The sequence below is a fragment of the Arthrobacter sp. 10N43 genome, assembly GCF_056394525.1.
Window position 1 is genome coordinate 1 of record NZ_JBFTIA010000001.1, and the last position, 56383, is coordinate 56383.

56 protein-coding genes (1 of these 56 cut by a window edge) are annotated in these 56383 nt (G+C 67.6%); 24 read left to right on the top strand and 32 right to left on the bottom strand.

Annotated elements, in window-relative coordinates; translation table 11 throughout:
- Nucleotides 1–197 precede the first annotated feature (197 nt).
- Genes AC1DDO_RS00005 through AC1DDO_RS00015 form a run of 3 tightly spaced genes read right to left on the bottom strand, consistent with a single transcriptional unit; the run spans nt 198 to nt 3560 of the window.
- Nucleotides 198–1049: a transglutaminase family protein gene (locus AC1DDO_RS00005; protein ID WP_441408626.1), complete on the bottom strand. Its 852-nt coding sequence runs from the start codon at nt 1047–1049 to the stop codon at nt 198–200.
- Entirely contained in the window at nt 1046–1972 is a 927-nt protein-coding gene (locus AC1DDO_RS00010) for an alpha-E domain-containing protein (RefSeq protein ID WP_390202421.1), read from the bottom strand. The genes AC1DDO_RS00005 and AC1DDO_RS00010 overlap by 4 nt, the downstream gene beginning before the upstream one ends.
- On the bottom strand, nt 1965–3560 hold the full coding sequence (locus tag AC1DDO_RS00015; RefSeq protein ID WP_441408625.1) for a circularly permuted type 2 ATP-grasp protein: 1596 nt from the start codon (nt 3558–3560) through the stop codon (nt 1965–1967). Before AC1DDO_RS00015 ends, AC1DDO_RS00010 begins: the two co-directional genes overlap by 8 nt.
- A 170-nt stretch (nt 3561–3730) precedes the next feature.
- Between AC1DDO_RS00015 and AC1DDO_RS00020 the strand changes: the two genes are divergently transcribed.
- Both AC1DDO_RS00020 and pepN read left to right on the top strand, forming a co-directional pair.
- Nucleotides 3731–4741, top strand: coding sequence for a YeiH family protein (locus AC1DDO_RS00020; RefSeq protein ID WP_476868122.1), 1011 nt, complete (start codon nt 3731–3733; stop codon nt 4739–4741).
- Nucleotides 4742–4775: 34 nt separating this feature from the next.
- A complete protein-coding gene (gene pepN / locus AC1DDO_RS00025; RefSeq protein WP_476868123.1) occupies nt 4776–7418 on the top strand; it encodes an aminopeptidase N in 2643 nt (880 codons plus the stop codon).
- Nucleotides 7419–7521: 103 nt separating this feature from the next.
- On the opposite strand, the gene AC1DDO_RS00030 is transcribed toward pepN, so the two are convergent.
- Nucleotides 7522–8625, bottom strand: coding sequence for a lipoate--protein ligase family protein (locus AC1DDO_RS00030; RefSeq protein WP_476868124.1), 1104 nt, complete (start codon nt 8623–8625; stop codon nt 7522–7524).
- A 184-nt stretch (nt 8626–8809) separates the two neighbouring features.
- Nucleotides 8810–9067: a type B 50S ribosomal protein L31 gene (locus AC1DDO_RS00035; RefSeq protein ID WP_028267311.1), complete on the bottom strand. Its 258-nt coding sequence runs from the start codon at nt 9065–9067 to the stop codon at nt 8810–8812.
- 299 nt (nt 9068–9366) lie between these two features.
- On the opposite strand from AC1DDO_RS00035, the gene AC1DDO_RS00040 reads away from it, so the two are divergent.
- Nucleotides 9367–9825: a DUF6325 family protein gene (locus AC1DDO_RS00040; RefSeq protein WP_476971136.1), complete on the top strand. Its 459-nt coding sequence runs from the start codon at nt 9367–9369 to the stop codon at nt 9823–9825.
- Between the two features lies 1 nt (nt 9826).
- A complete protein-coding gene (locus AC1DDO_RS00045) occupies nt 9827–9973 on the top strand; it encodes a hypothetical protein (RefSeq protein WP_155855732.1) in 147 nt (48 codons plus the stop codon).
- A gap of 50 nt (nt 9974–10023) precedes the next feature.
- Here AC1DDO_RS00045 and AC1DDO_RS00050 read toward each other — a convergent pair whose 3' ends face one another.
- The 3 genes from AC1DDO_RS00050 to AC1DDO_RS00060 are packed head-to-tail and all read right to left on the bottom strand — an operon-like array spanning nt 10024 to nt 12461.
- Complete coding sequence (locus tag AC1DDO_RS00050) at nt 10024–10821, bottom strand: TrmH family RNA methyltransferase (RefSeq protein ID WP_476971137.1); 798 nt, start codon at nt 10819–10821, stop codon at nt 10024–10026.
- Nucleotides 10822–10870: 49 nt separating this feature from the next.
- Entirely contained in the window at nt 10871–11656 is a 786-nt protein-coding gene (locus tag AC1DDO_RS00055; protein ID WP_476866206.1) for a sulfite exporter TauE/SafE family protein, read from the bottom strand.
- A 19-nt stretch (nt 11657–11675) separates the two neighbouring features.
- Nucleotides 11676–12461 (bottom strand): ABC transporter ATP-binding protein, encoded by a 786-nt coding sequence (locus tag AC1DDO_RS00060; protein ID WP_441408618.1) that lies wholly within the window; start codon nt 12459–12461, stop codon nt 11676–11678.
- Between the two features lie 132 nt (nt 12462–12593).
- Between AC1DDO_RS00060 and serB the strand changes: the two genes are divergently transcribed.
- On the top strand, nt 12594–13523 hold the full coding sequence (serB, locus tag AC1DDO_RS00065) for a phosphoserine phosphatase SerB (protein WP_476866207.1): 930 nt from the start codon (nt 12594–12596) through the stop codon (nt 13521–13523).
- 90 nt (nt 13524–13613) lie between these two features.
- On the opposite strand, the gene AC1DDO_RS00070 is transcribed toward serB, so the two are convergent.
- The 3 genes from AC1DDO_RS00070 to AC1DDO_RS00080 form a co-directional block, all read right to left on the bottom strand.
- Entirely contained in the window at nt 13614–14390 is a 777-nt protein-coding gene (locus AC1DDO_RS00070) for an SDR family oxidoreductase (RefSeq protein ID WP_476866208.1), read from the bottom strand.
- Between the two features lie 146 nt (nt 14391–14536).
- Nucleotides 14537–14956 (bottom strand): Hsp20/alpha crystallin family protein, encoded by a 420-nt coding sequence (locus tag AC1DDO_RS00075; RefSeq protein ID WP_441408615.1) that lies wholly within the window; start codon nt 14954–14956, stop codon nt 14537–14539.
- 165 nt (nt 14957–15121) lie between these two features.
- Entirely contained in the window at nt 15122–15847 is a 726-nt protein-coding gene (locus AC1DDO_RS00080; protein WP_441408614.1) for a beta-ketoacyl-ACP reductase, read from the bottom strand.
- Nucleotides 15848–15996: 149 nt separating this feature from the next.
- On the opposite strand from AC1DDO_RS00080, the gene AC1DDO_RS00085 reads away from it, so the two are divergent.
- The 4 genes from AC1DDO_RS00085 to AC1DDO_RS00100 are packed head-to-tail and all read left to right on the top strand — an operon-like array spanning nt 15997 to nt 18095.
- On the top strand, nt 15997–16443 hold the full coding sequence (locus AC1DDO_RS00085; protein WP_441408613.1) for a DUF3099 domain-containing protein: 447 nt from the start codon (nt 15997–15999) through the stop codon (nt 16441–16443).
- Entirely contained in the window at nt 16440–16733 is a 294-nt protein-coding gene (locus tag AC1DDO_RS00090) for a hypothetical protein (RefSeq protein ID WP_476866209.1), read from the top strand. The genes AC1DDO_RS00085 and AC1DDO_RS00090 overlap by 4 nt, the downstream gene beginning before the upstream one ends.
- Entirely contained in the window at nt 16734–17612 is an 879-nt protein-coding gene (locus AC1DDO_RS00095; RefSeq protein ID WP_476866210.1) for an SURF1 family cytochrome oxidase biogenesis protein, read from the top strand.
- 3 nt (nt 17613–17615) lie between these two features.
- Entirely contained in the window at nt 17616–18095 is a 480-nt protein-coding gene (locus AC1DDO_RS00100; RefSeq protein ID WP_476866211.1) for a YbaK/EbsC family protein, read from the top strand.
- A 70-nt stretch (nt 18096–18165) separates the two neighbouring features.
- Here AC1DDO_RS00100 and AC1DDO_RS00105 read toward each other — a convergent pair whose 3' ends face one another.
- Nucleotides 18166–19764, bottom strand: coding sequence for an ABC-F family ATP-binding cassette domain-containing protein (locus AC1DDO_RS00105; RefSeq protein ID WP_441408609.1), 1599 nt, complete (start codon nt 19762–19764; stop codon nt 18166–18168).
- Between the two features lie 303 nt (nt 19765–20067).
- Here AC1DDO_RS00105 and AC1DDO_RS00110 point away from each other — a divergent pair, with 303 nt between their 5' ends.
- Genes AC1DDO_RS00110 through AC1DDO_RS00120 form a run of 3 tightly spaced genes read left to right on the top strand, consistent with a single transcriptional unit; the run spans nt 20068 to nt 22177 of the window.
- A complete protein-coding gene (locus AC1DDO_RS00110; protein ID WP_441408608.1) occupies nt 20068–20715 on the top strand; it encodes a biotin transporter BioY in 648 nt (215 codons plus the stop codon).
- Entirely contained in the window at nt 20712–21548 is an 837-nt protein-coding gene (locus tag AC1DDO_RS00115; RefSeq protein ID WP_476971138.1) for an energy-coupling factor ABC transporter ATP-binding protein, read from the top strand. The genes AC1DDO_RS00110 and AC1DDO_RS00115 overlap by 4 nt, the downstream gene beginning before the upstream one ends.
- Nucleotides 21545–22177, top strand: a complete 633-nt coding sequence (locus tag AC1DDO_RS00120; RefSeq protein ID WP_476971139.1) for an energy-coupling factor transporter transmembrane component T family protein — start codon at nt 21545–21547, stop codon at nt 22175–22177. The genes AC1DDO_RS00115 and AC1DDO_RS00120 overlap by 4 nt, the downstream gene beginning before the upstream one ends.
- A 53-nt stretch (nt 22178–22230) precedes the next feature.
- Here the strand turns inward: AC1DDO_RS00120 and AC1DDO_RS00125 are convergent, their stop codons facing one another.
- From AC1DDO_RS00125 to AC1DDO_RS00135, 3 genes are all read right to left on the bottom strand, one after another.
- Nucleotides 22231–23304: a DNA polymerase IV gene (locus tag AC1DDO_RS00125; protein ID WP_476971140.1), complete on the bottom strand. Its 1074-nt coding sequence runs from the start codon at nt 23302–23304 to the stop codon at nt 22231–22233.
- Between the two features lie 227 nt (nt 23305–23531).
- Entirely contained in the window at nt 23532–24740 is a 1209-nt protein-coding gene (locus AC1DDO_RS00130) for a thiolase family protein (protein ID WP_476971365.1), read from the bottom strand.
- A gap of 52 nt (nt 24741–24792) precedes the next feature.
- Nucleotides 24793–26229, bottom strand: a complete 1437-nt coding sequence (locus AC1DDO_RS00135; protein ID WP_476866216.1) for an AMP-binding protein — start codon at nt 26227–26229, stop codon at nt 24793–24795.
- Between the two features lie 58 nt (nt 26230–26287).
- Between AC1DDO_RS00135 and ypfJ the strand changes: the two genes are divergently transcribed.
- Complete coding sequence (gene ypfJ / locus AC1DDO_RS00140; protein ID WP_476971141.1) at nt 26288–27175, top strand: KPN_02809 family neutral zinc metallopeptidase; 888 nt, start codon at nt 26288–26290, stop codon at nt 27173–27175.
- 46 nt (nt 27176–27221) lie between these two features.
- On the opposite strand, the gene AC1DDO_RS00145 is transcribed toward ypfJ, so the two are convergent.
- The 7 genes from AC1DDO_RS00145 to AC1DDO_RS00175 all read right to left on the bottom strand — a co-directional run bounded on the left by AC1DDO_RS00145 (nt 27222) and on the right by AC1DDO_RS00175 (nt 33255).
- Complete coding sequence (locus AC1DDO_RS00145) at nt 27222–27821, bottom strand: hypothetical protein (protein WP_476971142.1); 600 nt, start codon at nt 27819–27821, stop codon at nt 27222–27224.
- Between the two features lie 193 nt (nt 27822–28014).
- Entirely contained in the window at nt 28015–28347 is a 333-nt protein-coding gene (locus tag AC1DDO_RS00150) for a metal-sulfur cluster assembly factor (RefSeq protein WP_056434018.1), read from the bottom strand.
- A 13-nt stretch (nt 28348–28360) separates the two neighbouring features.
- Nucleotides 28361–29158 carry a Fe-S cluster assembly ATPase SufC gene (sufC, locus tag AC1DDO_RS00155; RefSeq protein ID WP_476971143.1) on the bottom strand — a complete coding sequence of 266 codons (798 nt, stop codon included), beginning with the start codon at nt 29156–29158 and terminating at the stop codon, nt 28361–28363.
- Nucleotides 29159–29246: 88 nt separating this feature from the next.
- The gene (locus tag AC1DDO_RS00160; RefSeq protein ID WP_476866220.1) at nt 29247–29606 is read right to left on the bottom strand and encodes a non-heme iron oxygenase ferredoxin subunit; all 360 of its coding nucleotides are present in this window, start codon (nt 29604–29606) and stop codon (nt 29247–29249) included.
- Between the two features lie 39 nt (nt 29607–29645).
- Entirely contained in the window at nt 29646–30932 is a 1287-nt protein-coding gene (gene sufD, locus AC1DDO_RS00165) for a Fe-S cluster assembly protein SufD (protein WP_476971144.1), read from the bottom strand.
- The gene (gene sufB / locus AC1DDO_RS00170) at nt 30932–32395 is read right to left on the bottom strand and encodes a Fe-S cluster assembly protein SufB (RefSeq protein WP_441408597.1); all 1464 of its coding nucleotides are present in this window, start codon (nt 32393–32395) and stop codon (nt 30932–30934) included. The genes sufD and sufB overlap by 1 nt, the downstream gene beginning before the upstream one ends.
- On the bottom strand, nt 32395–33255 hold the full coding sequence (locus AC1DDO_RS00175) for a helix-turn-helix transcriptional regulator (protein ID WP_476971145.1): 861 nt from the start codon (nt 33253–33255) through the stop codon (nt 32395–32397). The genes sufB and AC1DDO_RS00175 overlap by 1 nt, the downstream gene beginning before the upstream one ends.
- 117 nt (nt 33256–33372) lie before the next feature.
- Between AC1DDO_RS00175 and AC1DDO_RS00180 the strand changes: the two genes are divergently transcribed.
- The 4 genes from AC1DDO_RS00180 (at nt 33373) to AC1DDO_RS00195 (ending at nt 36787) form a co-directional block, all read left to right on the top strand.
- Nucleotides 33373–34341, top strand: coding sequence for an ABC transporter ATP-binding protein (locus AC1DDO_RS00180; RefSeq protein WP_441408595.1), 969 nt, complete (start codon nt 33373–33375; stop codon nt 34339–34341).
- Nucleotides 34338–35150: an ABC transporter permease gene (locus tag AC1DDO_RS00185; protein ID WP_476866223.1), complete on the top strand. Its 813-nt coding sequence runs from the start codon at nt 34338–34340 to the stop codon at nt 35148–35150. Before AC1DDO_RS00180 ends, AC1DDO_RS00185 begins: the two co-directional genes overlap by 4 nt.
- 7 nt (nt 35151–35157) lie before the next feature.
- Nucleotides 35158–36102, top strand: coding sequence for a COX15/CtaA family protein (locus AC1DDO_RS00190; protein ID WP_476971146.1), 945 nt, complete (start codon nt 35158–35160; stop codon nt 36100–36102).
- 160 nt (nt 36103–36262) lie between these two features.
- Nucleotides 36263–36787 (top strand): hypothetical protein, encoded by a 525-nt coding sequence (locus AC1DDO_RS00195; RefSeq protein ID WP_441408592.1) that lies wholly within the window; start codon nt 36263–36265, stop codon nt 36785–36787.
- Nucleotides 36788–36799: 12 nt separating this feature from the next.
- On the opposite strand, the gene AC1DDO_RS00200 is transcribed toward AC1DDO_RS00195, so the two are convergent.
- The gene (locus tag AC1DDO_RS00200) at nt 36800–38119 is read right to left on the bottom strand and encodes an MFS transporter (RefSeq protein WP_476971147.1); all 1320 of its coding nucleotides are present in this window, start codon (nt 38117–38119) and stop codon (nt 36800–36802) included.
- A 570-nt stretch (nt 38120–38689) separates the two neighbouring features.
- On the opposite strand from AC1DDO_RS00200, the gene AC1DDO_RS00205 reads away from it, so the two are divergent.
- On the top strand, nt 38690–39913 hold the full coding sequence (locus tag AC1DDO_RS00205; protein ID WP_476971148.1) for an acyltransferase family protein: 1224 nt from the start codon (nt 38690–38692) through the stop codon (nt 39911–39913).
- On the opposite strand, the gene AC1DDO_RS00210 is transcribed toward AC1DDO_RS00205, so the two are convergent.
- Both AC1DDO_RS00210 and AC1DDO_RS00215 read right to left on the bottom strand, forming a co-directional pair.
- The gene (locus AC1DDO_RS00210) at nt 39910–40875 is read right to left on the bottom strand and encodes a threonine/serine dehydratase (protein WP_476971149.1); all 966 of its coding nucleotides are present in this window, start codon (nt 40873–40875) and stop codon (nt 39910–39912) included. The genes AC1DDO_RS00205 and AC1DDO_RS00210 overlap by 4 nt on opposite strands.
- 158 nt (nt 40876–41033) lie before the next feature.
- Complete coding sequence (locus tag AC1DDO_RS00215) at nt 41034–41996, bottom strand: heme o synthase (protein ID WP_441408588.1); 963 nt, start codon at nt 41994–41996, stop codon at nt 41034–41036.
- Nucleotides 41997–42510: 514 nt separating this feature from the next.
- Between AC1DDO_RS00215 and tkt the strand changes: the two genes are divergently transcribed.
- The 6 genes from tkt to pgl all read left to right on the top strand — a co-directional run bounded on the left by tkt (nt 42511) and on the right by pgl (nt 50783).
- On the top strand, nt 42511–44628 hold the full coding sequence (gene tkt / locus AC1DDO_RS00220; protein ID WP_476971366.1) for a transketolase: 2118 nt from the start codon (nt 42511–42513) through the stop codon (nt 44626–44628).
- A gap of 62 nt (nt 44629–44690) precedes the next feature.
- Nucleotides 44691–45818, top strand: coding sequence for a transaldolase (gene tal / locus AC1DDO_RS00225; protein ID WP_476971150.1), 1128 nt, complete (start codon nt 44691–44693; stop codon nt 45816–45818).
- A gap of 6 nt (nt 45819–45824) precedes the next feature.
- Nucleotides 45825–47459, top strand: coding sequence for a glucose-6-phosphate isomerase (locus tag AC1DDO_RS00230; protein ID WP_476971151.1), 1635 nt, complete (start codon nt 45825–45827; stop codon nt 47457–47459).
- Between the two features lie 15 nt (nt 47460–47474).
- Nucleotides 47475–49037, top strand: coding sequence for a glucose-6-phosphate dehydrogenase (gene zwf, locus AC1DDO_RS00235; RefSeq protein ID WP_476866229.1), 1563 nt, complete (start codon nt 47475–47477; stop codon nt 49035–49037).
- Nucleotides 49034–49975 carry a glucose-6-phosphate dehydrogenase assembly protein OpcA gene (locus tag AC1DDO_RS00240; protein WP_018772991.1) on the top strand — a complete coding sequence of 314 codons (942 nt, stop codon included), beginning with the start codon at nt 49034–49036 and terminating at the stop codon, nt 49973–49975. The genes zwf and AC1DDO_RS00240 overlap by 4 nt, the downstream gene beginning before the upstream one ends.
- Nucleotides 49965–50783, top strand: a complete 819-nt coding sequence (gene pgl, locus AC1DDO_RS00245; RefSeq protein ID WP_476866230.1) for a 6-phosphogluconolactonase — start codon at nt 49965–49967, stop codon at nt 50781–50783. The genes AC1DDO_RS00240 and pgl overlap by 11 nt, the downstream gene beginning before the upstream one ends.
- Here the strand turns inward: pgl and AC1DDO_RS00250 are convergent.
- From AC1DDO_RS00250 to whiA, 7 genes are all read right to left on the bottom strand, one after another.
- Complete coding sequence (locus AC1DDO_RS00250) at nt 50736–51131, bottom strand: RNA polymerase-binding protein RbpA (RefSeq protein ID WP_476866231.1); 396 nt, start codon at nt 51129–51131, stop codon at nt 50736–50738. The two genes, pgl and AC1DDO_RS00250, sit on opposite strands and share 48 nt — an antisense overlap.
- Nucleotides 51132–51246: 115 nt before the next feature.
- A complete protein-coding gene (gene secG / locus AC1DDO_RS00255) occupies nt 51247–51504 on the bottom strand; it encodes a preprotein translocase subunit SecG (RefSeq protein ID WP_441408582.1) in 258 nt (85 codons plus the stop codon).
- 48 nt (nt 51505–51552) lie between these two features.
- Nucleotides 51553–52368, bottom strand: coding sequence for a triose-phosphate isomerase (gene tpiA / locus AC1DDO_RS00260; RefSeq protein ID WP_441408581.1), 816 nt, complete (start codon nt 52366–52368; stop codon nt 51553–51555).
- Nucleotides 52369–52447: 79 nt separating this feature from the next.
- Nucleotides 52448–53674 carry a phosphoglycerate kinase gene (locus AC1DDO_RS00265; RefSeq protein ID WP_476866232.1) on the bottom strand — a complete coding sequence of 409 codons (1227 nt, stop codon included), beginning with the start codon at nt 53672–53674 and terminating at the stop codon, nt 52448–52450.
- Nucleotides 53675–53684: 10 nt separating this feature from the next.
- Nucleotides 53685–54695: a type I glyceraldehyde-3-phosphate dehydrogenase gene (gene gap, locus AC1DDO_RS00270; protein WP_079549564.1), complete on the bottom strand. Its 1011-nt coding sequence runs from the start codon at nt 54693–54695 to the stop codon at nt 53685–53687.
- A gap of 271 nt (nt 54696–54966) precedes the next feature.
- Nucleotides 54967–55590: a superoxide dismutase gene (locus AC1DDO_RS00275; protein WP_476866234.1), complete on the bottom strand. Its 624-nt coding sequence runs from the start codon at nt 55588–55590 to the stop codon at nt 54967–54969.
- A 127-nt stretch (nt 55591–55717) separates the two neighbouring features.
- Nucleotides 55718–56383, bottom strand: the 3' portion of a protein-coding gene (gene whiA / locus AC1DDO_RS00280) for a DNA-binding protein WhiA (protein WP_476971152.1). It continues 315 nt past the right edge of the window; only the last 666 of its 981 coding nucleotides appear in the window; its start codon lies beyond the right edge, outside the window — the gene reads right to left on this strand; the stop codon is at nt 55718–55720.

Consider the following 56383-nt stretch of genomic DNA (forward strand, 5'->3'; position numbering starts at 1 on the left):
CCACACCCCCGAGGACCTCCGGCTGGTCGCCGCGAAACTCAACCGCCGGCCCCGGCCCACCCTCAACCTCGAAACCCCAGCCAGCCGGCTGAACCAGCTGCTGCACGCAGCCTAAACCCCGGCGTTGCTCCCACCAGTTGACTTTGCCGGCCTCATGGCAGCTCTAACTGACAGCGCAACGTGGGGGTGCCGGCAGGTCAGGCGACGCGGGTGATCTCCACGCTGACGGTCAGGGCCGACCCCCCGCCGCCGGACAGGATGCCCTTGAGCGGCGGAACGTCGCGGTAGTCGCGGCCCCGGGCCACGGTGACGTGGAAGTCCCCCGCCGGCTTGTGGTTGGTCGGATCCCAGCTGCGCCATTCGCCGTCCCACCACTCCAGCCACGCATGGGACTGGCCGGCCACGGTCTCGCCGAGCTCCGCCGTCGAGCGCGGGTGCAGGTAGCCGGACACGTAGCGGGCCGGGATCCCGCAGCTGCGCAGGGAGCCGATGGCGAGGTGCGCCAGGTCCTGGCAGACGCCCTGCCGCTGGGTCCAGGCCTGCTCGGCGTTGGTGGTGACGCCGGTGGAGCCCTTCATGTACGTCATCTCACCGCGCATCCACTCAAAGACCGCCATGGCGGCCTCGTGCGGGGACTTTCCCTCGACCACGCCGGGAATGATGCCGAGCACTTCGGAGCCGGGCCCCGTGAGCTGGGACTGGGGAATCCAGTCGCTGAACTGGTTGAGCGTCTCCGGGGCGGCCAGGACGTCCCATCCGACGATGTCGGCCTCGGCGGCGATCTTCTCGACCCGGTGCACCTCAACGGTGGTGGTGGACAGGACTTCGAGGTGCTCGTGCGGCATCTGCATGTCGAAGGCCGTCACGCGGGTGCCCCAGTAGTCGCGGTAGCTGCTCAGGGCCGCCTGCGAGGGCGAGACCTTCATGGAGGATTCCAGGACCACCTGCTGCGGGTCCGTGAGCGGGGTCATCCGGGCCTCGTTGTAGGACAGGGTGACGCGTTTGTTGTACTTGTACGCCGTCTTGTGGACGATGTTCAGCCGGGTCATGAAACTTCTCCCACCCAGGCCAGTTCGTCTGCCTGATTGAAGTACTTACGGGAAATGGCGTCCGAGGCCTGCGAGACCGCCTTTTGCACGCGCTCCATGTGCTCGGGCAGCTCTGCCATGAGGTCATCGGTGCGGTGGAACTCCAGGAACGTGCGGGCCTGGCCGACAATCCGGCGTGCGTCATTGATGAACCCGACGCGCTGGGCCGAGGGGTCCAGCTTCGCCAGGCACTCGTCGGCGTCGCGCAGGGCGTAGACGATGGAGCGCGGGAACAACCGGTCCAGGAGCAGGAATTCGGCGGCGTGCTGGTCGCCGAAGGCCGCCCGGCGGGTCCGCAGGAAGGACTCGTACGCGCCGGCGCAGCGGAGCATGTTCACCCAGGACATGCCGGCCGAGAGGACATCGCGGGTGGAGAGCATGCGGGCGGTCATGTCGGCCCGCTCCAGGGACCGGCCCAGGACCAGGAACTGCCAGCTCTCGTCATGGCTGACGGTAGTGTCGGCCAGGCCGCTGACCATCGCCGTGCGTTCAAGGACCCAGTTGCAGAAGCGGTAGGTGCCCACCACGTCCTTGCGGTGCTGGTTCAGCCCGTAATAGGTCGTGTTGAGGCTTTCCCACAGCCCGGAGGAGACGGTCTCGCGGGCGCGGCGGGCGTTTTCCCGGGCCGCGCCGAGCGAACCGGCAATGGACGTGGCGCTCTGCTTGTCGTAGGCGAGGGCGTTGAGCAGCTCGGGGAGGCCGAACTCCTCATTCTGCGCACGGGCGCCCATGACGGCGAGGAGTTCCTGCGCAACGCTGCGCTGTTCCTCCATGGGCAGATGGTTGAGGCGCTCGAGGTGGACGTCGAGGATCCGGGCGGTGCCGTCTGCCCGTTCCACGTAGCGGCCGATCCAAAACAGTGACTCGGCTATACGGCTAAGCATTGGCGGTTACCTCCTGAGCCTGGGAAATCTGCTGCTGTTGCTGCTCTTTCTGGCTGTCACGCCAGTTGCTCTCCACGGGCCAGACGGAGACCCGCTCACGGACCGCGATGGCGGGCCGCGGGATGACTTCGACCGGGACCTGCGGGGAATCGGCCAGGACCCACGTGTCCTTGGAACCGCCGCCCTGGCTCGAGTTGACGATCAGCGAGCCCTCCTTGAGGGCCACCCGGGTCAGGCCGCCGGGGAGAACCCAGACGTCCTCGCCGTCGTTGACGGCGAACGGGCGAAGGTCCACGTGCCGGGGCCCGAACTTGTCGCCGCTGAGCGTGGGCACGGTGGAAAGCTGCAGGACCGGCTGGGCGATCCAGCCGCGGGGATCGGCGACGACGCGCTTGCGGAGCGCGTCGAGTTCATCCTTGGACGCGTCCGGACCGATTACCAGGCCCTTGCCGCCAGAACCGTCGACGGGCTTGACCACGAGCTCGTCCAGGTTGTCCAGGACGTACTCCCGGGCTTCCTTTTCTTCGAGCCGGAACGTGTCCACGTTGGCGATCACGGGCTCTTCGCTTAGGTAGTAGCGGATGAGGTCGGGCACGTAGCTGTAGACCAGCTTGTCGTCGGCGACGCCGTTGCCCACGGCGTTGGCGATTGTGACGCCGCCGGCGCGGGCAGCGTTGACCAGGCCGGGGCAGCCGAGCATGGAGTCGGCGCGGAACTGCAGCGGGTCCAGGAACTCGTCGTCGATCCGTTTGTAGATGACGTCCACGCGCTGCTCACCGGCCGTGGTGCGCATGTAGACCCGGTTGCCGCGGCAGATGAGGTCGCGGCCCTCGACGAGTTCGACACCCATCAGGCCGGCCAGCAGGGTGTGCTCGAAGTAGGCGCTGTTGAACACGCCGGGGGTCAGGACCACCACGGTGGGATCATCGACGCCGGAGGGGGCCGTCTTCCGCAGGGCCGACAGCAGCCGGCGGGGGTACTCCTCGACCGGGCGGATGAGCTGCTGGCCGAAGGCTTCAGGCAGGCCCTTGGCCATGGCCCGGCGGTTCTCGAGGACGTAGCTGACGCCCGAGGGAACGCGCACGTTGTCCTCCAGGACGCGGAAGGTGCCCGCGGCATCGCGGACCACATCGATGCCGGAAATGTGGACGCGGACGCCGCCGGCCGGCTCGAAGCCGTGCACCTGGCGGTGGAAGTGCGCGCTGGTGGTCACGAGCTGGCGCGGGATGACGCCGTCGGAGACCACGGCCATCTTGTCGTAGACGTCATTGAGGAATGCCTCGAGGGCACGGACCCGCTGGGCCACACCGCGTTCCAGGACGCTCCACTCGTCGGCGGGGATCACCCGGGGGACGATGTCCAGGGGGAAGGGCCGCTCTTCGCCTGCGAAGTCGAAAGTCACGCCGCGGTCCAGGAAGGTGCGGGCCATGGAGTCGGCGCGGGCGCTGACATCGGCCAGCGACAGCTCGCGCAGGGCCAGGGCCACCTGCCCGTAGGACTTCCGGGCCTGCTGGCCGGGGGCAAACATCTCGTCGTAGGCGCCGGAGCGGCCGGCGGCCTCGGAGTAATCCTGGAATAGGTCAGACATGGTCACTAGCCAACCACTTTTTCGTTACGAAATCATTTCGACGGCCCGCGCCGCGATCCCGCCGGCACAATCACCAGCACAATCCCACTGGAGCAAACCCGTCCGTGCAGGCCACCCCGGGGTACGGCCGCGGTTACGGCTTTTGGGGCTGCGTACGGCAAGGTAGGGGCGTGCCCCCCAAGAGATCCTTGTACGAGGCCGCGGCGGGCCTGATCGCCGCCGCGGCCGCCGTCGCCGCCGCCGCGGCAGTGCATCTGGTGCTCCCGGCGCTGCCGGTGATGACCCTTGCCGTGGTCCTCGGGCTGCTGGCGGCCAACCTGCCGGGTGTGGCGGGGTGGACGGCTGGGCCGGCGCGTCCCGGGCTCGACTTCGCCGGCAAGCACCTGATGCGGGCCGGGATCGTGGTGCTGGGCCTGAAGGTCAGCCTCGGCGATGTCCTGGGCCTGGGCTGGGTTGCGCTGCTGCTGGTGACGGGCGTGGTCCTGGCCGCCTTCGCGGGCACCTACGGGATCAGCCGGCTCTTCCGGCTTCCTCCCCGGGTATCGCTGCTGGTGGCCACGGGATTCGCCATCTGCGGGGCGTCAGCGATCGGGGCCATGGCCGCCGTGCGGCGCATCCGGCAGGAGGAAACCGTGCTGCCCGTTGCCCTCGTGACGCTGTGCGGAACGCTGGCGATCGGGGTGCTGCCCCTGCTCGCGCAGCCGCTGGGCCTCGGGCCGGAGGTCTTCGGGGCGTGGACCGGCGCTTCGGTGCACGACGTCGGGCAGGTGGTCGCCACAGCCCAGACCGCGGGCGCCGCGGCCCTCGCCGTCGCCGTCGTCGTCAAACTCACCCGGGTGATCCTGCTGGCGCCGATGGTCGCCGCCGCCGGGCTCCACCACCGGATGGGCACCGCACCCGACGGCGCCAAGCGCCCGCCGGTGATCCCGCTGTTCGTGATCGGGTTCGTGGCCATGGCCGGCCTGCGCACCACCGGCTGGCTCTCCCCCGGCGTCCTGGAAGCGGCCGCGGCGCTCCAGGACCTGTTGCTGGGCATGGCGTTGTTCGGGCTGGGCTCCGCCGTCCGCGTGGGCCAGCTGCTGCACACGGGCGCCCGCGCACTGCTGGCCGCGCTGGCGTCGTGGTTGCTGATCGCCGTGCTGGGCCTTGCAGCCGCCTTCCTGATGTTCCCGCCGGCGTGATTCGGCACACACGCAGCCGTGATTAGATAGCTGGGTGTCGAATCAGAATCTGAGCCGCGACGAGGCCGCGGCCCGCGCCGCCCTCATCACCACGCACAGCTACGACGTCTCCCTTGACGTCCGGCAGGCAACGGACCCGAACGTCGCCGGCTACACCAGCCGCAGCGTCATCAACTTCTCGGCCAGCGAACCCGGGGCCTCGACCTTCGTGGACTTCATCGCTGGCAGCGTGCACAGCGTCTTCCTCAACGGCAAGGGCCTCGCCGTCGCGGACGTCGTGGACGGTTCCCGGATCCGGCTGGAGAACCTGCAACGGGAAAACCAGGTCACGATCACCGGCACGGCCCTCTACAGCACCTCCGGCGAAGGCATGCACCGCTTCGTCGACCCCGCCGACGGGCAGTGCTACCTCTACACCCAGTACGAACCGGCCGACGCCCGCCGCGTGTTCGCGAACTTCGAGCAACCCGACCTGAAGGCCGAATTCACCTTCCACGTCATGGCACCCTCGGACTGGCAGGTGTCCTCCAACGGCGCCGAGGTCCTGCGCACCCAGCTGACCAGTGACCCGGCCACCAGCCGCTGGGACTTCGCCCCCACCAAGGCGATGTCCACCTACATCACCACCGTCCTCGCCGGACCGTACTTCAAGGCCGAGGACGCCTGGAGCGGCACGCTGGCCGACGGCACGGTCCTGCACGTGCCGCTGGCGCTCTACTGCCGGGCCTCCATGGCCGCGTCGTTCGACGTCGACGCCCTGTTCCGCCTCACCAGGAACGGGCTGTCCTTCTTCAACGAGCTCTTCGACTTCCCCTACCCGTGGGGCAAGTACGAGCAGGCATTCGTGCCCGAATACAACCTCGGTGCCATGGAAAACCCGGGCCTGGTGACCTTCACCGAAAGCTACGTCTTCACCTCGCGGGCCGCCGACTCGCAGTACCAGGCCCGCGCCAACACACTCCTGCACGAGATGGCGCACATGTGGTTCGGCGACCTCGTCACCATGAAATGGTGGGACGACTTGTGGCTCAAGGAATCGTTCGCCGACTACATGGGCACCCTCGGCGTGGACCGCACCACGGACTGGGACACGGCCTGGGTGAACTTTGCCAACAACCGCAAGGCCTGGGCCTACGTCCAGGACCAGCTGCCCACCACCCACCCGATCGTCGCCGACATCCCGGACCTGGAAGCGGCCAAACAGAACTTCGACGGCATCACCTACGCCAAGGGCGCCTCGGTGCTCAAGCAGCTCGTGGCCTACGTCGGGTTCGAGGCGTTCATCGACGGGTCACGCCAGTACTTCCGGGACCACGCCTACGGCAATACGACCCTCGCCGAACTGCTGGCGGCACTGAGCGCGGCGTCCGGCCGCGACCTCGGCGAATGGGCCCGCCAATGGCTCCAGACCTCCGGCATCTCCACCCTGTCCAGTGAAATTCTGTCCAGTGAAATCACCGGGCACGGGGACACGTTCAGTTCGGTCGCGATCCTGCAGGACGCTGTGGATCCCGCCACCGGCCGGCAGGAGCCCCGTCCGCACCGGCTGCGGATCGGCCTCTACGACTTTGATGACGCCGGCGCGCTGGTCCGCACGGGCAGCGTCGAGACCGACGTCAGCGGCCCCCGGACCGAGGTGGCCGAACTCGCCGGCAAGTCACGGCCCGCCCTGCTGCTGGTCAATGACAAGGACCTCAGCTACGCCAAGGTCCGGCTGGACCCGGACTCCGAGACCACGGTGCGCGGCTCCCTGGACAAGCTCAGCGACCCCATGGCGCGGGCGCTGTGCTGGACTGCCCTGTGGGACTCAGCCCGCGATGCCGTCACACCTGCCTCCCTCTACGTCGACGCCGTGGAACGGTTCGGGCCCGCCGAACCGGGAATCGGCGTCCTCCTCAACGTGCTCGGCAACGCGTCGACGGCGGTCGAACACTACGTGCCCCGCGGCCAGCGGGACGCCGTCCGCCGCGGCTTCCTCGCCACCGCCGCCGAACAGCTGCAGGCGGCGGCGCCGGGCTCCGACCAGCAACTGGCCTGGGCCCGGACCCTGGCCGCGACCAGCCGGTACGACGCCGCCCGGCTAGACCTGCTCCGCGGCATCCTGGACGGCAGCACCGTGATCGATGGCCTCGCGGTGGACGCCGAACTGCGCTGGAACCTCTGGCACGGGCTGGCGGCCAACGGCCAGGCAACACAGGACCAGCTCGACCAGGAGCTCGCCCGGGACAACACGGCGGCCGGCAAGTCCGGGCACGCCACGGCCCTGGCCGCCCGCCCCGAAGCCTCCGTCAAGGCCGCCGCCTGGGACGCCGCGGTCCACGGCACCGCGCTGTCCAACCAACTCCTGAGCGCCACCATCGCCGGGTTCAACACCGGTGAGGCCGCGCTGCTCAGCCCTTTCATCGACCCGTACTTCGAGTCGCTGGAACAGATCTGGGCGGACCGAAGCATCGAGATCGCCGGCCGGATTGTCCGCGGGTTCTATCCCGCCGGCCAGGACCTGGACGGCCACGGCGGGACACCCGACACCCACGCCGTCATCGTCCGCACCGACGGCTGGCTGAGCTCCCATCCCCACGCGCCGCGTGCCCTGCGCCGGATCATCATCGAACAGCGCAGCCAGTTGCACCGTGCCCTCAAGGCGCAGGCCCTAAAAGCACAGGCCCCCAACGCCTAGAACCGGGCGGAGTAGGTCCTGACATCATCGGTTGCTCCCCACCCACCGGCCCTTTTGACGGTTCAAAAGGGCAGGTGCGGAGCAATCGATGGAATGAAGGCTATTAAGGAACCCGGTGCAGCCACTCCGCGGTTCCGAACTTGGTTTCCACGCGGCGGCGGGCGGCCTCAAGCTCGGCGTCGGTGAGCACGGACGGCGTCGCGCCGTAGCGTTCGGCGAAGACGTCCATCATGGCGGCGACGATCTCGGCTCGGGCCAGGCCGGTCTGGCGGCGCAGCGGGTCCACCCGCTTCTTGGCGCTCCGGGTGCCCTTGTCGGACAACTTCTCCTTGCCGATCCGCAGCACGTCCACCATCTTCTCGGCGTCGATGTCGTAGCTCATGGTGACGTGGTGGAGCATCCCGCCGTTGGCGAGCCGCTTCTGCGCGGCCCCGCCGATCTTCCCGTGTTCCGTGGCGATGTCATTGAGCGGCACATAGAAGGCGCTGATGCCGACCTTCTCCAAAGCCGCCATCACCCAGGCGTCGAGGAACGGGTAGGAGTCGGCGAAGCTGATGCCGTCGACGAGGGTCTGCGGGAGGTAGAGCGAGTAGGTGATGCAGTTGCCGGCCTCCATGAACATCGCTCCCCCGCCGCTGATCCGCCGGACCACGCTGACGCCGTGCCGGGCGACGCCGTCGGGGTGGAGCTCGTTGCGGACCGACTGGAAGCTGCCGATCACCACGGAGGGCTCCTCCCAGTCCCAAAAGCGCAGGGTGGGATTGCGCCGCCCGGCGCCGACTTCCTCGGTCAGGACCTCGTCCAAGGCGACGTTGACGTGGGTGGGAAGGACGGACGGGGCAATGATGTTCCAGTGGTGGTCCGCCCAGCCGGTGGCCTTCGCGAGGGCGCGGCGGACGGTGATCGCGACGGCGTCGGCGGAAAACCCAAACAGCACGGCATCCTCCGGCAGGGCAGCTGTCACGGCGGCCGCGATGTCGGCGGCGCCTGTCTCGACGGGCAGCCCCGTGAGTGCCCGGTTGATCTCCGGCAGCGCCTCGTCCGGTTCCAGGAAGAAATCCCCGCTCAGCGAGACGCGCGCCAGGACACCGTTCATGACGTCGAAGTCGGCGACGACGAGTTTGCCGCCCGGGACCTTGTACTCGCCATGGTGACGGGCGCCGTCGTCGTCAGTACTGGAAGCGGTGGCCACGGGATGAGATGTCATGGCATCCATCCTGCCGCATGCTTCCGCCAAGCCGCGACACAGGGAAGCCGCGACACAGGGAACCCGCGACACCGGAAGGCCGCCGAGTGGTGAATCAGCCCAGACGCAACAACAGCCCGCAGACGCAGGAAGCCCGCACCGTTGCCGGTGCGGGCTTCCTGCAAGACCTTGGGGAAGAAGAAAGTTACTTCTTGCCGCCGAAGCCCTTGAAGCGAGCGTTGAAGCGCTCGACGCGGCCTGCGGAGTCCATGATGCGCTGCTTGCCCGTGTAGAACGGGTGGGACTCGGAGGAGATTTCGACGTCGATAACCGGGTAGGTGTTTCCGTCTTCCCACTCGATGGTCTTCTTCGAAGACACGGTGGACTTGGTCAGGAACTTGACGCCGGAAGCCAGGTCGTTGAAAACAACAGCTTCGTACTTCGGGTGAATATCAGACTTCATAATTGGACCTTTGTTCGCACAACTGGATTTTGCCAGTTGCCAGGTATGAATGGGATGGCCACGGAATGTACCGCACGGCCAGCTATCAATCATAGCCGATTGCCGGTGCACTGACGAACACCATTGGCGCACGTCAGCGCGGCGCAACCGGGCTTCGCCCCGGTCCTCATATTGTTGCCGGGTAGTTTTTCGTGAGCTCACCCGGTGAGGGTGAGGCGACGCACCTCACCCGGGCACAGGATGGAACTGTGGCTGTCCGTCGGATTGCCTGTACCCACTGAGAAACGGAGGTCATCAGTATGGCTGAGTCACTGGATGAACTAGGGCCGGTGGACTGGCTCGTCGTGGAGTTCCCCGGGCCCGACTTCGGTAAGGGCCAGATCGCCCCGTTCCTGGAGGACCTGGTCAAGCGTGACCTCATCAGGGTGCTTGACATGGTGTTCCTGAGAAAAACCGCCGATGGCACGCTTGAGACGGCCGAAATCTCGGACCTCGACCCGAGCGAGCTCGGCGAGGTGCGCATGGCCGAGGCCGACCTGGCCATGGTGCTCTCTGAGCAGGACGTCATGGACCTGGCCGAGACGATCGCGCCCGGCCACTCCGCCGCGGTGCTGGTCTGGGAAAACCAGTGGGCGGCTCCGTTCGGCGCGGCCGTCCGCAAGGCCGGCGGCCAACTCGTGGCCAGCGGCCGGATCCCGACCCAGGCCGTCATCGCCGCCTTCGAGGCCGACGCCGAAGAAGCCAAGGAAGGAGCCTGACATGCCACTGGCAGCACGACGCAGACGCAGGACCGCCGCCGCAGTTGGCGGGGCCGTTGTTGTCGCCCACGGAATAAACCGTCGCGGCGACCGCCGTGAGGACCGGCGGGACGACCGCGGCGACCGCCGTGAGGACCGCCGCGACTGACACCCTAGTGCCGGCTCCCGGCACACGCGGGTGCGCATGACCCTTCTGGGTCATGCGCCCCAGAACGCAACCGCCGACGCCGCGGCGACGTTGAGCGAATCGACGCCCGGGCGCATCGGGATCTTGACGGCGAGGTCGACGGCGGCCAGGGTTGCCGCGCTCATGCCCGCGCCCTCCGTGCCCAGCACCAGGGCCAGCCGTTCCGGCTGGCGGGCAGCGAGTTCGTCGAGGTCGACGGCGTCATCCGTGAGCTCCATGGCCGCCACGGTGAAGCCCTCCCCCTGAAGCGCAGCCAGGCCTGCGGTCCAGTCCTCGAGCCGTGCCCAGGGGACCTGGAAAACGGTGCCCATGCTGACCCGCACGCTGCGGCGGTAGAGCGGATCCCCGCAGCGCGGCGAAACCAGGACGGCGTCAACGCCGAGCGCAGCCGCGGAGCGGAAAATGGCCCCGACGTTCGTGTGGTCCACGATGTCTTCCAGCACGGCCACCCGGCGGGCTCCGGCGAGCAGTTCCGCCAGCGGCACCGGGGCGGGCCGGTGCATGGCGGCCATGGCGCCGCGGTGCAGGTGGAATCCGGTAATTTCCTCCAGCAACGCCGCGGAACCGACATAGGCCGGGACCTCGGGGTACTGCTCGAAGACATCCGCCAGGTCCTCGGCCCACTTCTCGGCGAGGAAGAAGGACCGCGGCCGGTGCCCCGCCGCCAGCGCCCGGCGCAGGACGCGGGAGGATTCGGCGATGTACAGGCCCTCGGCCGGTTCCCGGAGTTTGCGCAGGTGCACGTCCGTGAGCTGGGTGTAGTCGGAAACCCGCGGGTCGTCGGCGGATTCAAGAAAGTGAAAGGTCACGGGCAGGTCATTTCGGGGCGCTTTGAACGGTCGGGGGCTAGAGGCGGGGCTATTTGAACAGGTTGGCGATCATGAATCCCAGTGCCACAAGGCCCAGGGTGAAGATGACCCCGCGCAGGACCACCGGGGAGAGCCGGCGGCCTACCTTGGAGCCAATGATGCCGCCGATCAGGGAGCTCACGGCGATCAGGCCGACCACTCCCCAGTCGATCCGGTCGAATGCGAACAGGAGGTAGGAGCCGGCGGCGATCACGTTCACCCCCAGGACCAGGATGTTCTTCATCGCGTTGGCGTTCTGGATGGTCCCGGTCATGAAAATGCCCAGGATCCCCACCAGCAGGATGCCCTGGGCGGCGACGAAGTACCCTCCATAGACGCCGGCCAGGTACACCAGCACCACGAGCAGGACGCCGTGGCGCCGGTCCCGGATGGCGTGCCTCGGGTTTTCCTCGCGGGCCTTCACCCAACGCTGGAGCCGCGGCTGGAAGACCACCATCAGCAGGGCAAGCACGATCAGTACGGGAGCGGCGTAGTAGAAGACCTTCTCCGGCAGATGAAGCAGTAGGTAGGCACCCGTGATGCCGCCCAGCAGTGAGGCCGGGAGGAGCCGGAGCAGCTGCCTGCCGCGGCCGGCGAGCTCCCTCCGGTAGCCCCAGGCGCCGGTGGCATTGCCGGCCACAAGCCCCATCGCGTTGCTGATGGAGGCCGTGACGGGGGGATAGCCGAGGGCGATCAGTACAGGGAACGTGACCAGGGTGCCGGATCCGACAACGCTGTTGATGGTTCCCGCCCACAGCCCGGCGAAGAAAATGAAGGCGCTGTTGAGGAGCTCCACGCGTGGTCAGCGGCCCCGGTCAGCGGCTGGCGGTGGCGGTGTACCGGCCTGCGTTGACGGTGACGTCCAGCGGCAGGCCGAACGTTTCGCTCAGGTTTTCGGCCGTGAGGACCTCCGGCAGCGGACCCGACGCCACCACTCCGCCGTCGCGCATGAGCATCGCGTGCGTGAAGCCCGGCGGCACTTCCTCCAGGTGGTGGGTGACCAGCACGATCGCCGGGGCGGCGTCGTCGCGGGCGAGCTCGCTCAGGCGCTGGACCAGGTCCTCGCGCCCGCCCAGGTCCAGACCGGCGGCCGGCTCATCAAGGAGCAGCAGCTCAGGATCGGTCATGAGGGCGCGGGCGATCTGGACGCGTTTGCGCTCCCCCTCGGACAGCGATGCGAAGTGGCGGTTGAGCAGCGGGCCGATGCCCCACTCGTTCAACAGGCCGAAGGCGCGCCGCTCGTCGTTCTTCTCGTAGCCTTCGCGCCAGCGGCCGGTCACACCGTAGGCGGCGGTGACGACGACGTTGAGGACCTTTTCCTGCTCGGGGATCTGGCTGGCCAGCGCGGCCGAGGACAGTCCGATCCGGGGCCGGAGCTCGAACACGTCGACGGAACCGAGGACTTCCTCAAGGATGCCCGCCACTCCGGACGTCGGGTGGATCCGGGCGCCTGCCAGTTGGAGGAGAGTGGTCTTGCCGGCGCCGTTGGGTCCGAGGATTACCCAGCGTTCGCCTTCCTTGACCTGCCAATCGACCTTGTCCAGGAGGGTTTTAGCCCCACGTACAACGCTGACGCCGGCCATTTCAAGAACATCACTCATAGGAGTAGACACTAGGACAAAAAAGCGGAGGACTGATAACCGGCGCTGCGGGCTGCCGTGGAGCGTCACGCGGCGGCGGCCGGGGCGCAACGAATTCGGGTCGTCCAGCGCGTGCTCGCTAGGATTGAGGCCATGAGTTCGAACGTGACCGCAGTCAGCTATGGCCTGAAACTTTCCCTTCCCGACATCCAGCGGCTGCGTTCGCTCCTGACCGCCGCGGGGCTGGGCGTCGGGGCCGAAAACCGCACCGGAAACGCCCGCTTCGAGGTGTACGCGGCGGACTGCACAGTGGATGGCTCACAGGACGGCTTACTGGACGGCACAACAGACGCTTCACTGGCTGCTTCCCTGACAGGCGCGCGCCGCACGCTGGCTGCCTCAGGGATCGACGGCGTGGACACGGCCCTGGTTCCCGCGGCACTGCGCAATGCGCCCCGGAAGTTCCTCATCATGGACGTGGATTCCACCCTCATCCAGCAGGAAGTCATCGAACTCCTGGCCGCCTATGCCGGCAAGCGCGAGGAAGTCACGGCGGTGACCGAGGCGGCCATGCGCGGGGAACTGGACTTCGCCCAGAGCCTGCACGCCCGGGTGGCCGTCCTCGCGGGGCTGCCGGCCGACGTCGTCGATTCCGTCCGCGCCGAGGTCCGGCTGACCGAGGGCGCCGCCGAACTGGTGGCGGCGTTCCGGGCCGCCGGCCATGCCGTGGCCGTGGTGTCCGGCGGGTTCAACCAGATCCTGCGGCCGATCGCCGAAGACCTGGGGCTGGACTACTGGATCGCCAACGAACTCGAAATCGTCGACGGCGCCCTGACCGGCAAGGTCCTCGGCGACGTCATCGACCGGGCGGCCAAGGAGAAGTACCTGCGCGAGTGGGCCGCTGCCGAGGGTATCCCGATGGAGCACACGATCGCCGTCGGTGACGGCGCCAACGACCTCGACATGCTCGGCGCCGCCGGCATCGGCGTCGCCTTCAACGCGAAGCCGGCCGTCCGCGCGGCCGCTGACGCCGCCATCAGCCTGCCCTACCTAGACGCCGTGCGGTACATCGCGGGGGTCTGAGGCGTTAACCGCGAGATGGCACGTCGCGGCAATGTTTGCGAAAAACATTGCCGCGACGTGCCATCTCGGTCGGCCCGGGGGCCTGCGCTACTAGTTGGAGCCGGTGCCGGCAGCCGTGTCTGCGGCCCTACCGAAATAATCGGCGCCGCCAACGTATTCGGTGTGGCCGGTCTCGACGTCGGCGGTAGCCATCTTGGCGACCTCCGCGGCGAACTCCTTGACCGAGTACAGCTTGCCTGCCTCGGCGCGTCGGGCCTCGATGGCGCCGGGGTTGGACCGGTCAAGCAAAGTGGCCGTGACGGTGCCCTCGATCATGTCACCGGAGACGACGACGAGCGAGATGCCCTTTTCCGCCAGGGCCGGCACGAGTTCACGCAGCGCGTCCTCGCCGGCACGCTTGCTGCGGGCGACGGGCTCGTACTCGGGCATGGTGGGAACCGTGCCGATGAAGTGGGCCTGGTGGCTGGTCACGAAGACCACGCGGGAGCCTTCAGGCATGAGCGCCACGGCGGCGTTGAGCATGTTCACCTGGGCGTCACGGTTCAGCTTCAGCGCGTAGCCCTCCTCCATTCCGGTCTCCATGCCGCCGGAGGCGTTGAGGACCAGCAGGTCGAGCGAGCCGAAGTTCTCCATGGCGGCGCTGGCGAGGGCCTGGACGCCTTCCTGGGTGGTGAGGTCCGCCCCGACGGCAGCCGCACGGCCGCCGTCGGCTTCGATCTCCGCGACGACCTTGTTGGCGCGCGGCGCCTTCTGGCGGTAGTTCACGACGACGGCCGCGCCTTCGCCGGCGAGGATCTTGGCGATGTCTGCGCCGATTCCGCGCGACGAACCGGTCACGATCGCAGTCTTGTTGTCCAGCAGTCCCATACGAGCTCCTTTTGTTCCAAACGTCCAAACACTGTGGGTCTGCAATCCATCATGCCAGCGGATCGTGCCTTTACAGTTGTTGAGCGTCCACAAAGAAGCCCAGACAGCGTAGTTCCCGAGGCGACCGGAACCCGCTGATGGCAGGGTCAGCTGCGGTCGATCCTGATCTTCGTCGTCGTTTCCCCTGTGACTACCTCGGGAGCCGGTGCACGGACCTCCAGCACGCCGTCCTTGTACGTGGCCGTGATGTCTTCTTCCTTGGCCCCTTGCGGCAGCGCAATGCTGCGGACGGACCGGCCGTAGCGGAACTCGGAACGGTAACCGGCCTTGCTCTTGTGCTCGGACTTTTCCTCCCGCTGCACCGCGATGTGCAGCATGCCCTCGCTGACCGAGACGTCAACGTCCTGGTCGGGGTCGATCCCGGGCACCTCCGCCCGGACCACCAGCGTGCTGCCCTCCTGGAACTGTTCGATTTTGATCCCGGGCGCTATGGACAGATCACCATCGAGGAAGCGGCGGACCGGTTCCAGCATGTCCGAGGGCGTCCACTTGCTGAGATCACTCATGATTTTCCTCCTGCGTCCACGCCCCTGCCATGGCATGGGCTGGGGCTGTGAGCCCATTAGACGCTCCCGGAGTCCCGGTGCCAAGGGCAAAAAGGCCCAGCGAAGAGGACGGCAAAGAGGACAGCGGACGACGGCGGATACCGCCGTCGTCCGCTGTATTCGGAGCTAGTGGCCCATTCCCAGGCCGCCGTCGACCGGGATGACCGCACCGGAGATGTAGGACGCCTCGTCGCTGGCGACCCAGCGAACCACGTTGGCGACCTCGGAGGCCTCGGCGAAGCGGCCGGCCGGGACCTTGGTCAGGTAGTCCTTCTGCGTGGCCTCGGGCAGCTCGGCCGTCATGTCTGTGTTGATGAAGCCGGGCGCGACCACGTTCGCGGTGATCCCGCGGCCGCCGAGCTCGCGGGTGAGCGAACGGGCGATGCCCACCAGGCCCGCCTTGGAGGCCGAGTAGTTGATCTGGCCCGGCGCGCCGTACAGGCCGGAGACAGAGGAGATCAGCACCACGCGGCCCTTGCGGGCACGGATCATGCCCTTGGACGCGCGCTTGATGACCCGGAAGGCGCCCGTGAGGTTGGTGTCGATCACCGAGGTGAAGTCGTCCTCGCTCATCCGCATCAGCAGGGTGTCCTTCGTGATGCCGGCGTTGGCGACGAGTACTTCGACGGGACCGTGGGCGGCTTCGACTTCCGCGAACGCGGCGTCCACCGAAGCCTCGTCTGTGACGTCCGCCTTGACGCCGAGGATGCCCTCGGGCAGTGAAGACTCGCTGCGGAAGGTCACCGCCACCTTGTCGCCGTTGGCCAGGAAGGACTCGGCAATGGCCAGGCCGATCCCCCGGTTTCCGCCGGTGATCAGAACGCTGCGGCCGGTGGTGGGTGTTTCAGACATATGGGGCTCCGGGATTCTGCGGCAGGGAGGCCGCGCTGGGGGCTGGATTTTTCCTGCCTCCGATCTTAGCGCCCGGTTCGCATGCGTTTGGGCGGCTCCGCCGATGGTGAGAGAATTGGAGTAAGCCTTGGGAGCGTGATCTGACAGCCGTGACACTCAAAAACCGACCCGGTGCCCCTGTGCCCGGGAGGCCGGACGCCGAGTCCGGCGGTACCGAGGTGCACAGCATCACAGACGCCGCTGCTGCGCATTCGGACGAGATGCACCAGCGGATGGTCAAGTACGCCGTCGCCATGGGCATCCGCATGGTCTGCCTCATCCTGATATTTGCCGTGGATGGCTGGTTCAGGCTCATTCCGGTGCTGGGGGCCGTCTTCCTGCCGTGGGTGGCCGTGGTGATCGCCAACGGCAGCGACAAAGCGGAAATCCACAGTGACTCCCTCCTGGACTACGCTCCGCTCGCAGAGCTGGATGCGCCGGCTCCCGCCGGGCCGGCCGAACCCTACGCCGGCGATGACGCCTCGGGGACGCTGCTGCAAGGCGAGCTGATCGATGATGAAAACGACGACGACGACCACGGACGGGCAGCTTCATGAACCTCTTTGACCTGGCCGGGGGCGGCGGGGACACCCCCGCAGGCCCCGGCACCGTCTGCTCCCGGAAGGCCTGCCGCACGGCGGCGGAGTGGCAGCTGCTGTGGAACAACCCCAAGATCCACACCCCGGAGCGGCGCAAGATCTGGCTGGCATGTGGTGAGCACCGTGCCTGGCTTGAGGACTACCTCCAGACGCGCGGGCTATGGAAGGAGACGGTGGCCTTCGCTGAGGACGCCGCCCCCATCGACCAAGACGCAGTCCCCCTCGACCCGTCAGGCAGGATCGGCTGAATGTACCGCTTTCTCTTCTCCAGTAAATGGCTGGGGTATTTGTTGCTGGCCGCGATCTTCGCCGCGGGCTGCGTCGGACTGGGCCGGTGGCAGATGGACCGGCGCGCCGAGACGCTGGCCGAAATCAACAGGGTGGTTTCCAACTACTCTGCAACGCCCGTGCCGTTCGCCGATGTCCGCGACCAGTTCAGCCGGCTGAATCCGGAGCGCGAGTGGACCCAGGTGGAGCTCAAAGGCAGCTACGACGTCGCCGGCCAGCGCATCGTCCGCAACCGCCCGCTCAACGGCCAGCCCGGCTATGAGGTGGTGGTTCCGTTCAAGCTCGAATCCGGCGAAACCGTCGTGGTTGACCGCGGCTGGCTGCCCATCGGCAACAACACCCCAGGCCGGCCGGACTCGGTTCCTGCGCCGCCGCAGGGCCCGGTCACAGTCGTCGCCCGGCTCAAGCCGGCCGAACCCGAGCTGCAGCGCGGCGCCCCGGAGGGGCAGCTGGCCTCGATCGACCTCGCCACTTATTCCACCCAGCTGGGCTATCCGCTGCTCACGGGAGCCTACGGCCAGCTGGCCTCAGAGTCACCGTCGGTCCTGGACATGCCGTTCCCGTTCCCCAAACCCTCCACTGACGAAGGCACGCATCTTTCCTATTCGCTGCAGTGGTTCGCATTCGGCATCCTGATGTTCGTCGGGTTCGGTTATGCGGCCCGGCAGCAGGCCAGGAACGCCGCGATCGATGCGGAGGACGCCGAGGCTGACGCCGCAGAGGGCGTGTTCCTGCACTCCAGCGGCCCGGCCGTGCGGCGCCGTCCCGCTCCCCGCAAGCGCAAGAACGCGACCGCGGAAGAAGAGGAAGACGCCATCCTCGACGCCCAGGGGTTCTGAGCAGTGAGCACTGATTCCTTGCCCGGGTCTGTGGCGAACGTCAAGCGCGCCCTCACCTCACTGGGCGTCGCGGACACCGTGACGGTGTTCGATTCGAAAGTACCGACGGCTGCCGCGGCGGCCGCCACGCTGGGCTGCGACGTCGCCGCGATCACCAACAGCCTCATCTTCGACCACGAGGGCACGCCGCTGCTCATCCTGGCCAGCGGCGCGGCCAAAGTAGACGTCCACAAGGTCGCTGAGCAACTGGGCGGCGGGAGAATCCGCCGGGCCTCCCCCGAATTCGTCCTGGAACACACCGGCCAGGACGTGGGCGGCGTGGCCCCGGTTGGCCATCCGGAGAAAATCCGGACTCTGCTGGACGCGTCACTGGCAGCCCACCCGGTGCTCTGGGCAGGCGCAGGCGACCACAATTCGATGTTCTCCATCGGCTACGAAGACCTGCACCGGATCACGGACGCGGAAGAGATGCGGGTCCGCTAACCCAACTGACTCGCAGCAGGGGCCGTTTTGAGCACTGAAAACGGCCTCAAGTGCGAGTCAGTTGGATTGGTTACGCCAGCGTGATCAGGTCCAGGTAATCTTCGTTCCAGTGGTCCTCGATGCCATCGGGCAGCAGCACGACGCGCTCCGGGTTCAGCGCCTCGACGGCACCTTCATCGTGGCTGACCAGGACGACGGCGCCGGTGTAGTTGCTCAGGGCGCCGAGGATTTCGGCGCGGCTGGCGGGGTCGAGGTTGTTGGTGGGCTCGTCCAGGAGCAGCACGTTCGCGCTCGAGGCCACAATGGTGGCCAGCGCCAGGCGGGTCTTCTCACCGCCGGACAGGACCCCGGCGGGCTTGTCGACGTCGTCGCCGGAGAACAGGAACGAGCCCAGGATGTTGCGGACTTCCGCGTCGTTCATGTCGGGGGCGGAGGAACGCATGTTCTGCAGGACGGTGCGGTCGACGTCGAGCGTTTCATGCTCCTGGGCGTAGTAGCCCACCTTCAGTCCGTGGCCGGCCACCACTTCGCCGGTGTCCGGTTTGTCGACGCCGGCGAGCATCCGCAGGAGCGTGGTCTTGCCGGCACCGTTGAGGCCCAGGATGACCACCTTGGAACCGCGGTCGATCGCGAGGTCGACGTCGGTGAAGATCTCGAGCGAGCCGTAGGACTTGCTGAGGCCGTCCGCCGTCAGCGGGGTCTTGCCGCAGGGTGAGGGATCCGGGAAGCGCAGGGCGGCTACCTTGTCGTGCGCACGCACGGCTTCGAGGCCGCCGAGCAAACGCTCGGCACGCTTGGCCATGTTCTGCGCGGCGACTGCCTTGGTGGCCTTGGCCCGCATCTTGTTGGCCTGGTCGATGAGGACCTGTGCCTTCTTCTCCGCGTTGGCGCGTTCCCGCTTGCGGGCACGCTCGTCCGTTTCGCGCTGGGTGAGGTAGCGCTTCCAGTCCATGTTGTAGAAGTCGATCTGCGCGCGGTTGGGGTCCAGGAGGAAGACTTTATTCACCGTCGCTTCGAGCAGTTCGGTGTCGTGGCTGATCACGATCAGGCCGCCCTGGTGGTTCTTGAGGAACTCGCGGAGCCAGGAAATGGAGTCGGCGTCGAGGTGGTTGGTGGGCTCATCGAGGAGCATGGTCTCGGCATCCGAGTACAGGATGCGCGCGAGCTCCACGCGGCGCCGCTGACCACCGGAGAGGGTCTTCAGCGGCTGGTTCAGCAGCCGGTCCGGCAGGGCAAGGTTCGAGCAGATCGCCGCCGCCTCGGCTTCGGCCGCGTAGCCGCCAGCCGCCAGGAACTCGGATTCCAGCCGGTCATAGCGGTTCATTGCCTTTTGCTGGACCGCGGCGTCCTCGCTGGCCATCTCTTCGTGGGCGACGCGGAGCTTGCCCACTGCAATGTCCAGGCCGCGGACGGACAGGATCCGGTCCCGTGCGAGCTGCTCCATGTCAGGGGTGCGCGGATCCTGCGGCAGGTAGCCGATTTCGCCGGTGCGGGTTACCTTGCCCGCGGCGGGCAGGCCCTCGCCCGCGAGCACCCGGGTCAGCGTTGTCTTGCCTGCACCGTTACGGCCGACCAGGCCGATCTTGTCTCCCTTGTCGATCCGGAAGCTCACCTGGTCCATGAGGAGGCGGGCGCCGGCGCGCAGTTCGAGATCCTGGACGGTAATCAATGCAGCTAAGGCCTTTCACAACAGGGAATGCCGCGGCACGACGGGTGGAGTCTGGGCGGAGCCGGGACAGGGCGGTGCGAGAGCACGGCCTCTACAAGTCTACCGGCACGGCCCCGGCTCCCTGACATGGGCTCCCCCGGTGCCAATTGGCGCTGGCGGGGGCTGCGGGGCAGCCATCATTGGCGGCGCCCTCCAGCAATGGGCCCGCCGGTTAGTGGGGCGCCTACAAAAAACCCGATCCGCGGCGACCGTACAGTCAATATCAAGATTCCGATTTCCGCCGCAGCATCTGACAGGAACACCATGACCCAGACCCGCCATCCCGACACAGCCAAGACCCCGCGCCGCCGGGTCCGCTGGAATGCCACCGATCTTGGCCTCATCGCCGTCTTTGCCGCCCTCGTGGCCGCCTCCGCGCTGATCGCCGCCATTCCTGTCGGCGGGCTCGGCGTACCCATCACGCTGCAGACCCTCGCGGTCATGCTCACGGGGCTGGCGCTGGGCGCGGGCCGGGCCTTCGCCGCCGTCGGCCTCTACCTGCTCCTGGGCTTCGCGGGCCTGCCGATCTTCAGCGGCGGCCGCAGCGGGCTGGGCGTCCTCGCCGGACCCTCCGCCGGCTACATCATCGGGTTCCTGCTGGCCGCCACGGCCGTAGGGTGGCTGGCCGCCGTCGTGCTCGCACGCACCGCCAACCGAACAGGAAAACTGCGCGCAGTCCTCCTGTTCGCCGCCGCGATGGTCAGCAGCATCATCTTCATCCACGGCCTCGGCATCCTGGGCATGATGGTCAACGCCAAGCTGGACTTCTCGAAGGCCTTCATCGCCGACCTCGCGTTCTACCCGGGCGACATCATCAAGAACGTCCTGGCCGTCAGCGTCGCCCTTGCACTGCACAAGGCCTTCCCGGATCTGCTGCTGCGCCGCGTCCGGACGGCTGACACCCGCCCGTGAGCAACATCATCCTGGACCGGGTGACGGTGCGCGTGCCGGTTGACGGCCGCCCCGCACCCAAGACACTGCTCCAGGAACTGTCGCTGGACCTCGCCGAACTCCGGATCGGGGTGATCGGGGCCAACGGCTCAGGCAAGTCCACCCTCCTGCGGCTCCTCAACGGGCTCGTGGCACCGAGCGACGGCACGGTGGCAGTCGACGGCGCCGATACCGTCCGCGCCGTGCGGGAGGTCCGCCGCCGCGTGGGCTTTGTCTTCACGGATCCGCTCTCCCAGCTCGTGATGCCCACGGGACGCGAGGACGTGGAACTGTCCCTGCGCCGCTCCATCCGCAACGCCGCGCAGCGCCGGGCCCACGCTGAATCTGTCCTGGATCGGTTCGGCCTGCTGCCGCTGGCGGACCAGAGCATCTACGAGCTCTCCGGCGGCGAACGCCAACTCCTGGCGCTGGCCGCGGTCCTCGCTGTGGACCCGGACGTGCTGGTCCTGGACGAGCCGTCCACGCTGCTGGACCTCCGCAACCGCGAACTGCTGCGACGCACCCTGGCCGGACTCCGCCAGCAGGTCATTCTCTCCACCCACGACCTCGAGCTCGCCGGGGATATGGACCGGGTGCTGGTGGTGGACGCCGGCAAGGTCGTGTTCGACGGCGAACCGGCCGCCGCCGTCGCGCATTACCGCGGACTGAGCGCCGCAGGCCTGCCCATGGGTGGGGGCGGGCCCGGTGGCGTGCCCGGTGCCGGGCTCGGCGAGGCCGGAACCGCCCGGGACGGGCGGGACGGGCGCGCGGGTGAGCGGACCGTCGCGGAGCAGACCCGGCTGGAGCAGTCGTGAGCAGTCACGGTTTCCTCCTGGCCACATACGCGCCGGGCTCGTCCGTGATCCACCGAACGCCGCTGTGGCTCAAATTCGTGCTGGTGGTTGGCTGCGGAATGACTTCGTTCCTGATCGCCGACTGGGCCGTGTCCGCCGTCGTGCTGGTGCTGCTGTGCGGGCTGTTCCTGCTCAGCGGGGCAGGTCCCGCCCGGCTGCTTCGCGCGGTGAAGCCGGTCCTGCCGGTCCTGCTGGCCATCGGCCTCTTCCAGTGGTGGCAGCTCGGCGCCCCGACCGCCGCGCGGATCGTGCTGAACGTCCTCGTCTGCGTTGTCGCGGCCTCAATTCTGACCGCCACCACCCCCGTGCAGGCGCTGCTTGACGGCGTGGCCTCCCTGGCCCGGCCCTTCCGGCGGCTCGGGGCGGACCCGGAACGTTTCGCACTGACCATTGCCATCATGCTCCGCAGCATCCCGTTCGTGGCTGGGGCCTACGCCGACGTGCGCGACTCTGCCCGGGCCCGCGGACTCGAGCGCAACCCGCGGGCACTAGTGATTCCGGTCTTTATCACCACAGTCGCCTTTGCCCGGCAGACCGGTGAAGCGCTGGCCGCCCGTGGGCTGGGCGAACCGGAGGACCCGGAGGACTAGCCCTCGGTGCCCTGGCCTGGCTTCGGAGTCCAGGCATTGGGAATGCGACGCCGTCACCAACCGCCGCGCGTCGGCGTGTGTCCCTTTCGGGCGTCGTCGGGCATTGCCATCTCGGCCCTCAGGCCCAGGAGCCGGATTGGCCGGCCCGCTTCGATTCCGGTTGCGAGGTCCAGGGTCCGCGCGAGGATTTTGCTCCGGTCGAATGTCTGGGGAATCTTCCTCGCATGGGTCGTGGTGAAAAACGGCGCGTACCGAACCTTGAGGGTCAGCCCAACCACGGGCCGCCCTTCGGCCACAACATCCTCGAGGACACGCGCCGTCAGCTCCCTCACGGCGTCGTCCACCTGGGCTGGCTCGGTCAGGTCCCGCTGGAAGGTGGTCTCCCGGCTGTGCCCGCGGGCAACCCACGGGGTGTCGTCCACGACGCTGGCTCCGTCCCCGCGTCCGAGCTCCGCGTACCAAGGACCCATCCTGGGCCCGAACTCCGGGACCAGGTCTTGGGGGTCGGATGCGGCGAGCTCGGCGACTGTGTTGATCCCAAGTTTGGCCAGCCGGCCCGACACCTTGGTTCCGACGCCCCAGAGGTCCTTGGTGGGGCGATTGCCCATGACGTCCAGCCAATTCCCGGCAGTGAGCCGGAAAACGCCGGCCGGCTTGCCGAAACCGGTGGCGACCTTGGCCCGGACCAAGGTGTCGCCGATGCCCACGCTGCAATGCAACTGCGTTCGCTCCAGGACGGCGGCCTGCACCTGCCGGGCGTAGGCTTCCGGATTCTCTGTCTCAGTGCCTACAAAGGCTTCATCCCACCCCAGGACCTGCACGGTGGCGCCGGGCTGCTCGCGCAGGGTAGCCATCACCGTTTCGGACGCCGCGAGGTAAGCTTCGTGATCGACGGGCAGGATCACGGCGTCGGGCACTTTCCGGGCCGCGATGCGTAGGGGCATTCCGGAGCCCACGCCGAATTCCCTGGCTTCGTAGGATGCGGTCGACACCACGGCTCGTTCCGTGGGGTCGCCCCGGCCGCCGACAATGATCGGCTTGCCCGCAAGCTCCGGCCGCCGGAGCACTTCGACCGCCGCGATGAACTGGTCGAGATCGACGTGCAGCACCCACTGGATTCCGCTCACGGCACCAGTGTGCCCTAAACATCCCTGGCAAGCATCCGCGCATGCCCTCCCGTGGCCGCAGCCACTGGACATATACCCGCAGTGCGCACCCTTCGCACCAAGGAAGGGACATGTCCCGATCAGGTTGGCCGCGGAGCGAGCGGCTGTCCCGCCGGGGTCGTCCACTGGACATGTGCCTCATATGTCCACTGGTAGCGGCGAAGAATGGGCATGTTCCGTGGGGCGGGTTAGGTGAGGCGGGTGTACCCCATCAGCGCGGCCGTGCCCATTCCCCCTGCGATGCTGATCATGGCGAGGGCAAGCTGGCCCGGCTCCGGGGACCTGCGCGCCTGGGCCAGCAGCCTTGTGACCAGCACCGCGCCCGAGGCTCCATAGGCGTGACCCAGGGCAAGGGCGCCGCCGTCGAGGTTCGCCTGTTCCGGGTCGATGCCCAACTGGTCAAAGCAGGCGAGGGTCTGGGAGGCGAAGGCCTCGTTGAATTCCACCAGGCCCATATCCGCCGCCGTCACGCCGTGGGCCGTGAGGAGCCGTTCGGCGGCTGCGGCCGCGCCGATGCCCAGGAGCTGCGGCGCCACCCCGGCCGTGTCGGTTGCGAGCACCAGCAGCCCGTCCGCAGCGCCCAGCTGCCGGGCCCGTTCCATGGACGTGACGACGACGGCGGCCGCGCCGTCAGCGTCGAAGCACGAGTTGCCTGCCGTCACCGTGCCCCCGCTGGCAAATACGGACGGGAACCGGGCCATCAGGGCGGGACCAAGGCTCGGCCTCGGACCGTCGTCGGCTGCCGTGGCTGCTCCGGAATCCGCAGCGAGCGGCACGATTTCGGCGTCGAACCGCCCGGCGGCGGCAGCGGCCAGCGCACGTTGGTGGCTGCGGAGCGCGAAGGCGTCCTGGCGTTCCCGGCTGATGCCGAAGTGGGCGGCGACGTTCTCAGCCGCCACGCCCATGTCGGGATCGCCCAGGCTCAGCGGCACGAATTGGGCCCGGGTGTAGTAGTCCGGGCTGCCGTCTTCGTTGCGGTGGGCCCGCAGCGGTGCCGTGCTGATGCTCTCCACGCCGCCTGCGAGATAGAGGCCACCGCCGCCGGCCGCGACCAGCCTCGAGGCCAGGACGATCGCGTCCAGGCCGGAGCCGCATTGCCGGTCCACTGTAACGCCCGGAACGGTGACGGGCAGGCCGGCCTCCAGCGCCGCGAGCCGGGCCACGTTCCCGCCGCCGCCCACGGCGTTGCCGATCACGACGTCGGTAACGGACTCCGGTGCGGCGCCCCCGGCGCGGCCGGTACCCTCGCCCACGTCGGCAAGCAGGCTGCGAAGCACTGGGGCAAGGAGTTCGTGGGCGCGCAGGTTCTTGAGGGCACCGTTGGCCCGGCAAAGCGGCGTCCGCCGCGCCGCGATGATCACCGGCTGCCGGTCATCCGGCAACAGCCCGGGGAACAGCAGGCCGGGTGGGGATGGCCTGGCTGAGGACGGTCGGGCGTCTCCGTGCCGCTCAGCCAAGGCGCCGGATCCTGGGATCGTTCCCGGCCACCCAGTCGAGCAGCAGCTGGCGGCTGATCTTGCCGCGGTCTGTCAGGGGCAGTTCTGCCAGCGCGAAGTACTCAAGGGGGCGCTTGTTGCGTGCCAGCACGTCGTCGATCCCGGACCGGAGCTGGGTGGCGGTGAGCGCACCGTGCGAGAGGACGACGCCGGCCACGACGCGCTGGCCGCGAACGTCGTCGGTCATCCCGGCAGCCACGGCGGCGGCGACGCCGGGGACGGATGCCAGGGCCATTTCGATCTCGTGCGGGTAGACGTTGGTGCCGGCCGTGATGATCATGTCGGAGCGGCGGCCCAGCATGTGCAGGGTCCCTCCGGAGAGGAACCCCTGGTCTCCCACGGTGTACCAGCCGTCGAAACAGCGCAGGGCCTGGCCGTCGTCACCCCAGAGATAGCCGTTACTGACCATGCCGCTGCGGACGCAGATGTTGCCGTCCTTGCCGTCCGGGAGCCCGGCCCCGTGATCGTCCAGGATGCGGATGTCGACGCCGGGAAACGGCTTCCCGATGCCGGTCCCGCCCGGCTCCACGGGCTGGCCCGGACGCAGTCCCGCGCCGGAGACGAAGCTGAGCTCGGAGGCGCCGTAGTACTCGAAAATGGTGGCATTGGGCGCCCAGCGCCGGGCCGCCTCCAGTGTGCGGGCGTCCAGTTTGGACCCGGCGCAGATGATGCTGCGAATGCCGGAGGCATCGACCCCGCCGGCCAGGCCGCGTTCGCTGAGCAGCCGGAGCATGGTGGGGACCAGCACCAGGCGCGTGATGCCGTCGTGGCTCACCGCCGCGTGGGCGGCGCCGACGTCGAAGTGCTCCAGGGTGTGGAATTCGGCCCCGGCGTACAGGCATTCGGCGAGGGCGTAGAGGTTCAGGCTTGCCGCGAGCGGGCCGGGGGCCAGGGACTTGTCCTCCTGCGTCAGCCCGAAGAATTCAATGGAGGCGTCGAAGGATTCCTGCCAGGACCGCCGCGACCGGGTGAACGCCTTGGGGACCGAGGTGGTCCCGGAAGTCAGGCCGATCAGGAACGAGGTCTCCGGCGGGCCGTCCACCAGCTCGGTCCCCCGAGCCGGCTGGAGCGCCGGCGTGGCCGGGTCCGGCGCTGCCGCTGGCTCCGGTTCCGTCCCGGCGATGCGGGCGGCGATGTTGTCCTGCATCTGCTGCGGCCAGGCCGGATCCAACACGGCGCACTGCCGCTCCCCGGCGACGGCGGCCGTGAACGCTACGGCGAAGCGGACGGAATTGTGTTCGGACATCACAGTGACGGCCGGCGCCGCAGGTACCAGCGCCGCTGCCTGGTCCCGCAGGCCGGACCAGCTCAGGTGCTCTCCGGCCACGACGACGGCGGTCTCGTCGGGACGGTCATCGGCCCAGCGCTGGAGTCTGTCGAGAAAAGGCATCAAACCAACTTTACCGTTGCCCGGCGCCGCCGCGGCCCGTGCGGGATATTGTGACAGCATGAGCTTCAACGACAACGCCCCGCTGGATCCGTCACAGGTCCAGGACCGCCGCGGGATGGGCCGCGGCCCCATGATCGGCGGTGGGATCGGCGGCGGCATCATCCTGCTGCTGGCAGCCCTCTTTGGCATCAATCCACAGCTGCTCGAGGGGCTGGCCGGCACCGTCCAGGACCCCCAGTCACAAAGCCAAGGCTCTGCCCCCGCCTGCCAGACCGGCGCCGACGCCGACGCCCGGCTCGACTGCAGGATCACCGGCACGGTCAACAGCCTGAACGCTTTCTGGCCGGCATATCTGGCGCAGTACAACACCAAATACCCGCGGCCGAAGGCCGTGATCTTCGCCCGTGCAACCAACACCGGCTGCGGCGCCGCCACCTCCGACGTGGGGCCGTTCTATTGCCCCGTCGACACCACGGCATACTTCGATCCCGGCTTCTTCCAGGAACTCGTCGACCGGTTTGGCTCCTCCGGCGGGCCGCTGGCACAGGAGTACGTGGTGGCCCACGAGTTCGGTCACCACGTCCAGAACCTTCTGGGCAACCTCGACCGGGCTCAGCAGGATCCCCAAGGACCGGGTTCCGGGGCGGTCCGGGTCGAGCTCCAGGCCGACTGCTACGCGGGGCTGTGGGCGCACTATGCAACGACGCAGCCGGACCCCAAGACCGGTCAGCCCTACCTCGAACCGTTCACGGACCGGGACATCCAGGATGCTCTGTCGGCCGCCTCGGCCGTGGGCGACGACCGCATCCAAAAGGCCGCCACGGGCCGCGTCTCACCGGAGGCCTGGACCCACGGGTCAAGTGCCCAGCGGCAGAAGTGGTTCTACCAGGGCTACAAGACCGGGGACATCAACAAGTGCGACACGTTTGCGGTGGCAAACCCCTAACCTCGGCAAACCCCTGACCGCGCAGCCGCATCCTGTCCCCCTGCAGTCACCCGCGTGGCGGCCTGCTCCGGACCGGGACTTCGACGTAGCTGAGGAATCCGGCGTGGCCCAGGTGCCGGTGTTTCGGGTGCCAGACAGGGCGGTACTGGTGACCGAACGGGTCGGTCACCCGGACTGTGTCCAGCCGGTTGTTCCCGGCCAGGAGGTGGTCGACGTCGGCCAGCGCGTTGCGCCGCGTCGCAAGGCCGTCGATGTCCAGGCCCCACAGCCCCAGCTCTGCGTCCGTTCCGCGTTCCAGCTGGAGTGTCTCGAACAGTCCGGCCACGAGCCCGGCGAGCCCGGTGGTGTCGGCGCGCTGCAGCCGGTGCCCCTCGGGATGCACTTCGCGGGCGTCGGCCAAGGCCTGGCGGAGCCAGTGCAATTCCACCGACCCCAGGGGTGGCCCCAGGCGCAGGTGGCGGTGTTCGTCCAGCTCGAGCCGGTACGTGGTGGCGCCGCGGTCAATGATGCAGGGAGCCTCGCCGACGTATTCGAAGTCTGCCAGGAGGTCTTCCCTGGAACGGTAGTAGGAAAACTCGCCGCTGTCCTCGACCACCACATAATCCCCGACGGCGGCGGCGGGCCGCGACGCTGGGGTGGCATCCATTGCGGTGTGCCTCCTGTTGACTGTGGGCCGGGTTGCGAAGCGTGGTGGACTCCTTGTCTTTATCAGACCACCGCCGCGGCGATATGGGAACGGCGGGTGTACGACGACGGCGGCCCCGCCTCGGTGAGGTGGGGCCGCCGTCGTCGTTCACAACAAGGGCCTGGGCCCTTGGTGTGGAGGTGTGCGCGGGGATCTAGATGTTGAAGCCCAGCGCGCGCATCTGGTCGCGGCCGTCCTCGGTGATCCGTTCCGGACCCCATGGCGGCATCCACACCCAGTTGAGCCGCCATTCGTCGACGACTCCGTCCAGGGCCTTGCCGACCTGCTCCTCGATGACATCGGTCAGCGGGCAGGCGGCGGTGGTGAGCGTCATGTCGATCAGCAGGGCGCCGTCGTCGTCCGAGTACTTCAGGCCGTAGAGCAGGCCCAAGTCAACGATGTTGACCCCGAGTTCGGGGTCGATCACGTCCTTGAGCGCCTCCTCCACGTCCTCGAGGCCCGTGCGGGCCACATTGAGTTCGGTCATGGCGGACTCCTAACTATGCCTGGGCTGCAGCCGAAGCGGCAGCGATGGTGGCTGCCCCTGCGCCGGTGGCGTAGCGGTCGTAGCCTTCTTCTTCGAGGCGGTCGGCGAGCTCCGGGCCGCCCTCTTCAACAACCTGGCCGTCGACGAACACGTGCACGAAGTCCGGCGTGATGTAGCGCAGGATCCGGGTGTAGTGCGTGATGAGCAGGGTACCCATGTTGCCGCCGGCGTGGGCGCGGTTGACGCCCTCGGAGACAACCTTCAGCGCGTCGACGTCCAGGCCGGAGTCGGTCTCGTCCAGGACGGCGAACTTCGGCTTGAAGAGCTCCAGCTGGAGGATTTCGACGCGCTTCTTCTCGCCGCCGGAGAAGCCCTCGTTGACGTTGCGCTGGGTGAAGTCGGCGTCGATGCGCAGCTGCGCCATGGCCTCCTTGACGTCCTTGGTCCAGGTGCGCAGCTTGGGGGCTTCGCCGTCGATCGCGGTCTTGGCGGTGCGCAGGAAGTTGGTCATGCTCACGCCCGGCACCTCCACCGGGTACTGCATGGCCAGGAACAGGCCGGCGCGGGCGCGCTCGTCGACGGTCATCGCCAGGACGTCTTCGCCGTCGAGCGTGATGGTGCCGGAGGTGACGTTGTAGCGGGGGTGCCCGGCGATCGTGGAAGCCAGGGTGGACTTGCCGGAACCGTTCGGACCCATGATGGCGTGCGTCTCGCCGGTCCGGATGGTCAGGCTGACGCCCTTCAGGATTTCCTTCGTGCCCTGCTCGGTGTCAATGCTGACGTGCAGGTCCTTGATCTCAAGAGTCGACATATGTCTTGTTCTCCTCTGCACGGTGCCCTCCGGCACTGTGCGTTTTCTTGGCGATAAGTTTTTTATGCGGGTTGCCGGCTGCAGGCAGCTAGCTGAAGTTTGGGGCCTCGGCGCCGTTTAGGACGTTGGTGAAGTCAACGTAGACCTCGTCGTCCTGGACGGTCACCGCGAACACGGGAACAGGATCATAGGCTGGCAGCTGAAGCGGCTCGCCGCTGCGCAGGTCGAACTGGGAACCGTGGCCCCAGCATTCGATCTTGCAGCCTTCAATTTCTCCTTCGGAGAGGGAGATGTCCGCGTGCGAGCAGGTGTCTCCGATGGCGTGGATCTCCCCCATCGAGTCCTTCACGATCGCTACGGGGTAGTCGTCGATCAGGATCCGCAGCGCCTGCTTGACCTGGATCTCGCTGGCGTTGCAGACTAGCTCGCCCTTTGGCTGTTCAGTCATTGATGTGTTCCGTGTTCCCGTGTTCTTTAGTGTTGGGCACTAGTTGTCGGTTGCCGCGAGTTCGCGCTCGACGGCTTCCGTGAGGCGCTCTTCGATGGCCGGGACATTGATCTTCTGGATGATCTCGTTGAGGAAGCCGCGGACCACCAGACGGCGGGCCACCTTTTCCGGGATGCCACGGGCCATCAGGTAGAACAGGTGCTGGTCATCGAAACGTCCGGTGGCGCTGGCGTGTCCGGCACCGGCAATCAGGCCGGTCTCGATCTCAAGGTTCGGCACGGAATCCGCGCGGGCGCCGTCGGTCAGGACCAGATTGCGGTTGGCCTCGTAGGTGTCGGTGCCTTCTGCCTCCTTGCGGATCAGGACGTCACCCACCCAGACGGTGTGCGCGTTGCGGCCCTGCAGGGCGCCCTTGTACAGGACGTTGGACTTGCAGTTGGCCACGGCGTGGTCCACGAACAGGCGCTGCTCCAGGTGCTGGCCGGCGTCGGCGAAGTACAGGCCGAACAGTTCCACTTCGGCGCCCGGAGCGGTGAAGCGTGCCGACGGGGTGACGCGCACAAGGTCGCCGCCGAGGCTGACGACGATGTGCTTGAACTTCGCGTCACGGCCGAGCTTGGCCTGCTGGGAGGACGCGTGCACGGCGTCGTCGTTCCATTCCTGGAGCGAGATGACGGTCAGCTGCGCGCCGTCCTCGACCAGGATTTCGATGTTTTCGGAGACGACGGCGGTGCCCTGGTGGTCTAGGACCACCACGGACTTGGAGAACTTTTCCGCGATGATCACGACGTGCTGCGCTGAAGCCTCGGTGCCCTGGCCGGTCAGCAGGACGCTGACCTCGCCGTCGACCTGGACCTCGGAGGGCACGGTGATGACGGTGGCTTCGGTGAAGTTCTCCCAGGCGTTCGCGGAGACGCGGTCCTCGGGGATGGCTGCGGAGCCGATCCGGCGGTCCTCGCGGCCGACGGTCTCGACCCGGACGCTGTCCGGAGCGGTGACGCTCACGGACGGCGCGGCGCCGTTGAGGACCTCGGTGTGCAGGCCGCGGAGGCGCTTGAGCGGGGTGAACCGCCAGTCCTCCTCCATGCCGGTCAGCGGCTTGAAGTCCGCCAGCTTGTAGGAGGTCAGCCGGCCGGCGCGTGAGCTGTCCGGAATACCGACTCCGCCGCCGTGCGAGTGGCGCTTGACGGCTTCGCCGGCCAGCGGCGACTTGGATTCCGCGACGTTAAGCGGGGAAAGGCTTTCGCCTTCCTCGGTGAAACCGTTGATGAACGGCTGGGCTGACGGCGCGCCGATGCGGGCCTTTTCAGTAGTGATGTCAGTCATTAACCGACCGATCCTTCCATCTGCAGTTCAATCAGGCGGTTCAGCTCAAGGGCGTATTCCATCGGCAGTTCGCGGGCAATCGGCTCGATGAAGCCGCGGACGATCATCGCCATGGCCTCGTCTTCGCGCATGCCGCGGGACATCAGGTAGAACAGCTGCTCTTCGCTGACCCGCGAGACCGTAGCCTCGTGGCCCATCGTGACGTCGTCCTCGCGGATGTCGATGTACGGGTACGTGTCCGACCGGCTGATGGTGTCCACCAGGAGGGCGTCGCAGCGGACCGTGTTGGCCGAGTGCTTGGCGCCCTCGCGGACCTGGACCAGGCCGCGGTAGGCGGCGCGGCCGCCGCCGCGGGCCACGGACTTGGAGATGATCGAGCTCTTGGTGTTGGGCGCGATGTGGACCATCTTGGAGCCGGTGTCCTGGTGCTGGCCTTCGCCGGCGAACGCGATGGACAGGGTCTCGCCCTTGGCGCCTTCGCCCACGAGGTAGACGGCCGGGTACTTCATGGTGACCTTGGAGCCGATGTTGCCATCGATCCATTCCATGGTGGCGTTCTCTTCGCAGATGGCGCGCTTGGTGACCAGGTTGTATACGTTGGTGGACCAGTTCTGGATGGTCGTGTAGCGGACGCGGGCGCCCTTCTTCACGATGATTTCCACGACGGCGGAGTGCAGCGAGTCCGAGGTGTAGATCGGCGCGGTGCAGCCTTCGATGTAGTGGACGTAGGAGTCCTCGTCCGCGATGATCAGCGTGCGCTCGAACTGGCCCATGTTTTCCGTGTTGATGCGGAAATAGGCCTGCAGCGGGATGTCCACGTGGACGCCCTTGGGCACGTACACGAACGAACCGCCGGACCAGACGGCAGTATTCAGCGAGGCGAACTTGTTGTCGCCCACCGGGATGATGGTGCCGAAGTACTCCTGGAAGATCTCCGGGTGTTCACGCAGCGCGGTGTCCGTGTCCAGGAAGATGACGCCCTGGGCTTCCAGGTCCTCGCGGATCTGGTGGTAGACAACCTCAGACTCGTACTGCGCGGCGACGCCGGAGACGAGGCGGCTGCGCTCGGCTTCCGGGATGCCGAGCTTCTCGTACGTGTTCCGGATGTCCTCGGGGAGGTCTTCCCAGGTTGCGGCCTGCTTCTCGGTGGAGCGCACGAAGTACTTGATGTTGTCGAAGTCGATGCCGGACAGGTCCGCGCCCCAGGTGGGCATGGGCTTGCGGTCGAAGTACTTCAGGCCCTTCAGGCGCAGGTCCAGCATCCATTCCGGCTCGTTCTTCTTGGCCGAAATGTCGCGAACAACGTCTTCATCGATGCCGCGGCGGGCGTTGGCCCCGACGTCGTTCTTGTCGGCCCAGCCGTACTCATAGGTGCCGATTCCGTGGAGCTCGGGATTCTTTTCCAGAATCTCCGAAATCACAGTAGAGTCAGCAACCTTCTTCTCTGATAGTTGGTCCGTCATCACGGCCTTTCTTGCAGATGGTTGGATACTTCGTCCGGGTTGACCGGGGCTGCGGGACCAGGAGTCCCGACGGCGGCCGGACGGCCCGTAGGTATGTGGGTGGTGCAGACGTGGCCGCCGCGCGCAAGAGTGGACAGCCGGCGCACATCGACGCCGACCAGCCGGGCGAAAACCTCGGTCTCCACGTCGCAGAAGACGGGGAACTGCGCCGCCAGGTGCTGGATGGGGCAGTGCCCCTGGCAGAGCTGGACGCTGGACAGCGCGGCCGGAAGCGGCGCCTTGGCTTCAAGTGACTGCGCGGAGGCCACGAAACCGTCGCGGCTCAGCGCCTCGGAGAGAGCCTGGGCACGGGCTGTGATGTCCGGTCCGGCCTGCTCGATCTCGGGTGCGTAGCGCCGCTCCATATCGGCGAACCGTTCGACGGCGAACTGCCGCACGGCCTCCGGCCCGGCTGCCTCGCCGAGGCGGCGCAGGGCCACGGTGGCGATGTCGAGGTAGTCGTTGCCGAGGTTCGACTGGCCCTGGGAGCTCAGGACATAGCGGCGGGCGGGGCGTCCTGCGCCGGCGCCGGCGCGGGCAGCCCGTTTGACCTCAATGACTCCGCTGCGGGCGAGGTGGTCGAGGTGGCGGCGGACGGCGGCGGGGGTGAAGCCCAGCAGGTCGCCGAGTTCGGCTGCGCTGATGGGTCCATGTTCCAGAACGGCGTTGAGGACGCGGTCACGCGTGCGCTCCTCGGCGTCGTGGGTGTGGCTGCCGCCGGCTGCGGGCACAACGTCCGGCACAGCCGCCACGTGCGCCCGGGCGGACCCGGCGCGTGCGGCGCCGCGCCCGGACGGGACTGCGGACGCGGATGAGCTCATGGAATACACAACACAATCATGTCGTAATTTACTCCCGGGTTCCAGTAAGGCATGGCTTGCCTCCCCGGCAGCGCCCCCGCCGGGGAAAGGCCGTACTACATCGCGTAGAATGCTGTGGTGCGATCTCCCGAATCCCCCGTTCTGACCATCAGCGGGCTAGTCAAGGATGTTGGTCCACTGCCCACTCTCGACGGCAAGATGCTGCGCGTGGTCAGCGGCCTGTCCCTCATTGCCGAACGCGGGCAAGTCACAGCCCTGCTCGGCGCCAACGGCGCCGGCAAGACCACCACCATTGAATGCGCCCAGGGCCTCCAAAAGCGGACCGCCGGCACTATCAGCCTACTGGGCGAGGATCCCGATGCGGCCGGGGCCGGACTCCGAGCCCGCGTGGGCGTCATGCTCCAGGACGGCGGCCTCCCGCCGTCGGCCCGGCCCATCCCCCTGCTGCGGCACATCGCCGGCATGTACCAGGACCCGTGGCCTGTCGATGAGCTGATCGGACGCCTCGGGATCGACACCTTCAGCCGCACCAACGTGCGGCGCCTGTCCGGCGGGCAGAAGCAGCGCCTTGCCCTGGCCGCGGCGCTGGTCGGCAACCCCGAGGTCCTCTTCCTCGACGAGCCCAGCGCCGGGCTGGACCCGCAGTCGCGGCAAATGGTCTTCGACCTCATCTCAGAACTGCGCAACAGCGGCATGGGAATCGTCCTGACGACACACCTCATGGACGACGCCCAACGCCTCGCGGACTACGTCTACATCATCGACGCCGGCCGCAACGTCGCAGAAGGCACCGTCGCCCAGCTCCTCCAGCACCAGCTGCCCGCCGGCGACTCCGGGCAGCACATCCGCACACTGCTTTTCGAAACCGAACCCGGCCTGGACTTCACCGGCGTGCTACCCGACGGCGTCGACGTCACCGAGGCGCGGGCCGGCAGCTACGCCGCGACCGGAGCGCTGACCCCGGCCGACCTCGCCGCGATCACCGGGTGGTGGGCCGCGCGTGGAATCATGCCCAGTTCCCTGAGCCTTGAAGCCCGCAGCCTCGAAGACGTCTTCCTGGACATCTCCGGAAGGGAGATCCGATGACCAGCGTTTCAAGCGGCGCCCCGCTGGAGAGCGCACGCCGCGGCAGCGCGCCCGGCACCCAGCACGGCAGCGCCCCCGCGCCGTTGCTGCGCCGCATCCTGCTGCAGGGCCAGTACGAGACCATCACCATGCTGCGGAACGGCGAGCAGCTGATCCTCGCGATCGTGCTGCCCCTGCTGGCCATGGTCGGCCTGACCGTGACCCCGCTGCTGGACGGACTCGGATCGAGCCGCATCAACGTCGCCGTCCCGGGCATCCTGGCCCTGTGTGCCATGTCCACCGCCTTCACCGGGCAGGGCATCGCCACCGGTTTCGACCGCCGCTACGGGGTCCTGCGCTTCCTCTCCACCACTCCCCTGGGCCGCACCGGCCTCATTGCAGGGAAGATCCTGGCCGTGTTGGCCGTGCTGTTCCTGCAGGTGCTAGTCGTGGCTGCCGTGGCCTTTGTCCTCGGCTGGCAGCCCAATCCTGCGGGCTGGCTGCCGGGCCTGGCCATACTGGTCCTCGGGGCCGCAGCCTTCACGGCATTGGGGCTGCTGGTCGCCGGGACGGTCCGGCCCGAGGCGACCCTGGCCATTACCAACCTGCTCTGGATCCTCCTCGGGGCGCTGGGCGGGATCGTCATCCCGAGCGAGCGGCTCCCGGCGCTGGCGCAGGCTGTGGTGCATTTCCTCCCCTCCGGCGCGCTGGGCCAGGCGCTGCGGGATGCATTCCTGTACGGCAGCGTCAACCTTGGCGCCGTACTTGTCCTGCTGCTCTGGACGGCGATCGCCGGCGGCGCAGCAATCCGTTGGTTCAAGTGGAATTGAGAAATCTGTGAGCACGGCGTCACGCACCCCCCGGATCATGTCCGGGTTCACCTCCCGGCTGCCCACCAGCGTCGACAACACGATCAGGCGGCTGGCCGTGTTGTCACTCATCGGGCAGATCGTCCTGGTGGTGACAGGCGGCGCCGTCCGGCTGACCGCCTCGGGCCTGGGCTGCCCCACGTGGCCGCGCTGCACCGAAGCGTCCCTCGCCACCACGCCGGAAATGGGGTTCCACGGCATCATCGAATTCGGTAACCGGCTGCTGACCTTCGCGCTGGCGGCCATTGCCGTGATGATGCTCGTGTACCTCTGGAACATCCGCAAGGAACGCCGCGATCTGTTCCTGCTCGCCCTGGGCCTGCTCGCCAGCATCCCGGCGCAGGCCGTCATTGGCGGCATCACCGTGCTGACCCAGCTGAACCCGTGGGTCGTGGGCCTGCACTTCCTCGTCTCCATGGCCCTCGTGGTCCTCGCAACCCTGCTGGTGAACCGGGCCTACGGCCGCACCGGCAAGGCCAGGACCGTGCAGCTGCCCGCACTGCCGGGCGCCGCACGCCCGGTGATGGCCGCCGTCGCGTTCTTCTCTGCAGTGGCCGTCTGCCTCGGCGTGGTAGTGACCGGGGCCGGCCCGCACGCCGGCGACGCCAATGCCCCGCGCAATGATCTCGACTGGGACCTGTTCGCGCACATCCACGCCGTCCCCGCCTACCTCGTGACCGCCGGCGCGCTGTTCGGGCTGTTCCTGGTGGTCCGCGGGCGGATCCCGGGCCCGTTCCGCTCCGCCGTGTTCATGCTGCTGGGCGTCACCGTGCTGCAGGCCGTCATCGGCTTCACCCAGTATTACAACGGCATCCCGGCGCTGCTGGTCGGCGCGCACATGCTGGCGGCGGCCCTGCTGATGAGCGCGGCCACCAACGCCGCGGACCTGGCCCGCTACAGCCCCGTGGAATAGCCGCCGGCGCCGCGGCGGCGGAGTTCACTACGGCATTCACGTCCTGGGGCTGGTCCTGACGGGATTTCCGGGTGGACTATGAGATGGCATGGACATCGACCGCTGCGGCAGTGGGCTCTTTTTCGTTCACTTCCGTGTCGCTGACCGGAAGGCCTTCTCAATGCAAGCGACAGAACCGACCGTGCCCCCTTCACCTTCGGCCCGGCAACGCGCGGCGAGCCTCAAAGAGCGCGTGTACATCATCTTCACGAGCCTTGCCGTGGTGCTGGCGCTGCGGAGCCACGCGGACGAGACCTCGCCCGCGGCCGCGGCGGCCACCCTCAGCATCGTGGTGATCGGGTCCCTGCTGGGGATTTTCGTCGCCGATCTCCTGAGTCACCTGACCGTCCACTCGAAGCTGCCCACCGGTGAGGAACTGCACCACATGATGGCCGTCAGCGCCGACGGCCTCGGTGTCCTGGTGACTCCGCTGCTTCTGCTGACGGCCGCCGGCTTTGGGCTATTGTCAACTGCTGCGGCCCTCGGGTGGGCGATCGTCGTTCTCGTCCTCTCCCTGGCCGTCGTCGGCTTCCTCGCGATCCGGCGCCTCGATATCCCGCTCCATCACAAGGCCGCCATCATGTTCGCCGAAGTTGTGCTGAGCCTGCTGGTGATCGGCCTCGAACTGCTGGCGCACAACCTCTGATCACGCCGCAGATCACACCGCAGGAACTGCCGGCGGGCGGAGGAACAGCGCTGCCACTGCTGTGACGAGCAGCAGGGAAGCCGCGACCGTGAAGCTGAGCTGCATGCCATGAACGAACCCGCCCGGCTCGGCGATGAGGGCGCCGAAAACGGCGATGGCCACGGCCCCGCCGACCTGCCGGAAGGTGTTGAAGACCGCGCTGGCGGTGCCCGCCTGCCCGGCCGGCACGCTGGCCAGCACCACGGACGTGACCGGAGGCATCGCAATGGAGCCGCCGGAGCCGGTGAGGATCAGCAGGACTGCCAGGAGCATCGGGGATCCCAGCGGCGCCGTGACCAGCATCGCAACCAGTCCGGCCACCATCGAGGCCAGTCCGAGTACGGCAGGGACCCGGGGCCCGAAACGGTTCGCGAGCGTTCCGCTGGCGATGTTGCCGGCGACGCTGAAGGCTGCCGAGGGCAGGAAGACCAGTCCTGCCTGCAGGGGCGTCAGTCCCAGGTGCTGCTGGAGGTAGAGGCTGATGACGAAGACGGAGCCGAAGTGGCCCACCATGAAGGCAAATCCGACCGCGACGGCGATGCGCATCCCCGCGGAACGGAACAGCCCCAGGGGCATCATCGGGTGCCGTCCCCGCGCCTGGATCAGGACAAATCCCGCGATGCCCGTGGCGGCCAGGACCAGGCTCGCCATTACCGGCCAGGACCCGAAGCCCTCGGCACCCCCGGTGATGAGGCCGTACATCAGCGCCGTCAACGCGATGATCGCCGCCGACTGCCCGGCCCAATCGAACGGCGCCGGCTTCACGGGCGACGCAGCGACAGCAGCCAGCAGCACGAGCATGGCAACACAGACCGGAAGGTTGATCGCGAACACGAGCCGCCAGTTCACGGTGGTGAGCAGCCCGCCCACCAGGGGACCCACCGCCCCCGCGACTGCACCGCCCACAGCCCAGATCCCCAGCGCATGCGCGCGCCGCCGGGGATCGGGAAAAGCCTGGCGCACCAGCGCCATCGACGCCGGCAGCATGACCGCCGCCGCGGCCCCCTGCGCTGCGCGGGCGGCGATCAGCAACACTGAGGACGGTGCCAGCGCGCAGGCAACCGAAGCCAGCAGGAATAGCGCTATGCCCCCTCCCAGTGCCCTCTTCGCGCCGATCCGGTCCGCCAGGTTACCCGCGAACAGCAGCAGCGCGGCGAACATCATCGTGTAGGCATCGATCACCCACTGCTGCCCGGTTGTTCCGCCACCGAGTTCCCGGCCGATGTTGGTGAGCGCGACGTTGACGATCAGGATGTCCAACGTGATGAGGAAGAAGGCGAGCGAGGCCAGCAACAGCGTGACCCTCGGGCGTGCGGAGCAGGACGCAGCGGGGGCAGATGCCGGTGGGGCCAAAGTAGTTTCGCGGTGTGGCACGGTGTTCCTCTGGATGGAGTGGCTGGGCAGGATCCAATTGAAACGCGGACGCCCGGCTTGTGGGGTGCCGTGGTCTTAGGGGTACTGGCAGGGCACCCCTCGGCCGGCGTCGGGAGCAGCCCCGAACGGCACCCGCAGGGCTGCATGGAGACCGTCCGGGAGCCGGCCGAAGGCGAGACTTCGCCCACATTCCAGCGCCATTTACTCACCAGCCACTTGTCCAGGCAGGACGGCCTTCGGAATACTGGACCCTGTAATCCTTGGGCTTAGAGGCCCGCGCGCCGGCATCGGCGGCCCCGTTCCCGAACCGTCCGGGGCTCCGATCGCCGGGCGGCCGCAGGGCCGGAGTCAGGTTTCGTCCAGCCAAGCCGGGAATACTTGAACACGGCGCAAGAGGCGCCGCAATCGCATTCAGAGAAAGAGGACGCGTCGGTTTTGCCGTGATTCAGCTGGAATCGGAACCGGCCAGATAAAGGCACCGGAGGACATGTGGCGTTACTAGTCGGCGAAAGGCCCGCCAAGGCGGCCCAACACACTACAGGGCGACCACGCCTGGACGGCCTGGACGTTCTTCGAGGTGCCGCTGTTGGCGCCGTCCTGCTGGGACATTCCTGGCCGGGGATTTTTCAGGGCGCCGGCATCATTGGTGTCATTGCCTTCTTTGTTTTGAGCGGTTACCTCATCACCAACGTGTTGCTCCGGGATATCGAGCGGCACCGGAAAATTCGTTACGGCCGCTTCTACGCGCACCGGGCGTTCCGACTGGTGCCGGCCCTGATCTCCCTGCTTGGCGTGTACGCGATCGTGGAACTGGCCACCGATGTCCTCGGGGACAGGTCCAAGGGAATCGTCGGGTACACCGTCCTCGCCGGCCTTGGTTATCTCAAGGACCTGCCGCTGCCCTTCGATGTCAGCATGGCGATCGGGCCGCTGTGGACGCTGGCCGTCGAGGAGCAGTTTTACCTGATCTGGCCTGCGCTGCTTGTGCTCGCCCTGCGGCGCAACCGCCAGGGGCGGCTGATTGGCGTCTCTGCCGCCGTCGCCCTGTTCCTTATGGCCGCCAGCGTGCTGGCGATGCTGATCCTCGCCCCGCAACTCCACTCCCTGGTCTACGCGCTGCCGACAACATGGGGCCTGGGGCTGGTCATCGGTTCTGCCCTGCGGCTCTACAGGGTCCACGTGTTCAGCTGGTTCACCGGCCGCCGGCTCCGGCGTACGGCCCTGCTGGCTTCAGTGGCCGTCCTGGCGTCGCTGGTCTTCTTCCCGAAGGCCAACGAAAGCCCGCTCTTCATCTTCCTTGGCGGCCCCCTCGCCATGGCTGCCGCGGCCGTCCTGGTGGCGCTGGCGGCCTCCCGCACCTCCGCAATGCCGACCTGGACGCGGCCCCTGCAACTGCTGGGAACGGTGTCGTACGCCGCGTACCTGTGGAACTACGTCGTCATTCTCTGGATCAACGGCGGCTCGACGGCGGACCTCCCCCCGGTCGTCGCGGTCTCGGCAATCCTGCTGACCCTGCTCATCGCGGTCATCAGCTGGCACACCGTCGAAAGGCTGGGCCGCGTGGCGCGGGCCCGCTTCGACCAGCGCTACCCGGACAAGTCCCAGCCGGCCAAGCAGCATCGCAATCAGTCCCAGCCGGCCCAGCCGCGGGCCGTCAGCAACAGGTCCCCGGAAGCCTTGGCTACGCCCGGCCGTGGATCATCGGCGGCCTAAACACCGGAACCCGTTGCGCCGGCATCGGGACGGCTCTCCAGCGTGCAAGGATCCGTGTTCCCTCCGCAGACGATCACTGCCACGCGTTCCCCCTCGGCGGGCGTGTACGCCCCCGTGCTGAGGGCAGCCAGTGCCGCCGCCGCACCGTATTCGGTCGGGATCCGGTAGTCGCTCCACAGCAGTGACCGGGCGGCGATGATGTCAGCATCGTCCACCAGGACAGACGTCGGAGGCACGCGGGACGCGATGTCGAACGCGATCTCGCCCACGCGCCGTGCACCCAGGGAATCCACGGCGACCCCGGAAACGGACACATCCACCGGGTGGCCGGCCGCCAGGGCCGCGTGCAGTGTGGGGATGGTGCGGGGTTCGACCGCGACGATCCGTGCCCGGCCCTCGGCCGCCGCAGCCACTCCCGCGTAGAGTCCGCCGCCGCCCACCGCGACGACGATCGTGTCAATGCCCGGCTCGTCCTGCAGAATCTCCTCGGCCATGGTGCCGGCGCCGGCCGCGATCTCCAGTTGGTCGTAGGCGTGGCAGAACAGGGCGCCGGTTTCGGCCACGTATTCCATGGCGGCCGCGAAAGCCTCCGCGTACTCCGAGCCGACCTGCCGGACGGTCGCGTTGTATGCGCGCAGGCGCTCAACCTTCACGCGCGGCGCGGTCTCCGGAACGAACACCGTGGCCGGAACGCCGAGCGCCGCCGCGGCATAGGCGTTCGCCAGGCCGGCGTTGCCGCCGGAGGCCACCACCACTCCGAGGCCGGGGTCCAGTTCGCCACGCTCCCGGGCGGCAAGTTGGCGGTTGAACGCGCCCCGGGCCTTGAAAACGCCCGTGTGCTGCAGGAACTCGCATTTGAACCACAGAGGAGCCTCAGCGGTACCTCCGCGGAACAAAGGCGTGCGGCGCACGTAGCCGCTGATCCGGCTCCCTGCCTGGAGTACATCGCTTCTGTTGATCACTGGCTCTCCTGGGGTTGCGTTGCCTGGACCGCGTTGGTCTGTGTTGGTCCTGCGTTCGACTGCGGTACTTGTTCGGTTTGTCAGGATATCCCCCGGCAATACAGCAGACGCTCCCCCACCAGCGGTGAGGGAGCGTCAGGCAAACGAACGGGGAGGCCTTAGCCGCCCATGAGGGCGGAGCCGACGAACGGGTCCACCGCCAGGGCAATGAAGAGCAGCGTCAGGTAGCTGATGGAGCCGTGGAAGACCTTCATGGCCCCCTTGTTGGAGACGTCGCCGGCCTGGGCCCGGTTGTAGAGGGCGTGGGACTCGTACAGGAACCAGGCGCCGGCGCCGACGGCGGTCACGGTGTAGACCCAGCCCGCGCCGCCGGCCGGGATCATCAGCAGCGAGCACGCCACCATGGCCCAGGCGTAGAGGACCACCTGTACGGAGACCACCTTTGCCCCGGCGATGGCGCCCAGCATCGGCACGTTGGCGTTGCGGTAGTCCTCGCCATAGCGCATGGACAACGGCCAGTAGTGCGGCGGGGTCCAGAGGAAGATCACCATGAACAGTACGACGGCGGGCCACTCAACGGTGTTGGTGACAGCGGCCCAGGCGATCAGGACCGGGAAGCAGCCGGCGGCCCCGCCCCAGACAATGTTCTGGGCCGTGCGCCGCTTGAGGATCATGGTGTAGATGACCACGTAGAAGACGATGGCGCCGAGCCCCAGCCACGCGGCGAGCGGGTTGGCCCCGAACCAGAGGATCGCGATCGCCGCCGCGCCCAGCAGCCAGGAGAACACCAGTGCTTCGCGGGGCGTGACCTCACCGGTGACCAGAGGCCGGTTCTCCGTACGGTGCATGAGCTTGTCGATGTCGCGGTCGATGTAGCAGTTGAACGCGCCCGCGGAGCCTGCCGCGAATGCCCCGCCCACGAGCGTGGCCAGGATCAGGCCGATCGAGGGGAACCCGCGTTCGGCGTAGATCATGGTGGGCAGCGTGCTGACGAGCAGGAGCTCGATGACGCGGGGTTTCGTGAGCGCCAGGTAGGCCTTGGCTTTGCGGCCGAAGCCCATTCTTCCCGAGGCCGGGGAGGCGTTCAGCGGCGTATTAGTTGTGCTCACGGTGGCAGTCACTCTGTTCTGTCTGGCAGTTCTGTCTGGCTGTGCAGGTTTCTCTTAGCTGGGCAGCTCCGGGTGGATTTCGCAACGCGTGCAGCTGCAGATCGGGCCCAGCGCTGAACGCGCGCCCGTGTCTTTACCCCAGTCGAAGGCCACCACCCATCATACCGTGGAGCTCCGGGCGCCAAGGCCGCCCAAATACGCCCCATGATTCCGGCGTGTAAACGCCGGCTCACGCCGGCAGCCGCGGGAGGTGATTCATATAAGCGAAATCAGGTCCAATTGGTGAGATATACGCTGACCACCAAGTGGAATGGGACTAGGCTGTCCTTAGATCAGCGCACACGGGCACGCGTACAGGCAATTTGCCGGAACAGTCGGCTCTGCATCTGCGTCTGAATGATAGATCAACGTTTCGATGGTGAACGGCTGGTACGAACCGCAGCGGGCACCGAACTGTGCCCGGGGCGGACCCTAGAGCGTACCGCCGGCCGTCAGCACAGAGAGGGGCCCGGTTTTCGTGCCACATTTGGAAGAGCAAGAACTGTCATGGACTAACTTGGACCAGCGTGCGGTAGACACGGTCCGGGTGCTGGCCGCGGATGCGGTGGAGAAGGTCGGGAACGGCCACCCGGGAACGGCAATGAGCCTGGCTCCGGCCGCGTATTTGCTGTTCCAGAAGCTGATGCGCCATGACCCGGCGAACCCTGACTGGCTGGGCCGGGACCGGTTCATCCTGTCACCGGGGCACACGTCCCTGACCCTGTACATCCAGCTGTTCCTTTCCGGCTACGGGCTGGAGCTCAAGGACCTGGAGGCGCTGCGGACCTGGGGCTCGCTGACCCCGGGCCACCCGGAATACAAGCACACCAAGGGTGTGGAAATCACCACCGGCCCGCTGGGCCAGGGACTGGCGTCCGCCGTCGGCTTCGCCTATTCCCAGCGCCGGATGCGCGGCCTGTTCGACGCCGATGCTCCCGCCGGCACGAGCCCGTTCGACCACACCATCTGGGTCATCGCCTCCGACGGCGACCTGCAGGAAGGCGTGACCTCCGAGGCGTCCTCGCTTGCCGGGCACCAGGAACTGGGCAACCTCGTAGTGATCTACGACGAGAACCACATCTCGATCGAGGACGACACCGATGTGGCGTTCACCGAGGACGTCCTGGCCCGCTACGAGGCCTACGGCTGGCACACCCAGCGCGTGGACTGGACCCGGACCGGCGAATACAAGGAAGACGTGCAGGAACTGCACGCCGCACTGCTCGCCGCCAGGGCCGAAACGGGCAAGCCGTCCATCATTTCGCTGCGCACCATCATCGGCTACCCTGCGCCGAAGAAGCAGAACACCGGCAAGATCCACGGCTCGGCCCTGGGCTCTGAGGAAGTCGCGGCCCTGAAGAAGGTCCTGGGCTTCGACCCGGAACGCGCGTTCCAGGTGGACGAGGACGTCCTGGCCCACGCCCGGGCTGTTCAGGAGCGCGGCGCGGCCGCCCGCACCGAGTGGCAGGCCTCCTTCGAGGCATGGCAGGCAGCCAACCCCGACGCCGCGGCGCTGCTGGAACGCGTCGAGGCGAAGAAGCTCCCGGGCGAATTCGAGGACGCCCTGCCGGTCTTCGAAGCCGGCAAGGATGTCTCCACCCGGGCCGCGTCGGGCAAGGTCCTGAACGCGATCGGCCCGGTCATGCCCGAACTCTGGGGCGGCTCCGCGGACCTCGCCGAGTCCAACAACACCACGATCGAAGGCTCGCCGTCGTTCATCCCGGCGTCCCGGTCCACCGGCGCCTGGAAGGGCAACCCCTACGGACGGGTCCTGCACTTCGGCATCCGTGAGCACGCCGCCGCGTCGATCGTGAACGGCATCTCCCTGCACGGACGGACCCGGGCGTTCTCCGGCACGTTCCTGATCTTCTCCGACTACCAGCGCCCCGCGATCCGGCTCGGCGCCCTGATGGGCGTGCCGTCACTGTATGTCTGGACGCATGACTCGATCGGCCTCGGCGAGGACGGCCCCACCCACCAGCCCGTCGAGCAGCTCGCGTCCCTGCGCGCCATCCCGGGCCTGGACGTTGTCCGCCCCGGCGACGCGAACGAGGTCTCCGCGGCCTGGAAGGCCATGCTGGAAAACCACGAAAACCCGGCCGGTATCGTCCTGACCCGCCAGAACATCCCCACCTGGGACCGCGGCACGTCCGAGGCCACCGGTGACACGTTCGGCTCCACCGCCGGCGTCGCAAAGGGCGGTTACGTCCTCGCCGAAGCCTCGAAGGACGGCAAGACCGTCGAGGCGCAGGTCATCCTGATCGGCACCGGCTCCGAGGTCCAGCTTGCCGTGAATGCCCGCGAGGCGCTGCAGGCCGAGGGCATCCCCACCCGGGTTGTGTCCATGCCCTGCGTGGAGTGGTTCAACAAGCAGGACGCCGCCTACCGCGAGGCCGTGCTCCCCGCAGCCGTGAAGGCCCGCGTCTCGGTCGAAGCCGGACTGGCCCTGGGCTGGAAGGAATTCGTCGGCGACGCAGGCCGTTCCATCTCCCTGGAGCACTTCGGCGCGTCCGCCGACTACAAGCGCCTCTTCCAGGAGTTCGGCATCACGGCCGAAGCAGTCGCCGCCGCGGCGAAGGAATCCCTCGCCGGTCTCACCAACTGATCCACCACCACGGTTCCGGGGGACCCTGTCCCCCGGAACCCATGATTTCCAGGAGTTATGACATGACTACCCCCACCGCTACTCCCACCCAAATGCTTTCCGACGCCGGCGTCTCGATCTGGCTTGACGACCTCTCCCGCGGCCGCCTGCAGACCGGCAGCCTGCGCAAGCTCATCGAAGAGAAGAACGTCGTCGGCGTCACCACCAACCCGTCGATCTTCCACGCCGCGATCACCACCGGCCACGACTACGACGCCGTCATCGCAGCCCAGGCCGCCGCCGGCGCCACCGTTGAAGAGACCGTCTTCGAAATCACCACCACCGACGTCGCCGACGCCTGCGACCTGTTCGCCCCCGTCGCCGCGGCAACCAAGGGTGTTGACGGCCGCGTCTCCATCGAGGTGGACCCCCGCCTCGCCTGGGACACGGCCGGCACCATTGCCGAAGCCAAGCACCTGTACAAGAAGGTCAACAAGGACAACGTCCTGATCAAGATCCCGGCGACCCTCGAAGGCCTCGAGGCCATCACGGCCACCCTGGCCGAGGGCATCAGCGTCAACGTGACCCTGATCTTCTCGCTGGAACGCTACCGGGCCGTCATCAACGCCTTCCAGTCCGGCCTTGAGCAGGCCAAGGACAACGGCCACGACCTGTCCAAGATCCACTCGGTCGCGTCCTTCTTCGTTTCCCGCGTCGACGCCGAAATCGACAAGCGCCTCAACGCCATCGGCACCGAGGAAGCCGCGGCACTCAAGGGCAAGGCCGGCCTGGCCAACGCCCGCCTGGCCTACCAGGTCTACGAAGAGCTCTTCTCCACCGAACGCTGGGCCCTCCTGGCCGAGGCCGGCGCCCTGCCGCAGCGCCCGCTGTGGGCCTCCACCGGCGTGAAGGACCCGGCGTACCCGGACACCCTCTACGTCACCGAGCTCGTTGCCCCCGGCGTGGTCAACACCATGCCGGAGAAGACGCTCGATGCCACGTTCGACCACGGCACCGTCACGGGCGACACTGTCATCCGCGGCTACGACGACGCCAACGCCACCCTGAACTCCCTCGACGCCCTCGGGATTTCCTACAACGACGTCGTGGCACTGCTCGAATCCGAAGGCCTGGACAAGTTCGTGGCCAGCTGGAAGGAACTGCTGGGTGACGTCGAAGGCGCCCTGGCCTCTGCACGGAAGGCTTCCTAACCCACTATGAGCACACTCAGCTACGACGCCACCGGCGCAGCCCGCCAGGCACATGAGCAGCACCTCCCGGCACTGCTGGAAGACCGCGTTGCCACCCGGATCTTCGCGAAGGACCACACCCTGTGGGGTCCGGACGCAGAGCAGGAATCCGCTGTCCGGCTGGGCTGGGTCGAGGCGGCCACCGTCTCCCAGCCGCTGGTCGGCGACATCCTGGCACTGCGTGACGCGCTGAAGGCCGACGGCGTGACGCGCATTGTCCTTTGCGGCATGGGCGGGTCCTCGCTGGCGCCTGAAGTCATCGCGGGCACCGCTGGCGTCGAGCTGACTGTGTTGGACAGCACCGACCCCGAACAGGTCAGTGCCGCCCTGGCGGACCGGCTTGCCGAAACGGCCATTGTCGTTTCGTCCAAGTCCGGCTCCACCGTGGAGACCGATTCCCAGCGCCGGATCTTCGAGCAGGCATTCACCGATGCCGGGATCGACGCGAAGAGCCGCATCATCATCGTCACCGACCCGGGCTCACCGCTGGACAAGGCCTCCCGTGAAGCCGGCTACCGCGCCGTCTTCAACGCCGACCCCAACGTTGGCGGCCGCTTCTCGGCCCTGACCGCCTTCGGTCTGGTCCCCTGTGGGCTGGCCGGGGTGGACATCCAGGCCTTCCTGGACGAGGCCGAGGAAGCCGCCGAGATCCTCAACGAGGACTCCGAGGACAACATCGGGCTGGCCCTCGGCACCGCCCTGGGCGGCACCAGCCCGCTGCGCAACAAGATCGTCATCGCCGAGGACGGATCCGGGATCGTGGGCTTCGCCGACTGGGCCGAACAGCTCATCGCCGAATCCACCGGCAAGCTGGGCACCGGTGTGCTGCCCGTCGTCGCCGGTCCCGCCTCCCCGGAGGCGACGCTGAACGCTCCGGACGTCCTCGTCATCCGGCTCGTCGCTGCCGACGCCGACGTGCAGCTCGGCGAGAACGAGGTCGCCATTGCCGGCGGCCTCGCCACCCAGATGATGGTGTGGGAGTTCGCCACCGCCGTCGCCGGCCGCCTGCTGGGCATCAACCCGTACGACCAGCCCGACGTCGAGGCAGCCAAAATTGCCGCACGCGGCCTGCTGGACGCGCAGCCCGAGCCGACGCCGGCCAACTTCACCGACGGCGCCATCGAGGTCCGTGGCGGTGAATGGCTCCGCGACGCAGCAACCGCGGCAGAGGCCGTCAGCGCCCTGCTCGCCGAACTCGGCCCGGACAACTACTTGAGCGTCCAGGCCTACTTCGACCGGCTCGCTTACGCCAGCTTCGAAGGCGTCCGGGACGAGCTGGCCGCGGTCACCGGCCGCCCCGTCACGTTCGGCTGGGGCCCGCGGTTCCTGCACTCCACTGGCCAGTTCCACAAGGGCGGACCCGCGATCGGCGTCTTCCTGCAGGTTACGGCCGCTTCCGCGACGGACCTCGCCATTCCGGACCGGCCGTTTACGTTCGGCGAGCTGATCTCGGCGCAGGCCGCAGGCGATGCCCAGGTCCTGTCCGAACACGGCCGTCCGGTCCTCCGGCTGCACCTGACCGACCGCGCCGCGGGTGTGAAGCAGCTCCAGGAGCTCGTCACGTCCCTTGCCGGCCAGGCAGCATCTTCCACCAAAAGCTAAGGCACCCACGCAACCATGCCAGAAACCTACAACGGCGGCAGGAACACGGCCGGCCGGGGGCGCAATCCGCTCCGGGACCCCCGTGACCGCCGTCTGAACCGTATTGCCGGGCCGTCATCGCTGGTCCTGTTCGGCGTGACCGGGGACCTCGCCCGCAAGAAGCTCATGCCGGCCGTGTACGACCTCGCCAACCGCGGGCTGCTGCCGCCGAGCTTTGCCCTGGTGGGCTTTGCCCGCCGGCAGTGGGAGAACGAGGACTTCGCCGCGGAAGTCAAGGAGTCCGTCAAGGCCTACGCCCGGACACCGTTCGATGAGACGGTCTGGAAGCAGCTCTCCGAGGGCATCCGCTTCGTGCAGGGCGAGTTCGACGACGACGACGCGTTCAAGCGGCTCGGCGAGACGATCGATGAGCTCGACGAGCAGCGCGGGACGCGGGGCAACCACGCGTTCTACCTCTCGATCCCGCCGAAGGCGTTCGAACAGGTCTGCCGCCAGCTCTCCAAGCACGGCCTGGCCCAGGCCGGAGGCGACAACTGGCGCCGCGTCGTGATCGAAAAGCCGTTCGGCCACGACCTCGAGTCGGCCCGCCAGCTCAACGACATCGTTGAATCGGTGTTCCCGCCGGACGCGGTCTTCCGGATCGATCACTACCTGGGCAAGGAGACGGTGCAGAACATCCTGGCACTGCGCTTCGCCAACCAGCTGTTCGAGCCGCTCTGGAACGCCAACTATGTTGACCACGTCCAGATCACCATGGCCGAGGACATCGGCACTGGCGGCCGGGCAGGCTACTACGACGGCGTGGGCGCGGCCCGCGACGTCATCCAGAACCACCTGCTGCAGCTCCTTGCCCTGACGGCGATGGAAGAGCCCATCTCGTTCAACGCCGATGACCTGCGGGCCGAGAAGGAAAAGGTCCTGGCCGCAGTCAGGCTCCCCGATGACCTCTCCACCCACTCCGCCCGCGGTCAGTTCACCGGCGGCTGGCAGGGCGGCGAGGAAGTCCTGGGCTACCTGGAGGAAGAGGGCATCCCGGCTGATTCCAAGACCGAGACGTTTGCCGCGATCCGGGTGGACATCAACACCCGGCGCTGGTCCGGCGTGCCGTTCTACCTGCGCGCCGGCAAGCGCCTGGGGCGCCGGGTGACGGAGATCGCCGTCGTGTTCAAGCGCGCACCGAACCTGCTCTTCCGCGATCACAGCGAGGACGACTTCGGCCAGAACGCCGTCGTGATCCGGGTCCAGCCCGACGAGGGCGCCACGATCCGGTTCGGGTCCAAGGTCCCGGGCACCCAGATGGAGGTCCGCGACGTCACCATGGACTTCGGCTACGGCCACTCCTTCACCGAGTCCAGCCCGGAAGCCTACGAACGGCTCATCCTCGATGTGCTCCTGGGCGAGCCGCCGCTGTTCCCCCGGCACCAGGAAGTCGAACTGTCCTGGAAGATCCTTGACCCGTTCGAGGACTACTGGGCCGGCCTTGACGAACAGCCCCAGCCCTATCCGCCCGGCAGCTGGGGCCCCGCCTCGGCCGACGAGCTCCTTGCCCGCGACGGACGAACCTGGAGAAGGCCATGATCGTAGATCTTCCCGACACCACCACCTCCAAGATTTCCAAGAAGATCATGGCCCTGCGCGAGCAGGGCGGCGTGATCGCCCTGGGCCGGGTGCTGACCCTTGTGGTGGTCACCCGCTCCGGGCTCGAGGAGGAGGCCATCGAGGCCGCCAACGAGGCCAGCCGGGAACACCCGTGCCGGATCATCGTCCTCGCCGACGCCGGGGCCTCGGCTCCGACCCGGCTGGACGCCCAGATCCGGGTCGGCGGCGACGCCGGGGCCTCCGAGGTCATCCTGCTCCGCGGCTACGGCGAACTCGCCGAGGAAAGCGAATCCCTGGTCGCGGCCCTGCTGCTTCCGGATGCGCCCATTGTGGCCTGGTGGCCGCACGGTGCCCCCCGGAACGCGTGCCAGACCTCGATCGGGGGCATCGCGCACCGCCGGATCACCGACTCGGCCAATGAAGCGGACCCGGTCGCGGCGCTGGAGAACATCCGCCGCACGTACAAGGCCGGCGACACAGACCTGGCCTGGACCCGCCTGACCAACTGGCGCATCCAGCTGGCCGCAGTGCTGGACCAGGTGGACGACTCCCCGGTGACGGCCGTCGCCGTCGAGGGCGCCTCGGACTCCCCCAGCACCGTGCTGCTCGCGGCCTGGCTGACCTTGGCCCTGGACGTTCCGGTCACAATCGTGGCCGACCCGGCGGGCACCGGGATCCGGCGTGTCCGGCTGACCCGGCCCGGCGGTGACATCCAGCTCTTCCGTCCCGGACTGACCATCGCGGAGCTGACCCAGCCCGGCCAGCCCGCGCAGCGGATCTCCCTGCCCCGGCGCAGCCTCAAGGACTGCCTGGCAGAAGAACTCCGCCGCCTGGATCCGGACGAAGTGTTCGGCGAAGTGATTACTATGGGACTGCCACGTACCAATCTAAGGAGTGTCCGTCCCAGTGAGCGCTGATCCGAGAGTAAGCATCCATCCAGACTCGACCGTCCTGATGGCTGCGATCGCAGCCCGCCTGATCACCAAGCTCGTGGATATCCAGGACCGGCACGGCGAGGCCACGGTGGTGCTTACCGGGGGCAGCATGGGCATCGGTTCGCTCAAGGCGGTGGCCGAATCACCGGCGGCGTCGGCCGTGGACTGGTCCAAGGTGAACTTCTGGTGGGGTGACGAGCGCTTTGTGGCGGCGGACGACGCCGAGCGCAACGCCCGTCAGGCGCAGGAGGCCCTGCTGTCCCATATCAGCGTTGATCCGGCGCGTGTCCACGTCCCCGGTTCCACCGACGACTTCGAAAGCCCTGATGAGGCGGCCGCGGACTATGCGCGCCGCCTCGCCGAGGCGGCCGCCGCCGAGCACGCCGCGGACATGTCCGACGACAGGCCGGAAAACCCGGCGCGGCTCCCGCGCCTGGACATCGTCCTCCTCGGCGTCGGGCCGGACGCGCACGTCGCGTCGCTCTTCCCGGAGCAAGCCGGTATCCGGGAGAAGGAACTGACTGTAGTAGGGGTCCAGAACTCCCCCAAGCCCCCGCCGGCCCGGGTATCGCTGACGCTGCCGGCGATCAATACGGCATCCGAGGTCTGGATGGTGGTGGCTGGTGACGACAAGGCCGGCGCGGTGGGACTGGCCCTGGCCGGTGCCAATCCCGTGCAGGTTCCCGCGGCAGGGCCGCGCGGCCGCCAGGAAACCCTGTGGCTGATTGACGAGAACGCGGCCTCACGGGTCCCGGAGCAACTCGTCCGGAAGGGACCGTCGGGAGCGTAACCGTTCCAGCGCTCCAGCCAGCACGTCTTCGGCGTCCTGGCTGGAGCGCCGTTCTTTAACGTATTCCAGGTGCGTCTTGAAGCCCTCCATCGGCGCTTCCTCGAGGCCAAACTTCGCTTCGTCACGGGTTGCGGTCCCGCCGCAGCGCCGGCAGTCCCAGACTCCCGGGATCTGTTCCTCCGGCAGCTGCGCGAACACGAGCGTGGTTTCATGGCCCTTGGCGCACCGGAATGAGACACGAATACGGGGCTGGCGTACGCCGGCCCCGTTCATTGGCTCGTGGCGGGGAGTTGCCCCCTCGGTAGCGCCCACACGGATTCCCTTGAATCCGGAAGCAGAATGCAGCATCGGGAACTCCTTGCTACTTGGCTGGCGGACGAGTGCAAGACGCCAGTCTAGAGTGGGAGTTCCCGATGCCGGGAGGGCCTTAAGGACCCTTTATGAAGTTATCGAGACGGACGTCCTAGGAATCGGCGCCCGTGCTGAACCGCATGAGCAGGCCCAGGGCGACGATCACAACGCCCCAGGTGATCCCGAGGATGATCGTGAAACGGTTGAGGTTCCGTTCCGCGACGCCGGAGGAGCTCAGGCCCGAGCTCATGCCGCCGCCGAACATGTCGGACAGGCCGCCTCCGCGTCCCTTGTGGAGCAGGATGAGCAACGTCAGCAGGAGGCTGGTGATGCCAAGGAGGACCTGCAGAATGACATGAAGAACGTCCACGACGGCCTTTCAGAAGAATTGGATTACGGGGGCCAAACTGTGTCCGGACTAATCCGTCAGCAGGTGACTCTCGAACCTGACAATATTAGCAAACTCGGCGGCGTCCAGGCTGGCACCACCGACCAGCAATCCGTCCACGTCGCGTTCCTTGAGGATTGAGGCCGCATTGTTGGCCTTCACCGAGCCGCCGTAGAGGAGGCGGGTCTTGGCAGCGACGTCGGCTCCGAAGAGGGTGGAAAGCTCGGCACGGATGGCTGCGCACATTTCCTGTGCGTCCTCCGGACCGGCAACTTCGCCGGTGCCGATGGCCCAGACGGGCTCGTAGGCGACGACGAGCTCGGCGGCCTGCTCCGGGGTGAGGCCCTCGACGCCGGCGCGCAGCTGGACGAGCGTGTGGTCCACGTGGGTGCCGGCCTGGCGGATCTCGAGGCCCTCGCCGACGCAGAGGACGGGGGTGATGCCGTGCCGGAAGGCTGCCTTGGTCTTGGCGTTCAGCACCTCGTCGGACTCGTTGTGGATGGTGCGGCGTTCGCTGTGGCCCACCAGCACATAGCTGCAGCCGAGCTTGGCGAGGAACTGTCCGGAGATGTCGCCGGTGTAGGCGCCCGAGTCGGCCGGGGACAGATCCTGGCCACCGTAGACAACCTTGAGTTCGTCGCCCTGGACCAGTGTCTGGACGCCGCGGAGATCGGTGAACGGCGGGAAAACGGCAACCTCCGCCCGGCTGTAGTCGTGCTTGGCGTCGGACAGGGTCCACGCCAGCTTCTGCAGGAGGGTAATGCCCTGGACATGGTCCATGTTCATCTTCCAGTTGCCGGCGATGAAGGGCGTGCGGTCGAATTTGCCGTTGGTTGACGTAGTCACGTGGTCTCCAAAAGGTTCTTAGCAGTGGAACAGCCGGCAGGGCCCCGTCCGGGGACAGGGGCCCTGCCGGCTGGAGGGTCTAGCGGTCGAGGACGCTCAGGCCGGGGAGTTCCTTGCCTTCAAGGTACTCCAGGCTGGCGCCGCCGCCGGTGGAAATGTGGCCGAACTGGTCATCGGCGAAGCCGAGTGTCCGGACCGCCGCGGCGGAGTCGCCGCCGCCAACCACCGTGAACGCGTCTGTCTCGGTCAGCGCCTGGGCGATGGCCCGGGTGCCGCCGGCGAAGGCCGCGAATTCGAACACGCCCATGGGCCCGTTCCAGAACACGGTCTTGGCGCCCTTGATGTGTTCGGCGAAGGCCGCGGCCGAATCCGGACCGATGTCCAGCCCGATGCCCTTGGCCCCGAAGCTGCTGGACTCAATGGCGTCGGCAGCGACGGTCTCGTGCTCGGCGTCGGCGGCGAACTTGCTCGCCACCACAACATCGGTGGGCACCACGAACGCGGTGCCGGCGTCGGCCGCCCGCTTCAGGTAGTCCTGGACCACCGGGATCTGGTCCTCTTCGAGCAGGCTGCCCGCAACCTTGTGGCCGGCCGCGGCGAGGAAGGTGAACAGCATGCCGCCGCCCACCAGGATCGTGTCCGCCTTGCCGATGAGGTTGTCGATGACGGCGAGCTTGTCGGAAACCTTGGAGCCGCCGAGGACCACCACGTAGGGCCGCTGGGTGTCGGCGGTGAGCTTGCGCAGCACCTCGACCTCCGTGCGGACCAGGTCGCCCTGGTAGGACGGCAGCCGGGTGGCGACGTCGTACACGCTGGCGTGCTTGCGGTGCACGGCGCCGAAGGCGTCATCGACGAACGCGCCGTTGCCGCCGGTGAGGGCGACGAGCTCGTCAGCGAAGGCGCCGCGTTCGGCGTCGTCCTTGGAGGTCTCCCGCGCGTCGAAGCGGACGTTTTCCAGGATCAGCGCTTCGCCGTCCTGAAGCGCGGAGGCCAGCTCCGTGGCGGACGCGCCGACGGTGTCGCCGGCCAGGGAGACCTTGAACCCGGCAAGCTCGGCCAGCCGCGAGGCTGCGGGCTTGAGCGAGTATTTCTCCTCCGGGGCGCCCTTGGGGCGGCCCAGGTGTGCTGTGACCAGCACGCGGGCACCGGCGTCCGTGAGCTTCGCCAGCACTGGAAGGGAGGCCTTGATGCGGCCATCATCAGTCACTGTAGAGCCGTCGAGCGGCACGTTCAGGTCACTTCTGACCAGAACGTACCGCCCGCGGACACCATCAGCGATCAGTTCGTTGAGGGTGTGGAATGTCATGAGTCTTACCCTAGCCCAGCTTGGACGCGACAAGCTCCGTGAGGTCCACGAGGCGGTTCGAGTAGCCCCATTCGTTGTCATACCAGGACACGACCTTGACCTGGTCGCCGATCACCTTGGTGAGGCCCGAGTCGAAGATGGACGACGCCGGGTCGCCGACGATGTCCGAGGAGACGATCGGCTCGTCGGTGTAGGTCAGCAGGCCCTTGAGCTCCTCGGTCTCGGATGCTGCCTTGAGGGCGGCGTTGACTTCGGCGACAGTGGTCTCGCGGGAGACCGTGACCGTCAGGTCGGTGGCGGAGCCGGTGGGGACGGGAACGCGGATGGCGTAGCCGTCGAGCTTGCCCTTGAGCTCCGGCAGAACCAGGCCGATTGCCTTGGCCGCTCCGGTGGAGGTGGGCACCATGTTGATGGCGGCGGCGCGGGCGCGGCGGAGGTCCTTGTGCGGGCCGTCCTGTAGGTTCTGGTCGGCCGTGTAGGCGTGGATGGTGGTCATCAGGCCACGCTCGATGCCGAAGGCGTCGTTGATGACCTTGGCCAGCGGGCCGAGGCAGTTGGTGGTGCAGGAGGCGTTGGAGATGATGTGGTGCGCGGCGTTGTCGTACAGGCCGTCGTTGACGCCCATGACGATGGTGATGTCTTCATCCGACGCGGGCGCGGAGATCAGGACCTTCTTGGCACCGGCGTCGATGTGCTTCTGCGCATCTGCGGCCTTCGTGAAGAAGCCGGTGGACTCGATGACGATGTCGACGCCGAGTTCGCCCCAGGGCAGCTTCGCGGGGTCGCGCTCGGCGAGGACCTTGATGATGTTGCCGTCGACGACGATGTTGCCGTCTTTGACCTCGATGGTTTCGGCCAGGCGGCCGCCCACGGAGTCGTACTTGAAGAGGTGAGCGAGGGCTTCCGGGCTGGTGAGGTCGTTGACCGCAACGATCTCAAGGTCTGCACCCTGTGCGAGGGCTGCGCGGAAGTAGTTGCGGCCGATGCGGCCAAAGCCGTTGATGCCAATACGGGTCGTCACGTTTTCAGTCTCCTTGGTGCTCCTGCGAGCACGACTAGTTGAGAAGGCGTTCAAGCCAACTAACAGATCCCGCACGCCATTGGGCAGAGATAATTACCGGAGGACGACCAGCCACATTGCTGAAGGCTAACCGCCTTCCGTGATCCATCTTACGTTTAACCGGGACTGCCCCCGCAAGTGCGGGGGCAGTCCGTCCACAATTCGGGCGGAACAGCCCGTAATGTGAGGTTTGTTACAAACGGAAGTCGCTTCCGTCACGTCCAGCGGTTCCCTACAGGGTGATCAGGCCCGTCGCGTTCTTGCGGGCGGCGTCGAAGCGCTTGGCGACGTCGGCCCAGTTCACGATGTTCCAGAAGGCCTTGACGTAGTCGGCCTTGACGTTGACGTAGTCCAGGTAGAAGGCGTGCTCCCACATGTCCAGCATCAGCAGCGGGGTGGTGCCGAGTGCGACGTTGCCCTGCTGGTCGTAGAGCTGCTCGATAACCAGGTTGCCGCCGATCGGCTCGTAGGCCAGGAAGCCCCAGCCGGAGCCCTGGAGGCCCAGCGCCGCGGCGCTGAACTGGGCACGGAACGCGTCGAACGAGCCGAAGGCGTCATCGATGGCCGCGGCGAGCTCGCCCTCGGGCTTGTCGCCACCGTCCGGGGAGAGGTTCTTCCAGAAGACGGAGTGGTTGATGTGGCCGCCGGTGTGGAACGCGAGGTCCTTGGAGAGGCGGTTGATGTTGGCGAAGTCGCCCTTCTCGCGCGCGTCGGCCAGCTGGGCGAGGGCGTTGTTGGCGCCGGCCACATAGGCTGCGTGGTGCTTGCTGTGGTGCAGCTCCATGATCTTCGCAGAGATGTGCGGTTCCAGCGCTGCGTAGTCATAGTCGAGCTCGGGCAGTACGTACTCGGTCACAAAATCCTCCAATGTCGTGGACGGGACGTCCGGTTCGGTAACTCTCGGATTGTGCATCCGGATGCGGGACATCCGGAAGATTGTGGCGGACCCAACGCCGGGCCCTGCTGTCGATTCTAGGGGTGGCCTAGTCGTCGAGCATTTCCGGCGTCACATTGGCCTCGGTGCCAGGGATGCCCAGGTCCTGGGCCCGCTTGTCCGCCATGGCCAGCAGGCGGCGGATCCGGCCGGCAATCGCGTCTTTTGTCATGACGGGATCGGCGAGGCGGCCCAGCTCGTCCAGGCTGGCCTGCTTGTGCGCCACCCGCAACTCGCCGGCGTACTTGAGGTGGTCCGGGACGTCGTCGCCCAGGATTTCCAGGGCGCGGTCCACCCGTGCCCCTGCGGCAACTGCGGCCTGGGCGGAGCGGCGCAGGTTGGCGTCGTCGAAATTGGCGAGCCGGTTGGCCGTGGCGCGGACTTCCTTGCGCATGCGGCGTTCCTCCCAGACCATGAGCGCGTCATGGGCGCCCATCCGGGTCAGCAACGCAGCGATCGTGTCGCCGTCGCGGATCACCACGCGGTCCACTCCCCTGACCTCGCGGGCCTTGGCCTGGATGCCGAGGCGGCGGGCGGCGCCGACGAGGGCCAGGGCCGACTCGGGCCCGGGGCAGGTGACTTCCATGGCGGAGGAGCGGCCGGGCTCGGTGAGCGAGCCGTGCACCAGGAAGGCGCCGCGCCAGACGGCCTCGGCATCGGCGGCGGAGCCGTTCACGACTACTGACGGAAGGCCGCGCACGGGGCGGCCGCGGGC

Bases quoted from the DNA above. Each gene is read 5' to 3' on its own strand.
- AC1DDO_RS00005 (WP_441408626.1), bottom strand. From the start codon at position 1,049: ATGACCCGGCTGAACATCGTCCACAAGACGGCGTACAAGTACAACAAA.
- AC1DDO_RS00010 (WP_390202421.1), bottom strand. From the start codon at position 1,972: ATGCTTAGCCGTATAGCCGAGTCACTGTTTTGGATCGGCCGCTACGTG.
- AC1DDO_RS00015 (WP_441408625.1), bottom strand. From the start codon at position 3,560: ATGTCTGACCTATTCCAGGATTACTCCGAGGCCGCCGGCCGCTCCGGC.
- AC1DDO_RS00030 (WP_476868124.1), bottom strand. From the start codon at position 8,625: ATGACATCTCATCCCGTGGCCACCGCTTCCAGTACTGACGACGACGGC.
- AC1DDO_RS00035 (WP_028267311.1), bottom strand. From the start codon at position 9,067: ATGAAGTCTGATATTCACCCGAAGTACGAAGCTGTTGTTTTCAACGAC.
- AC1DDO_RS00040 (WP_476971136.1), top strand. From the start codon at position 9,367: ATGGCTGAGTCACTGGATGAACTAGGGCCGGTGGACTGGCTCGTCGTG.
- AC1DDO_RS00045 (WP_155855732.1), top strand. From the start codon at position 9,827: ATGCCACTGGCAGCACGACGCAGACGCAGGACCGCCGCCGCAGTTGGC.
- AC1DDO_RS00060 (WP_441408618.1), bottom strand. From the start codon at position 12,461: ATGAGTGATGTTCTTGAAATGGCCGGCGTCAGCGTTGTACGTGGGGCT.
- serB (WP_476866207.1), top strand. From the start codon at position 12,594: ATGAGTTCGAACGTGACCGCAGTCAGCTATGGCCTGAAACTTTCCCTT.
- AC1DDO_RS00070 (WP_476866208.1), bottom strand. From the start codon at position 14,390: ATGGGACTGCTGGACAACAAGACTGCGATCGTGACCGGTTCGTCGCGC.
- AC1DDO_RS00075 (WP_441408615.1), bottom strand. From the start codon at position 14,956: ATGAGTGATCTCAGCAAGTGGACGCCCTCGGACATGCTGGAACCGGTC.
- AC1DDO_RS00080 (WP_441408614.1), bottom strand. From the start codon at position 15,847: ATGTCTGAAACACCCACCACCGGCCGCAGCGTTCTGATCACCGGCGGA.
- AC1DDO_RS00090 (WP_476866209.1), top strand. From the start codon at position 16,440: ATGAACCTCTTTGACCTGGCCGGGGGCGGCGGGGACACCCCCGCAGGC.
- AC1DDO_RS00095 (WP_476866210.1), top strand. From the start codon at position 16,734: ATGTACCGCTTTCTCTTCTCCAGTAAATGGCTGGGGTATTTGTTGCTG.
- AC1DDO_RS00110 (WP_441408608.1), top strand. From the start codon at position 20,068: ATGACCCAGACCCGCCATCCCGACACAGCCAAGACCCCGCGCCGCCGG.
- AC1DDO_RS00135 (WP_476866216.1), bottom strand. From the start codon at position 26,229: ATGCCTTTTCTCGACAGACTCCAGCGCTGGGCCGATGACCGTCCCGAC.
- ypfJ (WP_476971141.1), top strand. From the start codon at position 26,288: ATGAGCTTCAACGACAACGCCCCGCTGGATCCGTCACAGGTCCAGGAC.
- AC1DDO_RS00145 (WP_476971142.1), bottom strand. From the start codon at position 27,821: ATGGATGCCACCCCAGCGTCGCGGCCCGCCGCCGCCGTCGGGGATTAT.
- AC1DDO_RS00150 (WP_056434018.1), bottom strand. From the start codon at position 28,347: ATGACCGAACTCAATGTGGCCCGCACGGGCCTCGAGGACGTGGAGGAG.
- sufC (WP_476971143.1), bottom strand. From the start codon at position 29,158: ATGTCGACTCTTGAGATCAAGGACCTGCACGTCAGCATTGACACCGAG.
- AC1DDO_RS00160 (WP_476866220.1), bottom strand. From the start codon at position 29,606: ATGACTGAACAGCCAAAGGGCGAGCTAGTCTGCAACGCCAGCGAGATC.
- sufD (WP_476971144.1), bottom strand. From the start codon at position 30,932: ATGACTGACATCACTACTGAAAAGGCCCGCATCGGCGCGCCGTCAGCC.
- sufB (WP_441408597.1), bottom strand. From the start codon at position 32,395: ATGACGGACCAACTATCAGAGAAGAAGGTTGCTGACTCTACTGTGATT.
- AC1DDO_RS00175 (WP_476971145.1), bottom strand. From the start codon at position 33,255: ATGAGCTCATCCGCGTCCGCAGTCCCGTCCGGGCGCGGCGCCGCACGC.
- AC1DDO_RS00185 (WP_476866223.1), top strand. From the start codon at position 34,338: ATGACCAGCGTTTCAAGCGGCGCCCCGCTGGAGAGCGCACGCCGCGGC.
- AC1DDO_RS00195 (WP_441408592.1), top strand. From the start codon at position 36,263: ATGCAAGCGACAGAACCGACCGTGCCCCCTTCACCTTCGGCCCGGCAA.
- tal (WP_476971150.1), top strand. From the start codon at position 44,691: ATGACTACCCCCACCGCTACTCCCACCCAAATGCTTTCCGACGCCGGC.
- AC1DDO_RS00230 (WP_476971151.1), top strand. From the start codon at position 45,825: ATGAGCACACTCAGCTACGACGCCACCGGCGCAGCCCGCCAGGCACAT.
- zwf (WP_476866229.1), top strand. From the start codon at position 47,475: ATGCCAGAAACCTACAACGGCGGCAGGAACACGGCCGGCCGGGGGCGC.
- AC1DDO_RS00240 (WP_018772991.1), top strand. From the start codon at position 49,034: ATGATCGTAGATCTTCCCGACACCACCACCTCCAAGATTTCCAAGAAG.
- AC1DDO_RS00250 (WP_476866231.1), bottom strand. From the start codon at position 51,131: ATGCTGCATTCTGCTTCCGGATTCAAGGGAATCCGTGTGGGCGCTACC.
- AC1DDO_RS00265 (WP_476866232.1), bottom strand. From the start codon at position 53,674: ATGACATTCCACACCCTCAACGAACTGATCGCTGATGGTGTCCGCGGG.